At 38.5% G+C, this 57671-nt stretch carries 58 protein-coding genes and 1 pseudogene (2 of these 59 cut by a window edge); 25 read left to right on the forward strand and 34 right to left on the reverse strand.

The annotated features are described in order from the left end of the window. Together R3X26_RS07795 and R3X26_RS07800 are read left to right on the forward strand one after the other, a co-directional pair. Nucleotides 1–515, forward strand: partial view of an FAD-binding and (Fe-S)-binding domain-containing protein gene (locus R3X26_RS07795; protein ID WP_317716661.1) — the final stretch only. 2602 nt of this gene lie to the left of the window's left edge; 515 of the gene's 3117 nt are visible here — the last part of the coding sequence; its start codon lies off the left edge, out of view; it ends in the stop codon at nucleotides 513–515. 96 nt (nucleotides 516–611) lie between these two features. After that, nucleotides 612–1073, forward strand: a complete 462-nt coding sequence (locus R3X26_RS07800) for an isoprenylcysteine carboxylmethyltransferase family protein (RefSeq protein ID WP_317716662.1) — start codon at nucleotides 612–614, stop codon at nucleotides 1071–1073. A gap of 200 nt (nucleotides 1074–1273) precedes the next feature. Here the strand turns inward: R3X26_RS07800 and R3X26_RS07805 are convergent, their stop codons facing one another. Together R3X26_RS07805 and mpaA are read right to left on the reverse strand one after the other, a co-directional pair. After that, nucleotides 1274–1999 (reverse strand): DUF3581 domain-containing protein, encoded by a 726-nt coding sequence (locus R3X26_RS07805; protein WP_317716663.1) that lies wholly within the window; start codon nucleotides 1997–1999, stop codon nucleotides 1274–1276. Nucleotides 2000–2134: 135 nt separating this feature from the next. Continuing rightward, complete coding sequence (gene mpaA, locus R3X26_RS07810) at nucleotides 2135–2857, reverse strand: murein tripeptide amidase MpaA (RefSeq protein WP_317716824.1); 723 nt, start codon at nucleotides 2855–2857, stop codon at nucleotides 2135–2137. Nucleotides 2858–3048: 191 nt separating this feature from the next. On the opposite strand from mpaA, the gene R3X26_RS07815 reads away from it, so the two are divergent. The 5 genes from R3X26_RS07815 (at nucleotide 3049) to rplT (ending at nucleotide 8062) form a co-directional block, all read left to right on the forward strand. Then, nucleotides 3049–4650, forward strand: coding sequence for a peptide ABC transporter substrate-binding protein (locus tag R3X26_RS07815; RefSeq protein WP_411572404.1), 1602 nt, complete (start codon nucleotides 3049–3051; stop codon nucleotides 4648–4650). A gap of 207 nt (nucleotides 4651–4857) precedes the next feature. Next, nucleotides 4858–6786 carry a threonine--tRNA ligase gene (thrS, locus tag R3X26_RS07820; RefSeq protein WP_317716666.1) on the forward strand — a complete coding sequence of 643 codons (1929 nt, stop codon included), beginning with the start codon at nucleotides 4858–4860 and terminating at the stop codon, nucleotides 6784–6786. Between the two features lie 30 nt (nucleotides 6787–6816). After that, nucleotides 6817–7341, forward strand: coding sequence for a translation initiation factor IF-3 (gene infC, locus R3X26_RS07825; protein WP_317716667.1), 525 nt, complete (start codon nucleotides 6817–6819; stop codon nucleotides 7339–7341). A gap of 135 nt (nucleotides 7342–7476) precedes the next feature. Then, the gene (gene rpmI, locus R3X26_RS07830) at nucleotides 7477–7671 is read left to right on the forward strand and encodes a 50S ribosomal protein L35 (RefSeq protein WP_317716668.1); all 195 of its coding nucleotides are present in this window, start codon (nucleotides 7477–7479) and stop codon (nucleotides 7669–7671) included. Nucleotides 7672–7708: 37 nt separating this feature from the next. Further along, the gene (gene rplT / locus R3X26_RS07835; protein ID WP_171754615.1) at nucleotides 7709–8062 is read left to right on the forward strand and encodes a 50S ribosomal protein L20; all 354 of its coding nucleotides are present in this window, start codon (nucleotides 7709–7711) and stop codon (nucleotides 8060–8062) included. 93 nt (nucleotides 8063–8155) lie between these two features. Here rplT and R3X26_RS07840 read toward each other — a convergent pair whose 3' ends face one another. After that, entirely contained in the window at nucleotides 8156–8584 is a 429-nt protein-coding gene (locus R3X26_RS07840) for a GNAT family N-acetyltransferase (RefSeq protein ID WP_317716669.1), read from the reverse strand. 259 nt (nucleotides 8585–8843) lie between these two features. Between R3X26_RS07840 and pheS the strand changes: the two genes are divergently transcribed. Further along, nucleotides 8844–9827, forward strand: coding sequence for a phenylalanine--tRNA ligase subunit alpha (pheS, locus tag R3X26_RS07845; protein ID WP_317716671.1), 984 nt, complete (start codon nucleotides 8844–8846; stop codon nucleotides 9825–9827). Nucleotides 9828–9845: 18 nt separating this feature from the next. Beyond that, nucleotides 9846–12233, forward strand: coding sequence for a phenylalanine--tRNA ligase subunit beta (gene pheT / locus R3X26_RS07850; RefSeq protein ID WP_317716672.1), 2388 nt, complete (start codon nucleotides 9846–9848; stop codon nucleotides 12231–12233). 106 nt (nucleotides 12234–12339) lie between these two features. Here the strand turns inward: pheT and glgC are convergent, their stop codons facing one another. Then, nucleotides 12340–13593 (reverse strand): glucose-1-phosphate adenylyltransferase, encoded by a 1254-nt coding sequence (glgC, locus tag R3X26_RS07855; protein WP_317716674.1) that lies wholly within the window; start codon nucleotides 13591–13593, stop codon nucleotides 12340–12342. Nucleotides 13594–14228: 635 nt separating this feature from the next. Here glgC and ihfA point away from each other — a divergent pair. After that, nucleotides 14229–14525, forward strand: a complete 297-nt coding sequence (gene ihfA / locus R3X26_RS07860) for an integration host factor subunit alpha (protein ID WP_195703195.1) — start codon at nucleotides 14229–14231, stop codon at nucleotides 14523–14525. Between the two features lie 39 nt (nucleotides 14526–14564). On the opposite strand, the gene R3X26_RS07865 is transcribed toward ihfA, so the two are convergent. Beyond that, nucleotides 14565–15335 carry a RelA/SpoT domain-containing protein gene (locus tag R3X26_RS07865; RefSeq protein ID WP_317716675.1) on the reverse strand — a complete coding sequence of 257 codons (771 nt, stop codon included), beginning with the start codon at nucleotides 15333–15335 and terminating at the stop codon, nucleotides 14565–14567. Between the two features lie 295 nt (nucleotides 15336–15630). On the opposite strand from R3X26_RS07865, the gene R3X26_RS07870 reads away from it, so the two are divergent. Further along, a complete protein-coding gene (locus R3X26_RS07870) occupies nucleotides 15631–16284 on the forward strand; it encodes a thiopurine S-methyltransferase (RefSeq protein WP_317716676.1) in 654 nt (217 codons plus the stop codon). A 134-nt stretch (nucleotides 16285–16418) separates the two neighbouring features. On the opposite strand, the gene purT is transcribed toward R3X26_RS07870, so the two are convergent. The 7 genes from purT to R3X26_RS07905 form a co-directional block, all read right to left on the reverse strand. Next, a complete protein-coding gene (purT, locus tag R3X26_RS07875) occupies nucleotides 16419–17594 on the reverse strand; it encodes a formate-dependent phosphoribosylglycinamide formyltransferase (RefSeq protein ID WP_317716677.1) in 1176 nt (391 codons plus the stop codon). A 205-nt stretch (nucleotides 17595–17799) separates the two neighbouring features. Continuing rightward, nucleotides 17800–18687, reverse strand: coding sequence for a cytidine deaminase (gene cdd / locus R3X26_RS07880; RefSeq protein WP_317716678.1), 888 nt, complete (start codon nucleotides 18685–18687; stop codon nucleotides 17800–17802). 470 nt (nucleotides 18688–19157) lie between these two features. After that, complete coding sequence (locus R3X26_RS07885; RefSeq protein WP_317716679.1) at nucleotides 19158–20510, reverse strand: DEAD/DEAH box helicase; 1353 nt, start codon at nucleotides 20508–20510, stop codon at nucleotides 19158–19160. Between the two features lie 175 nt (nucleotides 20511–20685). Next, nucleotides 20686–21375, reverse strand: coding sequence for an LrgB family protein (locus tag R3X26_RS07890; protein WP_317716826.1), 690 nt, complete (start codon nucleotides 21373–21375; stop codon nucleotides 20686–20688). Next, nucleotides 21375–21737 carry a CidA/LrgA family protein gene (locus R3X26_RS07895; RefSeq protein WP_317716680.1) on the reverse strand — a complete coding sequence of 121 codons (363 nt, stop codon included), beginning with the start codon at nucleotides 21735–21737 and terminating at the stop codon, nucleotides 21375–21377. The genes R3X26_RS07890 and R3X26_RS07895 overlap by 1 nt, the downstream gene beginning before the upstream one ends. 56 nt (nucleotides 21738–21793) lie before the next feature. Continuing rightward, nucleotides 21794–23218 carry an exodeoxyribonuclease I gene (gene sbcB / locus R3X26_RS07900; RefSeq protein ID WP_317716682.1) on the reverse strand — a complete coding sequence of 475 codons (1425 nt, stop codon included), beginning with the start codon at nucleotides 23216–23218 and terminating at the stop codon, nucleotides 21794–21796. Nucleotides 23219–23307: 89 nt separating this feature from the next. Further along, on the reverse strand, nucleotides 23308–24141 hold the full coding sequence (locus R3X26_RS07905; RefSeq protein ID WP_317716684.1) for an NAD(P)H-binding protein: 834 nt from the start codon (nucleotides 24139–24141) through the stop codon (nucleotides 23308–23310). Nucleotides 24142–24410: 269 nt separating this feature from the next. Between R3X26_RS07905 and R3X26_RS07910 the strand changes: the two genes are divergently transcribed. Next, on the forward strand, nucleotides 24411–25364 hold the full coding sequence (locus R3X26_RS07910) for a lactate/malate family dehydrogenase (RefSeq protein WP_317716685.1): 954 nt from the start codon (nucleotides 24411–24413) through the stop codon (nucleotides 25362–25364). A gap of 339 nt (nucleotides 25365–25703) precedes the next feature. After that, nucleotides 25704–26735: a succinylglutamate desuccinylase gene (locus R3X26_RS07915; protein ID WP_317716687.1), complete on the forward strand. Its 1032-nt coding sequence runs from the start codon at nucleotides 25704–25706 to the stop codon at nucleotides 26733–26735. A 121-nt stretch (nucleotides 26736–26856) separates the two neighbouring features. On the opposite strand, the gene R3X26_RS07920 is transcribed toward R3X26_RS07915, so the two are convergent. Continuing rightward, on the reverse strand, nucleotides 26857–27639 hold the full coding sequence (locus R3X26_RS07920; protein ID WP_317716688.1) for a sterol desaturase family protein: 783 nt from the start codon (nucleotides 27637–27639) through the stop codon (nucleotides 26857–26859). 83 nt (nucleotides 27640–27722) lie between these two features. Between R3X26_RS07920 and R3X26_RS07925 the strand changes: the two genes are divergently transcribed. Further along, complete coding sequence (locus tag R3X26_RS07925) at nucleotides 27723–28478, forward strand: tRNA-uridine aminocarboxypropyltransferase (RefSeq protein ID WP_317716690.1); 756 nt, start codon at nucleotides 27723–27725, stop codon at nucleotides 28476–28478. A 175-nt stretch (nucleotides 28479–28653) separates the two neighbouring features. Next, a complete protein-coding gene (gene nagK, locus R3X26_RS07930; protein WP_317716692.1) occupies nucleotides 28654–29568 on the forward strand; it encodes an N-acetylglucosamine kinase in 915 nt (304 codons plus the stop codon). A gap of 100 nt (nucleotides 29569–29668) precedes the next feature. Here nagK and R3X26_RS07935 read toward each other — a convergent pair whose 3' ends face one another. From R3X26_RS07935 to mobA, 3 genes and pseudogenes are all read right to left on the reverse strand, one after another. Beyond that, entirely contained in the window at nucleotides 29669–29929 is a 261-nt protein-coding gene (locus tag R3X26_RS07935) for a DUF2960 family protein (protein WP_317716693.1), read from the reverse strand. Nucleotides 29930–29936: 7 nt separating this feature from the next. After that, nucleotides 29937–30452, reverse strand: a pseudogene (mobB, locus tag R3X26_RS07940) (molybdopterin-guanine dinucleotide biosynthesis protein B); the annotation flags it as partial. Beyond that, nucleotides 30439–31068, reverse strand: a complete 630-nt coding sequence (gene mobA / locus R3X26_RS07945) for a molybdenum cofactor guanylyltransferase MobA (RefSeq protein WP_317716695.1) — start codon at nucleotides 31066–31068, stop codon at nucleotides 30439–30441. The gene mobA and the pseudogene mobB, both read right to left, overlap by 14 nt. Nucleotides 31069–31484: 416 nt before the next feature. On the opposite strand from mobA, the gene R3X26_RS07950 reads away from it, so the two are divergent. After that, entirely contained in the window at nucleotides 31485–32705 is a 1221-nt protein-coding gene (locus R3X26_RS07950; protein ID WP_317716697.1) for an ammonium transporter, read from the forward strand. A gap of 349 nt (nucleotides 32706–33054) precedes the next feature. Beyond that, on the forward strand, nucleotides 33055–33777 hold the full coding sequence (gene cobB, locus R3X26_RS07955) for a Sir2 family NAD+-dependent deacetylase (RefSeq protein ID WP_317716698.1): 723 nt from the start codon (nucleotides 33055–33057) through the stop codon (nucleotides 33775–33777). A 123-nt stretch (nucleotides 33778–33900) separates the two neighbouring features. Here cobB and R3X26_RS07960 read toward each other — a convergent pair whose 3' ends face one another. The 4 genes from R3X26_RS07960 to potA all read right to left on the reverse strand — a co-directional run bounded on the left by R3X26_RS07960 (nucleotide 33901) and on the right by potA (nucleotide 37820). Continuing rightward, on the reverse strand, nucleotides 33901–34956 hold the full coding sequence (locus tag R3X26_RS07960; RefSeq protein WP_317716699.1) for an extracellular solute-binding protein: 1056 nt from the start codon (nucleotides 34954–34956) through the stop codon (nucleotides 33901–33903). Between the two features lie 110 nt (nucleotides 34957–35066). Continuing rightward, nucleotides 35067–35864, reverse strand: a complete 798-nt coding sequence (gene potC / locus R3X26_RS07965; RefSeq protein ID WP_317716700.1) for a spermidine/putrescine ABC transporter permease PotC — start codon at nucleotides 35862–35864, stop codon at nucleotides 35067–35069. Beyond that, entirely contained in the window at nucleotides 35864–36721 is an 858-nt protein-coding gene (gene potB, locus R3X26_RS07970; RefSeq protein WP_317716701.1) for a spermidine/putrescine ABC transporter permease PotB, read from the reverse strand. Before potB ends, potC begins: the two co-directional genes overlap by 1 nt. Further along, entirely contained in the window at nucleotides 36705–37820 is a 1116-nt protein-coding gene (gene potA, locus R3X26_RS07975; RefSeq protein ID WP_317716702.1) for a spermidine/putrescine ABC transporter ATP-binding protein PotA, read from the reverse strand. Before potA ends, potB begins: the two co-directional genes overlap by 17 nt. 279 nt (nucleotides 37821–38099) lie before the next feature. On the opposite strand from potA, the gene R3X26_RS07980 reads away from it, so the two are divergent. From R3X26_RS07980 to ttcA, 4 genes are all read left to right on the forward strand, one after another. Further along, complete coding sequence (locus tag R3X26_RS07980; RefSeq protein WP_317716704.1) at nucleotides 38100–38948, forward strand: hypothetical protein; 849 nt, start codon at nucleotides 38100–38102, stop codon at nucleotides 38946–38948. After that, the gene (locus tag R3X26_RS07985) at nucleotides 38941–39723 is read left to right on the forward strand and encodes a glucosaminidase domain-containing protein (RefSeq protein ID WP_317716706.1); all 783 of its coding nucleotides are present in this window, start codon (nucleotides 38941–38943) and stop codon (nucleotides 39721–39723) included. The genes R3X26_RS07980 and R3X26_RS07985 overlap by 8 nt, the downstream gene beginning before the upstream one ends. Nucleotides 39724–39733: 10 nt before the next feature. Further along, nucleotides 39734–40396: a DUF2987 domain-containing protein gene (locus R3X26_RS07990; protein WP_317716708.1), complete on the forward strand. Its 663-nt coding sequence runs from the start codon at nucleotides 39734–39736 to the stop codon at nucleotides 40394–40396. 176 nt (nucleotides 40397–40572) lie between these two features. Beyond that, nucleotides 40573–41481: a tRNA 2-thiocytidine(32) synthetase TtcA gene (gene ttcA / locus R3X26_RS07995; protein WP_317716709.1), complete on the forward strand. Its 909-nt coding sequence runs from the start codon at nucleotides 40573–40575 to the stop codon at nucleotides 41479–41481. 133 nt (nucleotides 41482–41614) lie between these two features. Here ttcA and uspE read toward each other — a convergent pair whose 3' ends face one another. The 10 genes from uspE to ccoN form a co-directional block, all read right to left on the reverse strand. After that, nucleotides 41615–42562 carry a universal stress protein UspE gene (gene uspE, locus R3X26_RS08000; RefSeq protein WP_317716710.1) on the reverse strand — a complete coding sequence of 316 codons (948 nt, stop codon included), beginning with the start codon at nucleotides 42560–42562 and terminating at the stop codon, nucleotides 41615–41617. A gap of 199 nt (nucleotides 42563–42761) precedes the next feature. Beyond that, nucleotides 42762–43511, reverse strand: coding sequence for an FNR family transcription factor (locus R3X26_RS08005; protein ID WP_317716711.1), 750 nt, complete (start codon nucleotides 43509–43511; stop codon nucleotides 42762–42764). Nucleotides 43512–43611: 100 nt separating this feature from the next. Further along, complete coding sequence (locus R3X26_RS08010; RefSeq protein WP_317716713.1) at nucleotides 43612–44286, reverse strand: sulfite exporter TauE/SafE family protein; 675 nt, start codon at nucleotides 44284–44286, stop codon at nucleotides 43612–43614. Beyond that, entirely contained in the window at nucleotides 44273–44443 is a 171-nt protein-coding gene (gene ccoS, locus R3X26_RS08015; RefSeq protein ID WP_317716715.1) for a cbb3-type cytochrome oxidase assembly protein CcoS, read from the reverse strand. The genes R3X26_RS08010 and ccoS overlap by 14 nt, the downstream gene beginning before the upstream one ends. Then, the gene (locus tag R3X26_RS08020; protein ID WP_317716717.1) at nucleotides 44436–46805 is read right to left on the reverse strand and encodes a heavy metal translocating P-type ATPase; all 2370 of its coding nucleotides are present in this window, start codon (nucleotides 46803–46805) and stop codon (nucleotides 44436–44438) included. Before R3X26_RS08020 ends, ccoS begins: the two co-directional genes overlap by 8 nt. Before the next feature lie 16 nt (nucleotides 46806–46821). Continuing rightward, complete coding sequence (locus R3X26_RS08025) at nucleotides 46822–47301, reverse strand: FixH family protein (protein ID WP_317716718.1); 480 nt, start codon at nucleotides 47299–47301, stop codon at nucleotides 46822–46824. A gap of 127 nt (nucleotides 47302–47428) precedes the next feature. Then, nucleotides 47429–48403, reverse strand: a complete 975-nt coding sequence (gene ccoP / locus R3X26_RS08030) for a cytochrome-c oxidase, cbb3-type subunit III (protein ID WP_317716719.1) — start codon at nucleotides 48401–48403, stop codon at nucleotides 47429–47431. After that, nucleotides 48403–48579, reverse strand: a complete 177-nt coding sequence (locus R3X26_RS08035) for a cbb3-type cytochrome c oxidase subunit 3 (RefSeq protein WP_317716720.1) — start codon at nucleotides 48577–48579, stop codon at nucleotides 48403–48405. Before R3X26_RS08035 ends, ccoP begins: the two co-directional genes overlap by 1 nt. Before the next feature lie 12 nt (nucleotides 48580–48591). Continuing rightward, nucleotides 48592–49212 carry a cytochrome-c oxidase, cbb3-type subunit II gene (ccoO, locus tag R3X26_RS08040; RefSeq protein WP_317716721.1) on the reverse strand — a complete coding sequence of 207 codons (621 nt, stop codon included), beginning with the start codon at nucleotides 49210–49212 and terminating at the stop codon, nucleotides 48592–48594. A gap of 12 nt (nucleotides 49213–49224) precedes the next feature. Next, nucleotides 49225–50652: a cytochrome-c oxidase, cbb3-type subunit I gene (gene ccoN, locus R3X26_RS08045; RefSeq protein WP_317716723.1), complete on the reverse strand. Its 1428-nt coding sequence runs from the start codon at nucleotides 50650–50652 to the stop codon at nucleotides 49225–49227. A 247-nt stretch (nucleotides 50653–50899) separates the two neighbouring features. Here ccoN and R3X26_RS08050 point away from each other — a divergent pair, with 247 nt between their 5' ends. Together R3X26_RS08050 and R3X26_RS08055 are read left to right on the forward strand one after the other, a co-directional pair. Next, nucleotides 50900–51271 carry a hypothetical protein gene (locus R3X26_RS08050; RefSeq protein ID WP_317716725.1) on the forward strand — a complete coding sequence of 124 codons (372 nt, stop codon included), beginning with the start codon at nucleotides 50900–50902 and terminating at the stop codon, nucleotides 51269–51271. A gap of 170 nt (nucleotides 51272–51441) precedes the next feature. Beyond that, nucleotides 51442–51777: a PBPRA1643 family SWIM/SEC-C metal-binding motif protein gene (locus R3X26_RS08055; RefSeq protein ID WP_317716727.1), complete on the forward strand. Its 336-nt coding sequence runs from the start codon at nucleotides 51442–51444 to the stop codon at nucleotides 51775–51777. A 181-nt stretch (nucleotides 51778–51958) separates the two neighbouring features. Here R3X26_RS08055 and R3X26_RS08060 read toward each other — a convergent pair whose 3' ends face one another. From R3X26_RS08060 to matP, 4 genes are all read right to left on the reverse strand, one after another. Beyond that, a complete protein-coding gene (locus R3X26_RS08060) occupies nucleotides 51959–53308 on the reverse strand; it encodes an MATE family efflux transporter (protein ID WP_317716728.1) in 1350 nt (449 codons plus the stop codon). Nucleotides 53309–53514: 206 nt separating this feature from the next. Then, nucleotides 53515–54861, reverse strand: a complete 1347-nt coding sequence (locus tag R3X26_RS08065) for a diguanylate cyclase (protein ID WP_317716730.1) — start codon at nucleotides 54859–54861, stop codon at nucleotides 53515–53517. Between the two features lie 103 nt (nucleotides 54862–54964). Further along, nucleotides 54965–55273: a DUF3634 family protein gene (locus R3X26_RS08070; protein WP_317716732.1), complete on the reverse strand. Its 309-nt coding sequence runs from the start codon at nucleotides 55271–55273 to the stop codon at nucleotides 54965–54967. Between the two features lie 14 nt (nucleotides 55274–55287). Beyond that, entirely contained in the window at nucleotides 55288–55737 is a 450-nt protein-coding gene (gene matP / locus R3X26_RS08075; RefSeq protein ID WP_317716734.1) for a macrodomain Ter protein MatP, read from the reverse strand. A gap of 164 nt (nucleotides 55738–55901) precedes the next feature. On the opposite strand from matP, the gene R3X26_RS08080 reads away from it, so the two are divergent. Both R3X26_RS08080 and fabA read left to right on the forward strand, forming a co-directional pair. After that, on the forward strand, nucleotides 55902–57560 hold the full coding sequence (locus R3X26_RS08080; RefSeq protein ID WP_317716736.1) for a Lon protease family protein: 1659 nt from the start codon (nucleotides 55902–55904) through the stop codon (nucleotides 57558–57560). Nucleotides 57561–57624: 64 nt separating this feature from the next. Further along, on the forward strand, nucleotides 57625–57671 hold the start of the coding sequence (gene fabA, locus R3X26_RS08085) for a bifunctional 3-hydroxydecanoyl-ACP dehydratase/trans-2-decenoyl-ACP isomerase (RefSeq protein ID WP_317716737.1). It continues 472 nt past the right edge of the window; only the first 47 of its 519 coding nucleotides appear in the window; it begins with the start codon at nucleotides 57625–57627; its stop codon lies beyond the right edge, outside the window.

Consider the following 57671-nt stretch of genomic DNA (forward strand, 5'->3'; position numbering starts at 1 on the left):
CGAGTTTTTTAAATGAGGTGTCCGAGCTTAACATTCCGATGGTTGGTGTCGACCCTGCACTTGTGCTGTGTTATCGAGATGAATATGTGGACATTTTAGGTGAGGACCGAGGCGAATTCCAAGTTCTAAATTCGCATGAGTATTTGCTTAATCAACTGGATAGTTTCCCTGTGGGTAAACCTTCTCAGCTTGAACCATGGCACCTTTTTGCTCATTGTACCGAAAAAACTAGAATGCCCAATGCAGAAAAAGAGTGGCAAACTATCTTTAAGTTTTTTGGGGGCGTGTTAGAAACAGTTTCAGTCGGTTGTTGTGGAATGGCGGGTACGTTTGGTCATGAACTGGATAAATTCGAAATGTCGAAGGATATTTATAATTTAAGTTGGCAGCCACAAATGCAGAATTTACCTAAAGAACGTTGCTTAGTGACCGGTTATTCTTGTCGTAGTCAAGTTAAGCGTTTAGAAGGTGAAAAGATGAAGCACCCGATTCAAGCTTTATTACTAATGGTTTAAGCTATTAATAGCTCATGATATGGATAGTTTAAGCTAGTGGTTACCTAGCGAATTGAGGTATCAACACTCAATTATACTTATACTATAGAGGAAAATATGCGTGCACTTGAATTAAAAGTACCACCAGTCGTTGTCTTTTTATTGTGCCTTTTCGTTATGTATTGGATCAATACTATTTCAACTGCTTGGCACGTTTATTTACCTATGCCTTATATTGTGGGCGCTGTTTGTTTTTGTGCTTCTGGTTATTTTGGTTTAAGTGGGATAATGGAGTTTAGTAAGGCGAAAACTTCGGTGCATCCAGTTAATATTAATAAAACAACCACGGTAGTGAATAGTGGAGTATATAAAATAAGCCGAAACCCAATGTATTTCGGCTTATTATTACTATTATTTGCTTTTGCTTATGTGCAACAAAACATGCTGAGTTTTTTGGTCTGTGCAGCATTTGTATTGTATATGAACAGGTTTCAAATCCGCGTAGAAGAAAAACATTTACAGCAAAAATTTGGTGCTGACTATCTCGATTATAAGCAAAAAGTACGACGTTGGATTTGAGTGATAGAGTTTTCCCTCAATAGCAACAAACAGTTTTAGTTAATAGTGACTTCAATGGACAAAGATAAGATTTGTTATAACAAAGAAGAGCCAGCATATTTGCTAGCTCTTCTTTGTCTATAAGACTGAGTGCTATTGTTAAACTAACCGTGCCTATCTCTTATTTCTACAAACTGATTGCAATATAATGGCTTGCAATATTACGCGGCGATAGGATTTTGAGACAAGAACGTATCTTTGCAGGTATAGAAGTGAGTGACTAAATCATCCACTGCTGTTTTGTCATATGGGCGCAATCCACTGGTCACTAAACGTTTTACTCCTTTACCAACTATGACGCCATCTTCTTTAAACACAAAGTTAAGCGTAACCACACCGCGCTTGCCTTCAACCTCAAAATTGGTTTCTGATAGTTCAACGTCAGGATGATGAAGATCAAACCTATCAAATTCCACTTCCATGCTTTCATAAATAACCAACGGACGCTGGCAATTAATCATTACATTTTTTTGTTCCATGAGAGGAACTAAGATGTGTGGAAAGTTCATACCAGAAAACTTAACGTAGCTTTTTATTACATGTTCGATTAATTCTGAATCGTGACTGATTTTGCCTTGTCGATTCATATGCAAGTATTGCTTGCCTTTTTCATCTACCAGAGCGCTCTCATTTTCGCATTCATGTTCTAATTTCAGAGCAATACCATCATTTACCATACCAGAAAAATCGAAGCGCATCTTTTGGCTAATACCTTCTTCGGTCAATAAAACAGCAAAAAGGAGGTCACCGGGAACACAAAAACGCTTATTATCTTCGTCGTGAATTGGATTAAAATCGCCGGCAATCTTTTTAGCAAAGTGGCTAGCTTGACGACGAGTAAATTGGAATTGGTTATCGGTTACTGAAACATAAGGAGATAGAAACATAATTCTCTGCTAGTGGCTAAAAACGCCACAATTATATACAATTTTTCAATGAAGATGGTCTAATCAGTCAATTTCATAAAAAAAACAACAAAATTATAATTTTAAGTTAATAAAATCAGTTGGTTAAATTAAAATTTATTTTTTGGTTAACGATGAGTAATGGCTGGTTAGTAACCTTATCATTGGATTTATATAGGTTTCACTAGCCGAATCGGCTGAAATTGCAGGCAATTCAACTGTTACGCATGGGGTTCGATTTTCTTGGCACCATGTCCCAAAAGATCCAGGTGTTTCGTAGCCGACATCTTTAACCACAGGCAATGAGAATTGTTTCGACAACCATAATGCCAAGCGACTGAAGTTCGGATCATCTACGCAAGCAAGTGGTTCGTGAAAGCTGACTGTAAATTTGGGTTTGAGTTGATTTATTAACTCTATAAGTGACTGAGTTTCCGGCTCTATTTTGTTTGAACTTGCCGTCTTGATCACTACGTCTCTACTGCTAGCCGAGCTATTCCAGCGATACACAGTATCTTGATGGAGTTGATTTTGGGTTGGAAAATTGCGATTTAAATCGACGCAATTGGCATTAGACCGTATTCCCATCTGATTTCCGTCCGGATTAATAGATAAAATGACATTATGCTGCAGTTGATTTGGTTCTATACTGCGCAGCGCACAAGATAATGTGGATATAGATGCAGTTTCATCGCCGTGAGTTCCTGCAAAGATCAATCCAGCGTTGTCCGAGTTAATTTGTGCCGGGAAATATAATAGAGGAGCACCATAAACAGAGCGACCATATTGTATCGGTTTAATAAGGAATGAGGCTCTATGATGGCGAGGTCTTAGATTCAACATAATTTATCCTAAATATGTCAGGCTTAGCCTAAAAGTATCGATCACAAACTGATATATTTACTTTTGGCAAATTGTTGTAATTATATAAACAAATATTACTGTACTTGCCTATCGATTTTAATTGGTCGCTCATGTCTAAGTGTATCAATATTTAAGGAAAATTCATGAAAATAAAAAATAAAATATCTATGTCAGTAGTCGCAGGTGCGATTTTTTGTCTTTTAAATAATGCCTACGCTGCTAACGTACCCGATGGCGTTGTACTCGCAGATACACAAACTATAGTAAGAGCGAATGATGCCGAAGCGGCAACCTTGGATCCACTTAAAGCAGAAGGGATGCCCGAGATTCATATTTTACGTGATCTCTTTGAAGGCTTAGTTATTCAAGACCAAAACGGTCAAGTGATTCCTGGGGTAGCAGACCATTGGGAAAATAACAACAACCAAACTTATACTTTTCATCTTAGAAAAGACGCACTTTGGTCTAATGGTGACCCTGTCACTGCGGAGGATTTTCTGTTTAGTTTACACCGAGTAGTTGATCCTAGCTTTGCTTCTCCTAATGCGTGGTATATCAAGTTAACCGAAATCAAAAATGCAAAAGCAATTATTGAAGGGAAAATGCCAATAGATTCATTAGGCGTAAAAGTATTAGATCCTTATACGATTGAATTTGAATTAGAAAAGCCAGTTCCTTATTTTATTGCTATGACGGCACATACGGCGATGATGCCGTTGCATCGTAAAAGTGTATTAGAACATGGCGAAACTTGGGCAAGACCAGAAACGATGATTTCTAATGGTGCATTTACCTTAGAAGAGTGGGTAATCAACGAACGAATTGAATTAGAGCGAAATGATGCTTATTGGGATAGTAAAAATACGGTAGTTAATCATGTTACGTATATACCATTTGAAAATCAAAACTCTGCGCTCAATCGTTATAAGGCAGGTGGCATCGATATGACGTCTGATGTTCCTGCTCAAATGGCAACCATGCTGAAAGAGCAATATCCAGATGACTACCGTGTAACGCCGTTGTTATGTACTTATTATTATGCTTTTAATACCGAACACGCGCCATTTAATGATCCTAATGTACGCAAAGCTGCCGCTTATTCGATTAAACGAGATGTTATTACCAAAGGAATAACCAATGTTGGTAACCTTCCTGCATATACTTTTGCCCATAAAGATGTAGCTGGGTTTACCGCGACGATACCAGAATATGGTTTATGGACACAAAGCCAACGTGAGGAAGAAGCGGTACGATTGGCTCAAGCATCTGGGTTTGATAAAAATAGGCCTATCGAAGGAACGTTACTTTACAATACCAGTGAAAGTCATAAGACAATTGCCGTTGCTATTGCCTCTATGCTTAATAAAAATCTCGGCGCAGATATTACGCTCGAGAATCAGGAATGGAAATCATACTTAAGTGCCAGAAAATCCGGTGATTTTGATATTTTAAGAGCTTCATGGTGTGGTGATTATAATGAAGCTTCTACATTCTTGAGTTTGTTTACATCAGATAACGAAAGAAACTATGCGTTTTATAAAAATCCTGTTTATGACCAAGCGATCGCACAAGCCCAGTCGGCAACCGATGAAGTAGAAAGAAATAAATATTATGACCAAGCAGAGACGATTCTTGCAGAAGACATGCCGATAGCGCCAATCTATTTTTATATGCAAGCAAGACTAGTCAGACCAACTATTGGCGGCTTTCCGATGCATAATGCAGAAGGGCGAATCTATTCTAAAGATCTTTATGTTATGAAAAAATAACCGTGAGTAAAAAGCAGAGTAAGGTCTGATATGACGATAAATCAGAATTATTCTGCTTTCTCCCTATGCAAAGTGTTATTAAGCGAGTAAAATCCGTCGCTTGGTGAATATCCGGTATACGTATTACTGAGAGATATTTAGCAACGTTACCCAACTTTAAATAATCATGTGTTGCTTGGTACGCAACACCACTGTGAAGGAAATCTCATGCCTATAATCACTCTACCTGATGGTAGCCAACGTCAGTTTGATAACCCTGTTTCTACTATGGATGTCGCCGCTTCAATTGGTCCTGGTCTTGCTAAAGCAACGATCGCAGGTCGTATTGATGGTCATCGTGTTGATGCCTGCGACCTTATTGAGACCGATGCAAGTCTTGAAATCATAACGGCAAAAGATGAGCAAGATGGTTTAGAAATTGTACGTCATTCATGTGCACACCTTCTGGGGCATGCGATTAAGCAGCTATTTCCAGACGCAAAAATGGCCATCGGTCCAACCATCGATAATGGTTTCTATTATGATATTGATCTAGAGCATTCGCTAACTCAAGAAGACCTTGATGCTTTAGAAAAGCGCATGAAAGAACTCGCGAAAACCAAATACCAAGTGGTGAAACAGAAGGTAAGTTGGCAAGAAGCGCGCGATGCTTTCGAAGCACGTGGTGAAGCATATAAGATTGAAATCTTGGATGAAAATGTTGCAAGAGACGACCGTCCAGGACTTTATCATCATGAAGAATATGTTGATATGTGTCGTGGTCCACATGTGCCGCATATGGGATTTTGCCAGCATTTCACATTATTAAATGTTGCAGGGGCTTATTGGCGTGGTAATAGCGACAATAAAATGCTGCAACGTATTTATGGTACTGCTTTTCATGATAAGAAAGCGCTCAAAGCGCATCTTACTCGTTTAGAAGAAGCAGCAAAACGAGATCACCGTAAAATTGGTAAGCATTTGGATCTATTCCACATGCAACAAGAAGCGCCAGGTATGGTATTTTGGCACCACAATGGTTGGTCTATTTTCCGTAATCTTGAAGCGTTTATACGTGCCAAATTAGATGAATATAATTATCAAGAAGTAAAAGGTCCATTGATGATGGATCGTGTTCTGTGGGAACGTTCAGGCCACTGGGATAAATACGCAGATGCAATGTTTACAACTAGTTCTGAAAACCGCGAATATGCGATTAAACCAATGAACTGCCCAGGACATGTGCAGATTTTCAATCAAGGTCTTAAATCGTACCGCGATTTGCCTTTGCGTATGGCTGAATTTGGTTCTTGTCATCGAAATGAGCCGTCAGGTGCGTTGCATGGTATAATGCGCGTTCGTGGCTTCACACAAGATGATGCTCATATCTTCTGTACTGAAGAACAGATTCAAGATGAAGTAACCGAATGTATTAAAATGGTATATGATGTATACAAAACGTTCGGCTTTGAAAATATAGAAGTCAAGCTTTCAACTCGTCCAGAGCAACGTGTAGGTAGTGATGAAATTTGGGATCGCAGTGAACAAGCATTAAAAGAATCTTTAGATAATCTGGATATTAAATTTGATGTCCAAGAAGGTGAAGGTGCATTTTATGGACCTAAAATTGAATTTACTTTACATGATTGTTTAGATCGAGCATGGCAATGTGGTACAGTACAACTCGATTTCAACCTTCCAGGTCGATTAGGAGCAACTTACGTTGGTGAAAACAACGAAAGATTGGTTCCTGTAATGATTCACCGTGCAATATTGGGTTCTTTAGAACGATTTATTGGTATTCTTATTGAAGAGTATGCAGGATTTTTCCCAACGTGGTTAGCTCCTGAACAAGCTGTAATTATGAATATTACCGATAAACAAGCTGATTATGTCCAAGAAGTAGCAAATAAATTGCAAAAATCGGGAATTAGAGCAAAAGTAGACTTGAGAAATGAGAAGATAGGCTTTAAAATCCGCGAACACACTTTAAAGCGTGTACCGTATTTGCTTGTTTGTGGTGACCAAGAAATGGAAGCTGGTGAAATCGCAGTACGAACTCGTAAAGGTAAAGACCTTGGTAAAATTAAAGTTGAAGACTTTATAAGCAATCTTCAAGTTGAGGTTTCTACCCGTAAGCTTAATCTGGAGGAATAAACTATTAAAGGCGGAAGACGTGGCCAGCAAGTGGCCAAACCAAACCTGCACCGTTTAAACGGTGAAATTCGTGGCGTACGTGAAGTACGTTTGACTGGCGCAGATGGTGAGCCAGTAGGTATCGTAAGTCTTGCTGAAGCAATTACAGCAGCAGAAGAATCTGGAATGGATCTGGTAGAGATCAGTCCGAACGCCGAACCACCAGTCTGTCGAGTGATGGACTATGGTAAGTTCCTCTTCGAGAAGAGCAAAGCTGCTAAAGAGCAGAAGAAGAAGCAAAAGCAGATCCAGATTAAGGAAATAAAATTCCGACCTGGGACTGATATTGGAGACTATCAGGTAAAACTACGCAACCTGACGCGTTTCCTAGAAGAAGGCAACAAAGTGAAGGTAACAATTCGCTTCCGTGGCCGAGAAATGGCACACCAAGAGATTGGTGTCGATGTTCTTAAGCGTTTAAGAACCGATACAGAAGAATTAGCTGTTGTCGAATCTTTCCCAACGCGTATAGAAGGTCGTCAAATGATCATGGTGTTAGCCCCTAAAAAGAAGTAATTAACGGCCTACAAGTAATCTAGTCTCGCAGCGACTATCGTTGCGGGATTTTATTCGCCCTAATTACTATGTTTATTAACGATGTTTATTAACGATTAAGTTAATTTAAACCTAACAATGCGGAGTTCTTCATCCATGCCAAAGATGAAAACCAACAGAGGTGCAGCTAAGCGTTTCAAGAAAACAGCTGGTGGCATCAAGTTTAAGCACGCGACAAAACGTCATATCCTGACTAAGCGTACTACTAAGAATAAGCGTCAACTACGTCCTAACGCAATCCTTCCTAAATGTGAAGTGGCTGGTGTTATGCGTATGATGCCATACGCTTAAATCTTTTTAGTTTAATTAATAGTTTAGGAGAGACATAATGCCTCGCGTAAAACGTGGTGTACAAGCTCGTGCATCTCATAAGAAAGTTCTAAAGCAAGCTAAAGGTTACTACGGAGCACGTTCACGTGTTTATCGTGTAGCTTTCCAAGCAGTTACTAAAGCTGGTCAATATGCATACCGTGACCGTCGCAATAAAAAGCGTCAGTTCCGTCAACTATGGATCGCACGTATTAACGCTGCTTCTCGTCAAAATGGTCTATCTTACAGCCGTTTCATTAACGGTCTAAAGAAAGCATCTATCGAGATCGATCGTAAGATCCTTGCTGACATCGCAGTATTCGACAAAGCTGCTTTTGCAGTTTTAGTAGAAAAAGCGAAAGCTGCTCTTTAATTAGAACAGTGAATCAGACTTGAAAAAAGAGACCTTAATTGGTCTCTTTTTTTGTTCTATGGTTTTTATTTATATATTCAATCGGAATTCTGGTTATCCGGCTAACAACTGCTTTTGCATTGAAATATGTTCGATATTTGCTTCGGTATATTGTTCACCAAAACAACTAAAACCTAATTGAGCATAAAAAGATTCTGCATGTAACTGAGCACCTAAATAGAGCCTTGGGTAATGGTTTTCAACAGCATATCGTTCTAATGCACTAATAACTTGTTTGCCATAACCTAGTCCTCTATGACTACTCAGTACGGCGACTCGTCCAATGTGCCCATCATCTAATAATCTGCCTGTTGCGACAGGGGTTTCACTATCATAAATAAGAGCATGGGTAGCGAACGAATCAAGTCCGTCGAAATCAAGCGTCGAGTCTACCTTTTGCTCTAAGGTAAAGACAGAATGTCTAATATGACGGATCAGAGGTTCATATTCCGCAACGAATTTTATACAGATAGCGTTATTCATGGTGAGTCTTGTTTATTAGTTATTGTGCAATCCTATCAAAACAGCTCAAGGACGGCCAAAATTTATTAAAATTCAAAATTAATTTAGTTTTAAGCGTCGAATAAGGTAGATTCAATTTGGCTTTAACTCGTTGTTTGATTACTATGTGTAGTTATTCAGTTATATACATTGGGCGTGTTGATTTTTCAAAGTAGTAATCTACTTCGAAAGAACAAAACGCCTTTATTATGGACACTACCGAAAGGTAGATGAGGAAAAAATGCAACATCTACAAGAGATCATTGCTAACGCAACGTCAGCTATTAATAGTGCTGAATCGTTAGTCGCGCTTGACGAAGTGCGCGTTCAATTTCTAGGAAAAAAAGGGGAGCTGACCAGTCAACTCCAAAGCCTAGGTAAACTCCCTCCAGAAGAGCGACGTACCGCTGGACAAGAAATCAATAAAGCCAAAGGTGTTGTTCAACAATCGATTGCCGCACGTAAAGATGCGCTGCAACGTGCAGAACTAGAAGCAAAATTAGCTGCAGAAACGATTGATGTAACTTTACCTGGACGCCGTATCGCTAATGGTGGGGTTCATCCTGTTACTCGTACTATTGAGCGAATTGAAAGCTTTTTTGGTGAATTAGGTTTTACAGTTGAATCTGGTCCTGAAGTTGAAGATGATTTTCATAATTTTGATGCGCTAAATATTGCTGATGATCATCCAGCTCGTACCGATCATGATACGTTTTTCTTTAATCCTAAGTTGATGCTTCGTACTCATACGTCAGGTGTACAAATTCGTACGATGGAAGAGCGTCAGCCTCCATTGCGCTTTATTGCACCTGGCCGTGTATATCGTAACGATTACGACCAAACGCATACGCCAATGTTCCATCAAGTAGAAGGTATGCTTGTAGACGAAAATGTTAACTTTGCTCAACTTAAAGGGATTCTAAATGACTTCCTTTGTAATTTCTTTGAAGAAGATTTAGAAGTTCGCTTCCGTCCTTCTTACTTTCCTTTCACAGAGCCTTCAGCTGAAGTTGACGTCAAAGGTAAAAATGGCAAATGGTTAGAAATTCTAGGCTGCGGTATGGTGCATCCCAATGTACTTCGTAGTGTTGGAATAGACCCAGAAAAATATTCAGGCTTTGCCTTTGGTATGGGAGTAGAACGTTTAACGATGCTACGTTATGGCGTAAATGATCTTCGTGCGTTCTTCGAGAACGACCTTCGTTTCCTTAAACAGTTCAAGTAATTCAGAGGCAGTCGAACAATGAAATTCAGTGAATCTTGGCTACGTGAGTGGGTAAACCCTGCTGTAACAACTGACGAGCTAACACATCAAATTACTATGGCTGGTTTGGAAGTTGATGACGTTCTACCAGTCGCCGGAACCTTTTCTGGTGTTAAAGTGGGTAAAGTTGTTGAATGTGGACAACACCCCGATGCAGATAAACTTCGTGTAACAAAAATTGATATTGGTGAAGATGATCTTCTTGATATCGTGTGTGGTGCGCCTAATTGCCGTGAAGGTATAACAGTTGCCGTTGCAACCGTTGGTGCGGTGCTGCCGGGTGATTTTAAAATAAAGAAAGCAAAACTTCGTGGTCAACCATCGCATGGCATGCTGTGTTCGTTTTCGGAACTTGGTATTGATGTTGAATCTGATGGAATAATGGAATTATCAACCGATGCTGAAATTGGTAAAGACTTCCGTGAATTTTTAGATCTGGAAGATGTAACCATAGATGTTGACTTAACTGCTAATCGTGCCGATTGTTTTAGTATTCGTGGTTTAGCAAGAGAAGTCGGAGTGTTGAACCGAGCAGAAGTTGAATCGCCAACTTTTGACGTAGTCAACCCATCAATTGATGATACTGTTTCTATTGATGTTAAAGCAGAAGATGCTTGTCCGCGTTACCTTAGTCGAGTTATTAAAGGTGTAAATGTACAGACAGAAACACCTATTTGGATGCAAGAGAAATTGCGTCGCTGTGGTATTCGTTCAATTGATCCTGTTGTTGATATCACTAACTATGTTTTGCTGGAACAAGGCCAACCAATGCATGCTTTTGATTTGAGTAAAATCGAAGGTGGTATTGTCGTTCGTTTGGCAGAGCAAGGTGAAAAATTAACTTTATTAGATGGTAATGAAGCGGAATTAAATAGTGATACGCTGCTTATTTGTGACCATGAGAAGCCGTTAGCAATTGGCGGTATTTTTGGTGGCGAAGGTTCTGGTGTTACAACCGAAACTAAAGATATTTTATTGGAGTGTGCCTTTTTCTCACCGGATGCTATCCGTGGCCGTGCTCGTAGCTATGGTCTGCATACGGATGCTTCGATGCGTTATGAGCGAGGAGTTGATTATACTCGTCAAACTGAATGCATGGAACGTGCAACACAATTGTTGATTGATATTTGCGGTGGTCAAGCTGGGCCGATTGCAGGTTTTGAATCTGATCAGCATCTTCCTACCGCTAACACGGTTTCACTTCGCCGCTCCAAGTTAGATTCGCTTCTTGGGCATGAAATTCCTTCTAGCGATGTAGTGGAAATATTATCTCGTTTAGGTTGTGAAGTAACCGAAGTGGCAGAAGGATGGACAGCAATATCACCGGCTTGGCGTTTTGATATCGCTATTGAACAAGATTTGATTGAAGAAGTTGGTCGTATTTATGGCTATGACAATATTCCAAATCAAGCTCCAATCGCTGGACTAAGCATGAACCTGCACAAAGAGGTAAATCAACCTCTTAAGCGTGTTCGTGACCTTTTGGTTGACCGTGGTTACCACGAAGCTATTACCTATAGTTTTGTTGAACCAGAGCAACAAAAATTAGTTGTTCCAGGAGTTGAGCCATTAATTCTGCCATTTCCAATATCAGCAGATATGTCAGCAATGCGTCTTGGCTTAATTCAAGGCTTATTAAATACTGTTGTGCATAACCAAAAGCGACAGCAACCTCGTGTTCGTTTATTTGAATCCGGTTTAAGATTTATCCCAGACGAAACAGCAGAAAACGGAATACGTCAAGAGTCGATGCTTGCTGGCGTGTTAGCTGGAAGTCGGAGTGAAGAACATTGGGACATAGAGAATACAACCGTCGACTTTTATGATTTGAAAGGCGATTTAGAAGCGATTCTTGAATTGACAGCTAATGAGAAAGCGTACAGTTTTGCTGCAATAAAGCATCCGGCACTTCATCCAGGACAAGCAGCAGCGATTATTGTCGATGGTAAGGAAGTCGGTGTTATTGGTACGGTTCATCCTGAGTTAGAGCGCGCATTTGGCTTAAATGGTCGCACGGTTGTATTTGAGGTTGAATGGTCGGCGATTAATACTCGTGTTTTACCTGAAGCGGTGGCAGTATCTAAATTCCCTGCTAATCGTCGTGATATCGCATTAGTGGTTAGTGATGAAATATCTTCAGGAGAGGTAGTCAATGCTTGTGTTCAAGCTGGTGGCGAATTCTTGACAGAAGCTAAATTGTTTGATGTGTATGTAGGCAAAGGGGTAGAGGATGGCAAAAAAAGCTTAGCGATTGCCTTAACTCTTCAATCTACTCAACGTACGTTGGAAGATGCGGATATTGCTGGTTCAGTTGACGCTATAGTAACATCTGTTGCAAAACAGTTTGGTGCTGCACTGCGCGATTGATATTGCTATTACATAGCATTAAAAAAGGGCTCTTAGGAGCCCTTTTTATATTATACGTATTATCGTTTATTCGTCTGCAAGCAGAGAGTGGATACTGCTACAGAAATTAATCAAACATATCTGAAGTTACTAAGATTACGCCTGTTTCTGATATGGTGTATTTTTCTGCATCTTCAGTTGGATTTTCTCCAATGATTGTTCCGTCTGGAATTTTACAGTCTTCACCTACAATAACTTTGGTTAATCTACAGTTTCTGCCTATTTCAGAGTTTGGTAAAAGAATACTGTCTTTTAGCTTAGAATAACTATGCACACGCACATTCGCTGAAACCATGCAATGTTCTAAGTAAGCACCTGAAATGATGGTACCAGCAGACAGCACTGAATCGACTGCATAGCCACGTCGTCCATCATCATTAAAGACAAATTTAGCGCCCGGTCTTTGTGATTGATTGGTAATAATAGGCCAATTATGCGAATAAAGATCTAATTCTGGGTCAGGCGAGAGCAAATCCATAGTCGCAGCAAAGTATTCATCAAGATTACCTACATCGCGCCAGTATGCGGTTTTACCAGGATGTCCTTCTTGAGTAAATACATAACCACAAACTTTCGCTCTACCAAGTAAACCAGGAATAATGTTATGTCCAAAATCGTGATTATATTTCGGATCTTCTAAAGATTTGACTAGCTCCTCTTCCAAGAGATCGGCATTAAAAATATAAATCCCCATCGATACAAGAGACTGAGTTGGGTCATTAGGGTCTGCCGGTGGATTTTCTGGTTTCTCTACGAAAGTAGTGATTTCACCCGAAGCATCTAAGCCCATTACTCCGAAAGATGAGGCTTCTTCTATTGGTTTATGGATACATGCGACTGTAACCGCAGCATCATTTTCGACATGAAAATTAAGCATACGAGAATAGTCCATTTTATAGATATGATCACCTCCAAGGATAAGTACTCGTTTAGCATTTTGGCGTTTGATGAGATCAAGGTTCTGATACACTGCATCTGCTGTTCCGCGGTACCAGTCGCTACCAGTTCGTTGTTGTGCAGGAACAATACGTACACCTTCACCCATTGCAGGAGACAGAATTTGCCAACCATCTTGTAGATGATCAATTAAATCTTGCGCCATATATTGTGTTAATACACCCACTTTTCTTACGCCGGAATTAATACAGTTTGAGAGAGTAAAGTCGATAATTCTAAATTTGCCACCAAAGGAAATAGCCGGTTTAGCGTTGTGGCTAGTTAATTGTTTTAATCGTGTTCCTTTTCCACCAGCTAAGATAAGTGCACTTGTTTCACGCACAAGTTGGTTGGTATCAGCGTGTGAATAATTATTACTTGCCATATAGATAAAGCCTTATTGGTAATGTGTAAAAATTGGCGATGCTGTTTATTATTAAAGGGGGGCAACATCGTCATAACTAAAATACTATTATTATCAACGTTTCAATGTCGATTAGGTCACTGATTTGTTAAGATGTGAGTTGAGTTGTCAATCTTTTGATATCCGTCACTAAATATTAGAAGTAAGTTGTCATTAGCAGTTGAACATGTCTTTATGACCTATTGTTACAGTTTACCTGTTGTGCGTTATATATTGTTTTTCTATATTATAGTTAAGCTAGATGTGAATCTGTTCAATATAATTTGTTGCAAGATCATGAAATTATTGAAAAAATACAATAGTTTTACATCGATCGATATTGTCGGATTATTAGGCTGGTAATTTTAATATTAACGATATATATAGTTAATTATTTCATATTGGTTAGTGTTTTTCACTGGGAGAGATCCTGTGTCTTAGTGAAAAAAATGCCTTTATCTTGACGTTTAGTCAATAAATGAAATAAAAAAATTAGCCAAAATCATAAGGTTGGCTTACACTTCTGTTGATGTCACCGATTTAGTTCGGTAAAGCACTATCCAATTTGGTGTTACTTTATTGTAGCAATATTTAATACAGCTTTGAGGGAAGTTTTTATGGCGCTCACAAAGGCCGATTTGGCTGAGAACCTGTTTGAAAAACTTGGATATAGTAAGCGAGATGCCAAGGAAACGGTAGAAGTGTTTTTTGAAGAAATTCGTAAAGCACTCGAAAATGGTGAACAGGTCAAGCTCTCTGGATTTGGAAATTTTGATTTACGAGAAAAAAGTGAAAGACCTGGTCGAAATCCAAAAACTGGCGAAGACATACCAATTTCCGCTCGACGGGTTGTTACATTCCGTCCTGGGCAAAAATTGAAAGCTCGAGTTGAAAATATCAAAATCGAGAAATAGCCTTTTATGAAAGACCACATTTAAGTGGTCTTTTTTATTTTAAGCTGCTTTTATTTTCGTTGTAATATACGGTTGCCATGCATTATGGTACAAGTTAATAGATTGTTGGCGTAATTGCTTTATTTTCGCCTGTTCTAGTTGAGTTAAAGCACGATTGCTTGCGGCAGCATTGCGCTCTATATGCTGAATATTTTCATACAGCTCATGTTCTGGCCCATTTTTAACGTGTGCGATTTCAGCAAGATGTATTTGCACTTCTGCGATGATCTTCGTTTTGGGTAATTGTACGAGTACATTCAAATCACGGTAGCCGGACGGCGTCGGATTTTTAAAGCGATTTTTCACACTGACAATCTTGGTTTGATTTTCAAGTAATTCAAATGTTGTGACTAAACCTTCTATATCGTTGGTAACTATTGTTCCTCTGGCTACATCAGTGATCTTACTTACATCATTAGATAAATCTGTTTTTATCTTAGTTTGAGCTCTTTGCTGTGATTTTATTCCGGAGAAAAGTGCTTGTGAGTGAGTTTGTAGAGCAACACTTTTACAGATAGTTTCCAGTTCGTACTGAGCTTGATGGGCTTTTGAATAAAGTGTATTGAAATCCGAATAAGGCTGGGATGTTGAAAGACGGAAAGAATTAATACCGTACAGCCCACTTAAACTGTGTTTAAACAGTTTGGTGTTCGCTTGGTTCTGGGTTTGGCTTGATTGAGATTGTGTATCGTTTATCGGTTCAACAGAGGCAAAAGCAGGCGCCCGGCTAAATACCAGTAAGGTTAGAATAGTACGTAACAGTACGTTCATTAAAGCTCCTTGAATTGACGACGTCTAGTAAAATGTGAATTCTAAAGGTCAAACGTATCATTCAATCAATTGCGCATTAAGTAACTGAACATTCTCTATATTTAGATGAATGTCATCCGTTATTCTTTTCATCCTGTTTACTATCTTAGGGCACTTTGCCCATTTTCAATTGTTCTTTGCATAAATTTACAATCAATGAGAGATAAATCACATATACAATTTGATTGGTTTACTTGCTTTCTGCACATGATTTAGAGACAGTATTGCGACTTGTTGTTATTGATATTTGGATGTTATGAGAGATAAAGAGTTTTGGCATAGTAAATGGGCATCAAATCAAATAGGCTTTCATTTAGACGATGTAAACCCACTATTGATTAAATTTTGGGACAAAGTTAGACCTAACGCTAGTGATAAAGTATTAGTGCCACTTTGTGGTAAAAGTGAAGATCTTATTTGGCTTGCACAAAGACATCAGTCAGTACAGGGAGTCGAAATCAGTGATATTGCCGTTCGTTCTTTTTTCTCTGAGCATTTTTATACCCCAATGGTTGTAAAGTTAGATGCATCTCATGAACTGTATCAGTTTGATGAATTATCTATTTATGTAGGCGACTTCTTTACAGCTCCAATAGAGAATGTCGACATTGTGTACGATCGTGCGGCATTAGTTGCTCTACCTGAGGATATGCGAGAAGAGTACGTTAATCGATTGAAAACGGTGCTTAACCAAGGTGGTAGAATATTATTAGTAACTTTAGACTATGTGCAAACAGAAATGTCTGGTCCTCCATTTAGTGTTGCGGACGCTGAGTTAAGAAGATTATTTACTGAATACAAGCTCACGTTACTTAATAGAGATGACGCTGATGATCAGCATCCTAAAATAACGAAAAGTGGTTTGAGTCGATTTGCTGAATTGGTGTGGTTAATTGAAGATGATGCTTAGGGTTCAGAGCCCAGTATTGAAAAATATGACATGAAGATTAAGCATTTATAGAAAAGCAGTGGTAACAAAAGTGAGCTCGAATTTGAGCCCACTTTTGTTAGTAGCTAATAGTGAATGATCTAATTCTATACTTATTAGTACACTATTTTTATTTTAGATGCGGCTGATATAGCTTGATCAATTGCCTTATCCAGTTTTTTACGTTGGGCGAGGGCGACACCTAAGCGACGACGACCATCTATATCAGGTTTAGCGAACAAACGAATTTGAGTTTTCGGTGCGCTTAATGCTTCATCCAAACCAGTATAACGGATGTTATCTGAAGTTCCATCTCCGAGAATTACTGCGGAGGCGGCTGGACCATGTTGAACAATTTTATTAATAGGCATTCCAGTGAATGCTCTGACATGCAAAGCAAACTCAGAGAGTTCTTGCGAAATCATCGTCACCATACCGGTATCATGTGGTCGTGGTGATACTTCACTAAAGATAACCTTATCGCCTTTTACAAAGAGTTCAACACCAAATAATCCGTATCCTCCTAAAGCATTCACGACTTGTTCAGAGATGTACTCTGCGGCTTTCAGCGCAATATTAGACATAGCTTGTGGCTGCCAAGATTCTCTATAATCGCCATCTTCTTGTCTGTGGCCAATTGGCTGGCAGAAATGAACACCATCAACGGCTCTTACTGTAAGCAGTGTTATTTCATAATCAAAATCAACAAAACCTTCAACAATTACTCGTCCGGCTCCGGCTCTACCACCTTCTTGTGCGTATTCCCAGGCCGTTAAAATGTCATCTTCGGTTTTTATGACACTCTGTCCTTTGCCTGAAGAGCTCATGACTGGTTTTACAACACATGGCATGCCGACATGTTCGATAGCTTGTTTAAATTGCTCTAACGTATCAGCAAATTTATATGGAGAGGTTAGAATCGAAAGTTCTTCTGCAGCTAAACAACGGATACCTTCACGGTTCATTGTTAACTTAGTCGCATTAGCGGTTGGAACAACATTTAAGCCTTGGGCTTCTAGCTCAACTAACGTGTCTGTTGCAATAGCTTCAATTTCTGGCACAACGTAATCTGGTTTTTCAAGTTCAATTATTGCTTTTAAGGCTTCGCCATCAAGCATATCAACAACATGGCTACGATGTGCAACTTGCATTGCAGGCGCATTAGGATATCGATCACAAGCGATTACCTCTAATCCTAGTCGGTGACATTCTATTGCCACTTCTTTGCCTAGTTCTCCAGAACCTAATAATAAAACTCTAGTCGCGCCTGTGCTTGTAGCAGTACCCAGCATTGGAAAATCCTTCATTATGATCAAATTGCAAGGATAATACTGGATCTTGAGAATTCCGCAATCGTTTGCTTGTCAAATACGATCGTTTAGTTGTGAAATGCAACAGTTTGCTTTTAACGTATAAGCATTTACTGATTAAATATTAGAAAAAAGCCTTAAATAAATTAAGGCGTTGAAGGATTTATGCAGTAATTGACAATTCAAGCTATATCGAGATATAAGTCAACGGAATATCAGGATTTAATGCGTCTAATGTTGCTTGAGTTCCATCAATATTATGAATTTTTCCCGTTGCTAATTCAGCAAGTGCGGCGGCTGTTATTTGATTAAACGATTTCCCAGCCATCAAAACTTGTGCTAATGCTACTTGTAGAGGAGGAAGGCTAGGGTTAAATGCGGCGTTTTCTGCATAAGAACCGAGAAATACACTACCATCATCAAGTTTTAACGCAACACCACTGAAATTGCCTGAATAAGGTGCATGGCTGTAGTTTAATGCTTTTAGTGCGCTAAGTACTAACGGGTCGGATTCTTTTGTTTTATAACTCAACAATTTGCCATCCATTAGGCGACTAGGAATATCAAGATCAGCAGGCCCAAAGGAATCGGGTAAATATTCTTGCAGTGACATTTCTTGTCTTTGTGGCAGTTGGATCTTAAGGTCCTGGGCGGTAGTCAACTCATTCATAAACTGGCGGCAGTGACCGCAAGGGCTGTAATTGATGGTAATATCTTTTATGCCTGTTTCACCTTTCATCCAAGCATGACTTATTCCAGATTGTTCAGCATGTACGGTTTGACTCATTTGAGCGCCTATGAATTCCATATTTGCACCAAAATACAATTTACCTGACAGACCTCGCACAATTGAACCAACATAAAACTCTGAAATTGGTGCATAAGAATAGGCGGCAGCAAAGGGAAGAAGAGACAGTCTCAACGCTTTATCGCTTAATCCCGAACATTGTAAAAGTTGTTCAAACTGTTCGGGTGTAATGGTCGCGTCAAAATTACCTGATTGAATGAGGTTATTTAAATAGTCAGCAACAGGTTGTGGTGCACTATCGAGTGCTGCATTTAATCGAGTCTTCATATTCGGTCCTTTAAAGGGAAGTACCAACATTTTAGCTAAAGCAAGTTGAATTACAGAGATCTTTGTCACATATTGCATTGCAATGAGATCTAATTTTTCATAAATAGAGTGACATCACATGGATTTAAGTAACAAAGTCGTGATTGGTGTACGTTATTATTGTTATGTAATCATCGGTAACTTACTGAGCGAAATTATGATGTTATCTAAATTACCACGTTATCTGAATCGGATGTAATATGATAAATAGTCTCTAAATAATAGAGATGAAAAATCTAGCAATATGAAGGGACGTAATAAATAGGAAGTATAAAGCGTTGTAGCAAAGCGTGGCTGGTTTATTTGCGGAGAGACAAGTAAGGCAGGTGATATTGATTTGTTTCTATCATAAAGTTGCACGCTATACTAGCCAACCATAGAGCTAGCGCCAATGCGTTAACTCTACTTGTTTATTGCGACGATGATTTGGTTTATTTAGTCGGTCTTCTACGTTTTGATGATGCTTGATTATTGGTGTTGTTCGTGTTTTTGTCTGAACCGTTAACTGAAAAATGACGCTTATTTTTACTGGCAGGTTTATGGCCACGAGCCATATCGGTAGAACGCTGTCCATCACTATGGTTTGTTTTGGGCTTTTTGGCTTTTTTAGCTTTAATTGGACGCTTATTAAGGTTTGATTCCGCTAATGGAACATTGGGCGTAAAACCTTGCACTTCAACTCTTGGGATGATTTTTTGTATCAATCTTTCGATACCAAATAGGTCAGCAATTTCGTCATTTGCAACAAGTGAAATGGCTTTACCAGCTTCTCCAGCTCGACCAGTACGACCGATGCGGTGTACGTAATCTTCGGCGACATTTGGTAAATCAAAATTGACCACTTGCGGAAGTTGTGGAATATCAATGCCGCGAGCTGCTATATCCGTCGCAACCAGAGCTCGTACTTCGCCTGATTTGAAACCGGCCAGCGCTTTAGTCCGAGCCCCTTGGCTTTTATTTCCGTGGATAGGCGCAGATTTAATCCCTTGTTTATCAAGATAAGTGGATAGACGATTAGCCCCGTGTTTTGTTCGGCTAAAAATGAGCACTTGTTGCCAATCATTGTCTTTGATCAGCTTGACTAGTAATGCTGACTTTCTAGATTTTTCCGCTGGATACACAAGTTGTTCTACTGTTGTTGCGGTTGAGTTTTCTTGGTTGACTGAAATCTCTAACGGATCGTTAACTAATCCTTTGGCTAACGTGCGGATCTCTGGTGAGAAAGTAGCCGAGAACAGTAAATTTTGGCGTTTATTGGGCAGCAAAGCCAAAATCTTTTTAATGTCTCTTAAAAAGCCCATATCTAACATTCTATCTGCTTCGTCTAGAACCAGAACTTCTACTTGCGAAAACTTAACCGCATTTTGGTTATAAAGGTCAATGAGTCGCCCTGGTGTTGCCACTAGAACGTCACTACCTTTACGAAGTTGTTGCATTTGAGGATTTATCTTTACTCCACCAAATACAACCATAGAAGTTAATGGCAAATATTTACTATATGTTTCAACACTTTGTTGGACTTGTGCAGCGAGTTCTCTGGTAGGTGTTAAGATCAGGGTTCGAATATGGTTGCTTTTAACTTTTGTATTACCAGTCAATTTTTGTAAAATTGGCAAAGTAAAACCTGCCGTCTTACCTGTGCCGGTTTGAGCCGCAGCCATGACGTCTCTCCCATCTAATACGGCAGGAATAGCTTGTTGTTGGATAGGGGATGGTGTGTCGTACCCTTGTTCTTCAATTGATTTAAGAATAGGAGTAGATAAACCTAAAGAGTTAAAACTCATAATATGTTGATTCTCGATTAATAATGGCAAATTAGATGGCAGAAAAGGCACGCATATATGCTTACATGAGTGGGTACAAGTCCCACGCGTTGGATATTAGCAAAGTGAGCGCGCATTCTGAGCTATTTAGTTACTGAACACAAGCCAAGTTTATATTCAGTGGTTGATTTGGCGTTTAACCGTTAATCAACACGTTTAACCACTCTATGTAACTATAGATTACTGGGGCAAGAATAGAGGTGATTACACCGCATAGTACGAGTGCCAGTGAACTAAATGCACCATCCTTAGGATCTTTTTCTATGCAGGTTGCCGTTCCCAATGCATGAGATACTGTACCCATGGTCAATCCTCTTGCAATAGGGTGAGTTACGTTTAATATTTGATAAATTGGATAAGCGAATATTGCACCAAATGCACCAACAATAAGAACTAGAATAGCAGCTATAGCAGGTTCTCCACCTAGGTGACTCGATATTTCCATTGCAATCGGAGTCGTGACCGATTTACCCATAATACTCGCCACCAACGACATATCTGTTTCAAGCAAGACTGCAATGGTCGCAGAACTAAACATAGATAACGCACTGCCTATTCCGCAAGCAAGAAAAATAATTTTCCAGTTTTGTTTAATAGAGGGAAATTGTTCGTATAGAGGATAAGCAAGCGCGACTACTGCCGGTTGGAGTAAATAAACAAAAATTTCGTTGTCTTTCTGGTACTCAACATACGGGATATCCAATAACAACAAAACTGGAATTATAATCATTAAACTAATTACTAATGGATTAGCTAATGGGTTATTGAGTTTTTTTGCTGCAGCTCTAGCAATAAAAAATGTACCGACCGTAACCCATGCCCAAATCATGAATCTTCCTTTAAACTTTTTTGTAAAACCAAAGCGAGGAACACTATCATAACTAGGGTGCCTCCGACCACGCTAACTAAAATTGGAAAAGCGTTGTTAGCAAGCATTTCATAATGGTCGATTAAACCAACACTGATTGGGATAAACAATATGACCATATAGCGAATAAATACATTGGCTGTTGGTTTTATCCATTCTGGTGAAATAATGCCACTCATCATGGCTAAAAAAAGTAATATCATCCCAATAATGCTACCCGGGACAGAGATATTTAACCAATGCTGAATTATATTGCCAAGCGACAATGCGAGTAAAATCATTGCAAGAGAAAAGATGTATTTTAGTAGCGTTTGTATCATTGTTTAATAAGACTCTAATTATTCGGGATGTTAAAAAATCTAGTTGTTTTACGATGTTAGGAAACCAATTGTTCTACATAATTATAAACAGACTTCAAAATGCGCATTTTTTTCTCATCGTTTTCATGCTCATGAGCTAGGTTTTCTAAATTTAAAATATAATCGGGCAATGAAGCTTCAAAATAGTCTCTGCAGGTGCTTGCCCAGCGTAGTTGTTGTTGTTCATCTAAAGTCTCAAGGTAGTTTCTTGCTTGATAATTGAACAACAAAGGAGCAATTCGTTTGTCACCAAACTGAATATCCAAAGCCGCGAGATTTTCTGGTTTTGTTTCAAGGATAATGTCCATCGCCGTTCGATCTGCTGGGGTGAAAAAACCGGAGTAAAGCTGGCTATCGACGTTTTGGTTATCTGGATACTCTCTTTCAACAGAATATAGATCGACTAGCTTTTCTCGAATCTCAGGATGGTTTTTTATTAAGGATAGATTCTGTAGACACTGCTCTCTATTGATACCGATACGCTCAGCGTTATCTGAAGTTAATGTTTTAGCAGGAGCAAGAATAGGGCACTTATTTAAATGCACTAATTTTAGTGGAATTGGCAACTGATTGGGTAATAGCTCATCGCGTTTTGTGTACATACGTTGGCGAATTTCGTCACTCGTTAATTCCAATAGAGGCGTTGGGTCCATAGCAAGATTAATGGTTATGACGGCGTTTTGATTTTTAGGGTGCCATGCCACTGGGACAATCCAACTTGTATTTGAGCAATTTACACCAAACATACCCGACACATGAACTAGCGGGGTAAGATTTACAATATCAATAAGTTCATTTAACTTTCTTTTATGCCGCATGTTAAATAAGTAATTAAACAGTTTCGGCTGCGCAGCTTTCAACTTTTTCGCTAATTCAATGGTTGCTATAACATCGGCCATCGCATCATGCGCATTTTCATGTTCAATACCATTGGCTTTGGATAGCTTCTCTAACTTGAATGTAGGCTTACCTTCTGAATCAATTGGCCAATTGATTCCTTCAGGGCGAAGGGCGTAACAAGTGCGCATTACATCGAGCAGATCCCAACGAGAGTTACCATTTTTCCAACTCCAAGCGTAAGGGTCATAAAAATTTCGGTATAAGGTAAAGCGGGTAACTTCATCGTCAAATCGAATGCTATTGTAACCTAAACTTGTTGTGTTGGGTGTAGAGAGAGCTTGGTGTATTAACTTAATAAATTCCGGTTCAGCTAAGCCATCTTTCATTGCCTTTTGTGGAGTAATGCCTGTGATCAGCGCTGCCTCAGGTGAAGGAAGGTAGTCACAAGGCGGTTGGCAATATATAACGAGAGGTTCGCCGATAATATTAAAATCCATGTCTGTTCGAACACCTGCAAATTGGCTTGGTCGGTCTTTTGCGGGATCAGTTCCCCAAGTTTCATAATCAAACCAAAAGAATGTCGGTTGTTCGCTTGTGTTCATAATATGTCTTTTATTCCTAATTTAACGGCCACAGAAGGGTTTATCGATCGGTATTATAAGGTATTAACTGCTCAGTAGATGAATTTAATTTATCCTTTATCGATCAGTTTAATCATCTCACAGCTATTTAAGCGGCACCTTTGGTGCAATGTTCTGTTTTTGTGTGATGAGTGCTTATTTTGTTCATCGAGATTTGAGCCATGATTACTCGATGTCAGGGAGGGCTCTGATGGCGATTGAGCAGTTGATAATGCTAATATCATCGCTTTTGCAACATGTTTGGCATCGATTGGTTTAAAGTTGGCTAAAGGACCAATAAGTAATGGGCGTAACATCGCCAGTACGACTTGCAAAACTTGCTCATCTTTTCGTACTTGATTTCTTTTACCTAATAATGGACCAGGTCTAACGAAAACTACTTGCTCAAAGTTCAGATCCAATAGGTTTTCCTCCATGTTACCTTTGCATTTTAGATAATGAAAAGGAGAGCGACTATCCGCACCGAAGCTAGACACAACCGCAATTTTTTTGACGCCAAGCGATCGCATTGTTTGAGCTACTTGGGTTACTAAGTCTACATCTACCGCTGCTAAAGCTTGCTTACTGCCGGCTTGTTTTTTAGTCGTCCCTAAGCAAATAAAGCCCATATCTGGTTTGGGAGTTGTTTCATTCCAATGAGTGATGGCTAAGTTAGAGTCTTGGATTTGGATCAATTTTGGATGCTGAATCGGGACTGGGCGCCTTACCAAAGCACTGACAGAACTTATGTCATTCGAGACTAACAATTGTTTGACCAGTTCTGAACCAATTAACCCTGTTGCGCCTGCGATAATCGCATTGACGCTATTGGCCGCTTTTTTATCGTTTGAATGCGTATCGGCAAAATGTTCGTTGGTATTTGGTTTAGCGACAAAAGTATCCATATCTTTCCGGTAGATAGTAAAATAGAACAATAACGTAATCTAACTATTAGTCAATTGTATCTAAAGTCAGATTAGATAGCCTTTCGACTAAGAGATAAGTTTGTAATACAGATTACAAATGATACTACTTCACTAAATATAGTAAATCAAAAACGCATGTAGCAGAACATTCTGCTAAATAGCTGGTTAAGTAGTTATATTGATTGATTTGGTCAATATATTTGGGGTATTGTTTGTTTGGTTTGTTATTATTTTCATGGAGAGAAAATATGAAAATTGGAGTTATTGGTGCGGGTTCAGTCGGTGTCGGGATCTGTAATTACATGTTAACACTTGGTAGTGTGAGTGAGTTGTGCCTTTTAGATCTGAATAAAGAACGAGCTCAAGGCGAGATTCTAGATTTTAGTCACACCAACGCATTAACTTTTAGCAAAAATACTCGCCTTCAAGCAGGTGACGATTATGCCATGTTGCAAGGTGCCGATATTGTAGTGATTACCGCAGGAGCACAGATAAAGGCTGGTCAGAGTCGGTTAGATTTAGCCGAAATCAACAGTAAAATTTGTGTTGATATCGCGAAGAAGATAGAGAAAGTTGCTCCAGATGCCATTTTGATTGTGGTGACTAATCCTTGTGACATTGTCACTTATTTTATCGCTGCAAATACCAGTTACAACGCATCCCAGATTATCAGTGCTGGCTGCTTAATTGATACGGCTAGATTAATGACTATTGTGGCTAAAAAGGCTGAAATCGATCCAAAAAATGTGTTTGGTTATGTGCTTGGTGAGCATGGCAGTAACTGTTTTACACCAAAAAGTTTGATCAGTATCGCGGGTCAACCTGCCGATTATTATTGCGAAATGAATGGAATAGAGAAAATTGATGCTGATGAACTACTCGATCAAGTTCGTCAAGCAGGCTACGAAATTTTTACCAAAAAACAAAATACTACACACGGTATAGCGGCAAGTGTCTTTAGGATTGTTCAAGCCATTTTGATCGATGAAAAATCGGTTTTACCCGTAGGGACGTTAGTTCAAGGTCAATATGGTTTAAGTGATGTTGTTGTCAGCTTACCGACGATTGTTTCTAGCAAAGGTGCAGAAAAAATTCTAATTCATCCATTTGAAAAACATGAAAAACAACGCTTAGATTATATCGCTTCTCAGTTGAAAACACTTATTGCTGATGTTGCTGATAAAACCGGATTGATGCGCTGACTTAGCCCTAATTTTGTTGTCTGTTAACGTCAAAAGCTTGTTTGTTGTGAACAAGCTTTTTGAATATTAGATAAAATTGCAAGGTATGGAAGATTAAAAAGCCGATTGGATCACTGAAGTCGGATAGAAATCCTTCGATTAGGTGAATTTTCTTTATTAGAGATTGATTCAATAAGTCTAGAAAGTTACTCTCTTATGTCTTATCAAGTGACGCTTCAAATAAGATAGCGGATAGTAATGTATGTACAGTTTAGATGTTACTAAGGCTTATTTTGAATTTTGTTACACTAATTATAGCTCGTTGGTTAATACAAGACCTGATGTAGTGAGGAGTTACACATGGCACAGTCGCTGTTTCGTCAATCTTTCTTAAATGACAGTTTAGACATAGAAAATAAAATGTTACCGAAACAGATCCAGCTTTCTACTGGGGTTACGATCCGAGTGTTAAAAAGAGGTGTTGTTGAAGTTATTCCTTCTAAAGTACATGAAGATAGTAAAGCGATTGTTCTGTCAGCGGGTATTCATGGTGATGAAACTGCGCCGATGGAGCTACTTGATCAACTTGTTGATGACATTTTAAATCAAAAATTAAGTGTACAACATCGTATTCTTTTTTTACTCGGTCATGTCGAAGCAGCTATTCAACATACTCGTTTTATACAAGAAAATTTAAATCGCTTGTTTGACCACAAAGCGCATGATAGTAGTGTTGAAACTAAAATAGCTAACGATATTAAACAGTCGATAACGGAATTCTTTCAAGATACAGCAGAAAGCCAACGTTGGCACTTGGACTTACATTGCGCTATACGTGGTTCAAAACACTACACTTTTGCGGTAAGCCCTAAAGTAGCGAAAGCAAATAACCGTAGCCGTGAGTTAATTGAGTTCCTTCAAAAAGCTCAAATAGAAGCAGTATTATTGTCAAATTCTCCCGCTAGTACATTGAGTTGGTACAGTGCCGATAAATTCTCAGCACAAACGCTAACAGTAGAACTAGGTAAGGTGGCACGATTTGGTCACAATGATCTTGGATTAATTAGTGACTTCAGCCAAGCCTTGTATGGATTATTGGCTAACAATTTAGATCGTTTTGCACCGTCTCCGCTGATTACTTACCGAGTAACACAGTGCATCAAACGACATACAGAAGATTTTGACTTTACCTTTAGTGACGATGTAGAAAACTTTACTCAATTTGAGCATGGACAAGTCTTAGGTCATGACGGTGATAAGTTACTTTTTGCTAAAGTTGATCAAGAAGCCGTGGTATTCCCAAACAAAAAGGTAGCGTTGGGTCAACGTGCGGCTCTGATGGTAACGCCCGTTGAAACTAGGTACCAAGATGACCAATTAGTTTACGATTGATTCCAACATGCTATTCATATGTTAACGAGCCTTTAATTCATAAATGGCTGTTTATAAATCAATTGTTTATTAACAGCCATTTTAGCTTTTCAAATACTGAATTTATAGACTAAAGGCATGTTTAACGAAAAGGTTGAGTCAGCATCTTATCTAAATACTGCTCTCTACTCTGTCTAAACTCAGGCACCCCTATTAAACAGTTTTCATGGCCACCCGTTGGCTGACTGATATAAGTGTTAAAAATACGATCCCATATGGAGAGAAAGAAACCAAAATTTGAGTGGGTTTCTTTGACCACGATGGAGTGATGTACTCTATGCATATCAGGGGTTACGATAACTTTCCTCAAGATTTTATCTATTGCTAACGGCAGTTTGGCATTGCTGTGATTAAACATGGCGCTGACATTTAATACGATTTCAAAAATGACCACCGCTATTGCTGGAGCACCGAGTAGCATTACGCATGCAATTTTTATCCATACAGAAAGAATGATCTCGATTGGGTGAAAACGAGAGGCGGTAGTAACATCAATATCTTGATCGGTATGATGGACACGATGCAAGCGCCATAAAATAGGTAACCGGTGAAATAGCAAATGTTGCAGATAAATGGCCATATCAAATAGAACAACGCACACAACTATTGCCATCCAGTTTGGTATTTCAATTAAATTGAACAATCCCCAGCTCTCTTTATCAGCAATTAAAGCCGCTTGAAAGGCTAAAATTGGCATGATGACCGCGAGCAAAAAACTATTGGTAAAGATTAAACCAAGATTGCTCAACCATCTTATCAGTTTGTTTTGGGATAATTTTTTCCTAGGGTAAAGATATTCCCAAAGGGCAAATAAACAGAAAAACCCAATAAAAAATGACAAACGAATAAGCGAAGAATCTTGCATAAGTAAAACCTAATGTATTTGTAATTACCGATACTCTAAGTACAATTGCGCCAACTTGCTACTACTAATTAGTTTAAAAAAACATGCGAATTCATTCTGTTCATAAATTGATACAGTACAGATTATCAATATCGACTAAGCAATTTAACGCACGCGGTTGCAAAGTTGTACGCTGTCAATATTGTCAAATTGAACAACAATATTGTATCTGTGATTATCAACCTAATATGGATAGCTCACTTTCTGCCCTTATTTTAATGTCACCAAGTGAAGTATTAAAACCAAGTAATACCGGCCGTTTAATCGCCGATGTAATTAAAGATACTCATGTATTTCAGTGGCATAGAACGGAGCCAGACAATGCGTTACTTAAATTACTGGAGTCTCCGTCCTATTGCCCAGTAATTGTATTTCCACAACAATACGTTACCGAACCAGAACGTATTATTCGCCCTTTAGAATTAGAGCAATTGACTCTGAATAAAACGAGTGATGATTGTTTAACAAAAAATAAGCGTTTGTTATTTGTTTTTATCGATAGTAATTGGCGTGAGGCAAAAAAAATCTTCCGTAAATCTTCATACTTAAGCGGATTACCAGTGCTATCTATTTTACCCGACAAAGTGTCAGAATACGTAATGAGAAAGTCAGATAATGAACACCACCTCTCAACCGCTGAAGTAGCCAGTTTAGTCATGGAAATAGCAGGAGATCGTGAAGCAGCTAAAACACTACAAGCATGGTTTGAATTATTTCGTGAAAGCTATCTGTTGAGCAAAACCCGTATGCTTAGAGATTTAACTCGCCCAGCGTTAAAAAACTACTTGAAAGGTCTGTAGATAACCACGTGATTAAAAAGCCCTTAATAATAGAACCGTATCGTATTTAATTTCAGCTAACAAAATAAGGGCAAGATCACGGTATGCGTAACTTGACTCATGGATAATATCGACTTTTATTTGTGAGTTTTTATTTTTTATTGGTATTTTTAAGCGGATTTTTGGGAGAAACTACATGTATTACGGCTTTGATGTCGGTGGCACTAAAATTGAGTTTGGTGCGTTTAATGAAAAATTGGAACGTGTTGCGACAGAGCGTGTAAAAACACCCTCTGATGACTATCAATTGCTGATAGACACGATTGCCGACATGGTAAAGAAATATGACCTTCAATTTAACACACAAGGAACGGTTGGCTTGGGCCTACCTGGAATGGAAAACGCCAAGGACGGCACGGTGTTAACTGTCAATATTCAAGCGGCCAAAGGAAAACCATTACGGGCCGATCTTCAGCAAGCGATTGGTCGCAGTGTAGCGTTAGAAAACGATGCAAACTGTTTTGCGCTTTCTGAAGCATGGGATGAAGATCTGCAAAACGAAAAATCGGTTGCTGGATTAATATTAGGCACAGGTTTTGGTGGTGGATTTGTTTTTGATGGTAAAGTTTTTTCTGGCCACAATAATGTAGCCGGCGAAGTAGGGCATATGCGTTTACCTATTGATGCATGGTTTCATTTGGGCGATAGTGGCGTGGCTCCTTTGTTTGATTGTGGTTGTGATAAAAAAGGGTGTTTAGATAACTACCTATCTGGTCGTGGATTCGAACTTCTTTATGCTCACTATTATGGTGAAAAGAAAAAAGCGATTGATATTATTCAAGCTCAAGCAGACGGTGAAGCAAAAGCGGTTGAGCATGTAGAGCGCTTTATGGAGTTAGTGGCGATTTGTTTTGCTAATTTGTTTACGGGCCTTGATCCTGATGTGGTCGTTCTTGGTGGAGGGTTATCTAATTATGATCTGCTTTATCAAGAATTACCGAAACGTATTCCAAAATATTTATTATCAGTCGCAACATGCCCTAAAATTATCAAAGCCAAACACGGTGACTCTGGTGGTGTACGTGGCGCTGCATTTTTAAATATCAAATAACGAAAATTGAATCAGCTTTCACTCAGTAACTCAGTTTTTAGCTAGATAAGCCTTAATATATCATTGAGGCTTATCGGTTATTTATATCGGTAAGGAATGGTTATTTTTCTCCAATACCACGATTGGTTTTTTGAGCTAGCGTTATTTTATCAAAACCTAATTTTTTAAAGTAATTATCTCGATAATCGCGCACGGCTTTTGTTGACGATACCGCTTCAACCTGCTGTTCCATTTTCAAAAAATCACTAATATCTAATCCTTCCGCTTCAGCCACAGCTTCTTGGATAGTACGATGTTTTTCATAAGAAAAGGGTAATGTTTTTTGCTGTTTTTTATAGATATATATAATGGTTCTAGTCATTTTGGGCCTTGTGAAAATTATGTACATACGTAGTAACAAACGAACTTACTGCGTGTATATCATTTATATCAATTTGTGGGAGTGTGCTATCAACAGCTGAATCGGACGCAATAGCGATAATGTTTGGATCTTGTGTATATAACCAAGGCTTATTCAGCGCTTCACGATGCAGTTCAATTTTAGGGAAGTCCAGAGATTTGCATCCTTCTACCAAGATCAAATCAAGCTTAGAATGGTCAAACATATTCAGCAGATAATCGAAACTTGCTTCTTGCTTTGGTGTTTCTGTAAAAAGCACATGACGTTTGGCTGAAGCTACCAACATTTGGTCTGCTCCTGCTTTTCTTAAACGATAGCTGTCTTTTCCTGGTGTATCTAGGTCAAAATCATGATGTGCGTGCTTAAGAACAGCAACACGAAGACCCCGTTCTTTGATTAGAGGGAGAATCGCTTCTAACAATGTGGTTTTTCCGGTTCCACTATACGCAGCGAAGCCGAGCAGTGGTAAGTTAGGCTTGTTCATCTGAAATATTACCAATCTTTGTCGTATGTGCGAAACTAGGGATCGTGTTGTAGGTGTCCAGTTGTTCAGGTGTGTTGAGATTAACAAAGGTTTCTGGAATATCAGAAAAATCGACATAGTGGACATTGCACTGTTCGAACAGTAATTTCATTTTTCGATCTCCTTGATTAAGAAACCTTTCTAACTTGTTCAACATATTACGATTCCAGACACTAAAAACAGGTTGCGGATAAGTACCATCATGAGCTACGTAGATATCAATATTATTGTCTAGGTTTGCGCTAAGACGAGACACTAAGGTAGTCGGTATGTTGGGTGCATCACAAGGAGTAAAGCCAACCCATTGGCTTGTATTGCGCAATAACGAGGCATGTATCCCTGCTAGTGGTCCTTGAAAACCGGATATTTTGTCATTATACACGTCTGTTATTTTATTGTACTCACACTGATTGCGGTTGGCATTAATAGCAATCTCAGTGACTTGTGGCGTCAGTTTGTCATAAATCAACTTAACTAAAGATTGATCATTTAACAAGAGTAAACCTTTATCACAGCCACCCATTCTCGACGCCTGTCCGCCAGCCAAAATTACCCAACTTAATTTATTATTTGTCATTTAATTATTTATATACCACAAGGTGAATGTATCAACTAATCAAGCACCTGTTGGATACATGCTTGGTTTGTAAAACGTTCATATTATAACATAAAACCTTGCCGATACTGATTTGGTCGAATGGTTTGATAATGATTTTAGTGCATAGTGACCATGCTGGTTGAGTTTAATATGGTGCGCTTAGCACTAACATGGGGCAATACGACTTGTGGCGTTTTTGGGATTTTTCTATTGAATTGTTTATATTTATCGTAATAACAGATGGTTATGAAAGATACTTGTTTCTCTGAAGTTTTGTGTTTACTGGCGTATATATTGCTTAAAAGGACAAGCGAATAACAATGCTGACCTGTTTTGGTTAGATCTTAAATAATAAGCACAAATACAGTGCAAATACACACGGAGTAGTATTTAGAATGAGTATTTCTACTAGCGAAGTTCATGGCGCAGTTCAAATGTTAACTCAAAGCTCGGACACCTTGTTTCTACTTTTAGGCGCAATAATGGTGTTTCTTATGCACGCAGGTTTTGCTTTTTTAGAGGTCGGAACGGTGCGTAAAAAGAACCAAGTGAATGCATTAGTCAAGATTTTAGCTGACTTTGGCGTTTCAGGACTTGCTTACTTTTTTATTGGGTATTGGGTCGCGTATGATGCAAATTTCTTTGCTAGTGCATCAACGTTATCGGCAGGTAATGGTTATGAACTTGTTAAGTTTTTTTTCCTATTAACATTTGCTGCTGCTATTCCTGCTATTGTTTCTGGCGGTATTGCAGAACGCGCACGTTTCTATCCTATTTTACTTGCAACATTTTTCACCGTCGGTTTTGTTTATCCCTTTTTTGAAGGAATGATTTGGAATGGAAACTATGGAGTGCAATCTTGGTTCGAAACAAATTTTGGTGTTGGTTTCCATGACTTTGCTGGTTCTGTGGTTGTTCATGGTGTTGGTGGCTGGATAGCTTTAGTGGCGGTGATGTTTTTAGGTATGCGTAAAGGACGTGTACGTGCCGGAAAACATACCAACTTTGCTCCTTCGAATATACCTTTTTTGGCTCTAGGTGCTTGGATTCTTTCCGTGGGTTGGTTTGGGTTTAACGTTATGTCGGCTCAGACTCTGAATGGAATAAGTGGTTTAGTTGCGATGAATTCATTGATGGCAATGGTAGGTGGGATTATTGTAGCGTTAATTGTTGGTAAAAATGACCCAGGTTTTATCCATAATGGACCGCTGGCGGGCTTGGTAGCTGTGTGTGCTGGTTCTGATTTAATGCATCCAATTGGCGCTTTGGTCACAGGTGCTATTGCCGGAGGTTCATTTGTTTGGTTATTTACCTTTTTACAAAATAAGACCAAGATCGATGACGTTTTAGGTGTTTGGCCTCTGCATGGCGTTTGTGGGGTATGGGGTGGTATTGCTGCAGGTATATTTGGTCAAACTGCACTTGGCGGTCTAGGTGGTGTGAGTTTTACCGTGCAAGTGCTCGGTTCAATTTTAGGCGTTGCAGTTGCTTTGATTGGTGCTGGTGTTGTCTATGGTATTTTAAATCAGTTCTTAGGACTTCGTTTATCAGAAGAAGATGAGTTTAAAGGCGCAGATTTAGCCATTCATAAAATAAGTTCAGTAAATGAAGATTAAGGCTTTAGGCTATTTTTACACTTTATAGCAGCCAATGTAACTAAACTTATAAATATCATTTGTCTCATCAAAAACGGCACTAGTGCCGTTTTTTTGCGCACGTCTCTATCTATCTGTTTGATTGCTGTCTTCGACCATAGTCTATAACCCTTTAACTATCAGTGGTATTCCCTTAATGCTAGACTTTACAGCATAACCTGAATACTCGATGACTTAATAAGCTTGTCGGTACAGATCTTTAAGCACCCAACGTTGCTGGAAACTCTCTATATTTAAATGCGAAGGGTTATAGGTTTTGTTGTTCGCAGTTTAGGTTAAACCGACAAGTTGTAAGGCAGAAGGAATTGAAATGTTATTTCCATATAAAAATATCGTTATATTAACTGGTGCTGGTATTTCAGCTGAATCAGGCATACAGACTTTTAGAGCGCAAGATGGGCTTTGGGAAAATCACAAAATAGAAGATGTTGCTACACCAGAAGGTTTTCATGCCAATCCAGATTTGGTGCAGACATTTTATAATGAGAGACGTAAGAAATTACAAAATGAAGATATCAAGCCTAATCCTGCTCACATTGCACTGGGTAAACTAGAAGCAGAATTAAATGGTAAAGTCACGATCGTGACACAAAATATTGATAATCTTCATGAACGAGGTGGAACAAAAAATATCATTCATATGCATGGTGAACTGCTTAAAGCTCGTTGTTCAGAATCGGGTCAAGTCGTGGAGCAGAAAGGCGATATTGTCACCGGGGATTTATGTCATTGTTGTCAAATTCCGGTGCAAATGCGACCACATATTGTTTGGTTTGGCGAGATGCCGTTGCGAATGGGCGATATCTATTCAGCACTAGAAGAAGCGGATTTGTTTATTTCTATTGGGACGTCAGGCGTTGTATACCCTGCTGCTGGTTTTGTGCATGACGCTAAAATGCATGGTGCGCATACCATCGAAATAAATCTTGAACCGTCAGCTGTTGAAAGTGAATTTGCAGAAAAAAGAATTGGTAAGGCGAGTGTAGAAGTCGTGAAGCTCGTCAATGAATTGTTACAACATCAGGTCGCTTAAACATTAGTGTAAAAAATCTAGCTGGATAAATATTATTAATGGACAATTCTTCCCCTAAATATCCGGTGTCTAACCTGAATCAGTACAAGAGCATAAAGCTATTTGTACTGATTCAAACCACAATTATTGCTCTATTTTTAGTTTTTGGAAGTATTCTTCGTAAAGCACACTTGCTTCACCAACTTCATCTTGCCAATAACCCGAATCCATAATTGCTTGCGGTGGGAAAATGTTTTCATCTTGAACAAATTCTTTCGGCAATAAAGGATAGGCAGCTTCAACTGGAGTTGGATAGCCAATTTCTAACGCAATTTTTGCAGCGTTTTCAGGACGCAACAAAAAATCGATCATTTTATGCGCGGCTTCTATATTTTTTGCTCCAGATGGAATTGAAAGGCTATCCATCCAAAAAATCGCGCCTTTTTCTGGCCAAATTATTTCAATATTTGCGCCTTCTTGTCTTGCACTATAAGCTGAACCGTTCCAAAGCATGCCAACCGCTGTTTCACCGGCTAAATAAGGGTTAGCCGGATAATCTGAATTAAACACCAAAACGTTTGGCATTAGTTTCTTCAGTTCGTTATAGGCCGCTTTAATTTCATCTGGGTTGGTGGTGTTAGGTGAGTAACCAAGCTTTACCAACGCAATGTGGAAGAACTCTCGAGAGTCATCCATCATCATTAGCTGTCCTTCCCATTTAGGATCCCAGAAATCATTCCAACTAGTGATTGAATTTGAGTCCATCATATCGGTGTTGATGCCGATACCCGTTGCTCCCCAAATATATGGAATAGAGTAATCGTTATTTGGATCAAAAGATTTATTCAGGTAATTGGTGTCAATGCCTTTGAAATTAGATAACTTGCTTTTATCTATCTTAGATAGCATATTTTCTTTGCGCATTTTTGAGACAAAGTAGGTGGACGGTACAACTAAGTCGTAGCCTTCGCCTTGAGTCTTTAGTTTTGCGTACATAGTTTCATTCGATTCATAAGTCGAATAAAGTACCTTAATGCCAGTTTCTTTGGTGAACTCTTCAAGAATTGAATTTGGTATATATTCAGACCAATTATAAAAATACAATTCATCTTCAGCGGCTGAAGCGCCTGTTGATAATGCCGCAGCAGCGAGTGTGACGGCGGTTAAAGTGCCTGAGAATATTGTTGACCAGTTTTTCATTGTGTTCCCAACTTTATTTATAAATTGATGCTCGAATGTAGCTCTTGCATGTATAAAGACATTTCGCGTGTATTAGATTTTAAAGCAAGCTTACGGGTTTGCAATTAAATTTATTTTCCATCTTGTTCAGTTTTTACTGCTGTTGTCTTATCTCTCAATATAAGTTGAGAAATGATAATAAGCACTAGTGATACAATTAACATTAACGTAGCTAAAGCATTAACTTCAGGAGAAATACCAACTTTCACCATTGAATAAATCTTTAGAGGTAATATCTCGTATGAAGGTCCAGTAACAAATGAACTGATGATGACATCATCTAATGAAAGGGTAAAACTCAATAGCCAGCCAGACATGACAGCGGGTTTGGCGAGCGGAAGGATGATTCTTTTCAAGATTATCCATTCATTTGCGCCAAGATCTTTTGCTGCTTCTAACATTTTTACATCAAAATCATTCAAACGGCTGTAGACGGTCACCACTACAAATGGCAAACAGAATGTAACATGTGCAATCAATAAAGTAGCAAAACCCAACTGGACGCCAATGACTAAAAATAACGCGAGTAGGGCGATCGCCATAACAATGTCGGGTGACATCATTACAACAAATAGCATACCGTTTACTAATCTTTTCCCTTGAAATTGATATCGAAACAGTGCGACTGCGGTTAAGCTACCGATGATCGTTGCGACTGTTGCGGAAAAAATGGCAATGTTTATAGAATGCACTGCCGCTTGCATTAAGCTGTCATTGTTGAATAGTGATTGATACCACTTGGACGTAATCCCTCCCCATTTCATACCAAATTTATTGTCGTTGAATGAGTTTGCTACCAGAACAATTATCGGTAAATAAAGAAAAAGATAGACTAAAGACATAAAACTAAAAGAAGCTACACGTTTCATTACTGCAACTCCACATTTCGGTTGAGCATTTTTCCAGCACGATAATAAATATAAAGCATCAACGCCATTGCTAATGTTAATGCAATACTTGTAGCTGAACCAAATGGCCAGTCTCGGCTGTTGAGTACCTGACTTTTAATTACATTTCCTATTAGTAGGTTTTTAGCGCCACCAAGCAAATCAGAAACATAGAACATGCCTAAAGCAGGTAATAATACTAGCAAACATCCTGCAATGATCCCCGGTAAAGTCAGCGGTAAGGTTATTCGAACAAAGCTTTGTAATTTGTTGGCACCTAAATCTCTAGCAGCTTCTAGATAAGTGTTATCCATTTTTTCTATTGCCGAGTACAACGGTAAAATCATAAATGGTAGGAGTACGTACACTAATCCAATCATCACAGCGGTTTCGGAATACATTATGCGTAACGGTTTATCGATTATATCTAAAGACAGTAGTGCTTTGTTTACGATACCTTGAGTTCCCAATACAATTTTTAAACCGTAGATTCTGATCAAAGAATTAGTCCAAAAAGGGATAATAATCAAAAATAGCATTACCGGACGCCAGTTAGTTGGCATTTTGGCTACAATATAGGCAAATGGATAACCAATGAGTAAACATAAAACCGTAGCAATACCGGCCATATAGAAAGAATGCGACAATACTTTGGCGTAAAGTGGATCAAACAACCGAACATAATTATCGAAAGTGAAAGTCATTTCGATGAGGTTCGATTCATGTCGAGTAAGGAAACTGGTTCCAATAATCATTATGTTTGGTAATAACACAAACAGTGTTAACCAACCAACAATTACCGTGATAATAGTGTTTTGTAGGTTAAATTTGCTGTTCATGCTTTAACACCACCTCCCAACTTTCGACCCAGGTTACCGCAACTTTTTGCCCTAAAGAGTGATCGACATCGGGGTCATCTTCATTAAAAAATTCACTTACCATCACTTTTTCACCAGATTCAAGTTGTACGAGAGAATCTAATGTCATGCCTTTATACGTGCGCTCAATGACGTGGCCGACTATGCCACTGCTCTCTGACTCTTTAATTTCTTCTAAGCGCAGATCTTCAGGCCGTAACAACACCAATAGTTCTTCATCCTCATGAAAGTCATCAGGATAAAATATAATTGATTCGGTACCTTCAAATTCTGCTAATACGCGTTTATGGTCTATTCGGCGAATAGGTTTAGCCTCAAAGACATTAATTTCACCGATAAACCGAGCCACAAAAAGGTTAGTGGGTTGTTCGTAAATTTCTTTTGGTGTTCCATCTTGCTCAATAACGCCATCTCGCATCACAATGATACGGTCTGACATAGATAAGGCTTCTTCTTGGTCATGGGTAACAAAAATGAACGTAATGCCAAGTTTGCGTTGTAGTTGTTTTAACTCTATTTGCATTTGTTTGCGTAATTTATAGTCTAATGCAGATAAAGATTCATCTAAAAGCAAAACCTTAGGCTTATTGACTACGGCTCTCGCTATCGCAATACGTTGTTGTTGGCCTCCAGAAAGTTGGTGAGGCTTTCGATAAGCCATATCTTCTAGTCGTACCATACGCAAGGCTTCTAGAACCCTAGGTTCTATTTCATTATCCGCTACTTTTTGCATCCGCAGCCCGAAGGCGACGTTCTCATACACACTCATATGAGGAAATAGCGCATAACTTTGAAATACCGTATTAACGGGGCGGTTTTCTGAAGGCTTATCTGTTACGTTGTCACCTTCAAGAAGTATATCGCCAGCATCCGCTTGTTCAAATCCAGCGATTAGGCGAAGTACGGTGGTTTTTCCACAACCAGAGGGGCCTAATATAGTCAAAAATTCGCCATGATTTACATCTAACGTCAATTGATTAATGATCTCTTTACCATCAAAGCTTTTTGAAATGTTTGATAATTGAACCACTGGTTTTGTTGAAGAAGTGTTCTGATTCAACGTTTTTCTTGCTCCATATCAGCGAAATAATGAGAATTAAGGTAAGATCGAATAATAGCTGCGAACCAATATAAATCAAACAAGTTTTGATATAATTAATAACAACAAAAGTGAATCTGCGGCTAATGCTTTAAGAGAGTATAGTTTTAGGTAAAATGCATGCTAGCAATAAACTAAAACAAGTTTGTGTTTTAAGATTGTAGTGTAATTCAGTATACTGCGCAGTATTAATGTATCAGCAAAGAGCAACTTGTTTATTAAACTTGCTCGGAATAAAAAATGACTAATAAGATTGAAAAAAATTTCACTTTAGGTGGTTCGCTAGAAACCGCTCTTTCAGGCCAATACGAATTAAAGACTATCGATGTTTTAAAAGAAGCATGGAAGCATACCGTGAAAAACTTTGTCGCATTTTTCCCTGCTATAATTATTTTATTAGTGGTCCAATTAGCGATTTTTTATGTTGCGTTGAAACTACAAATAAATGACTTGTCGGTTTTGTTAGATATGTTTCAAAACCCGGAAAGCTTCGACAGCAGTATTATTTCGGCCATATTTGTTGCTAATTTCAGTTATGAAGTGATTTCTGCACCGATATTTGCAGGAGTATCTCTTATGGCAATGAGCCATATAGCTGGCTTAAAGACTAAAACCAGCCATATAGTAAAAGGGCTTTCTTTTACTATTCCGTTGATAACGGCAACATTAATTAGTTTAGCGATACAGGGATTTGCAGGAATGTTAATTCCATTGCTATCTATGTATTTTTCTATTGCTTTTAGCAATGCCACTTTGCTTATTTGTGAAAAACACCTAACGCCTTTGAAATCTTTATTACTTTCGTTTCGTGCCGTGAATAAAAAAATATTTCCTCTGGTTAGCTTATATTTTATTGTCACTGCGTTATTGTTTTTGTCTGCTATTTTTTACGGTTTTCTATTGGTCATAACCTTACCATTTATGTTCCACGTTAAGGGTATTATCTATCGCAACATGTTTGGCATATCACTTAAAGTTATTTCGGTTAAATCAGGCGATAGCGATGACCAAAACGGTGACACAGCTGATCAGTATAATGAAAGTAATAAACAAAATAATGATAAAGAATCGGATGTTTTTGATGCGTAATTATTCTAAATTTTTGTATGCAGCCGCAGCGCTGCTAATGGTAGGTTTGGTGTTATTTATCAGTAGCGTGGTAAATAGAGATTCCACAAGTACTCATGTGTTAGGCGATGCTCCAGATTTTACGGCAATAACCGATGTAAATGACAAAAAAGCCAGCTTTTTTGACTATCTGACGCCAAGTATTGCAGCTGAAAATCAACGTGTTGAACAAGAAAGAGAGAAACTTATTGCGATAGAAAAAGCATTTCAAGCCGATAAGATTGACGGTTCTGATAAGAAGTATGCTGCTAAGATTGCAGATAAGTACAATGCGCCGCTACCTAAGGATGGCGTGACACAGATCTGGCTAGATGAAATGCTTATGAAAGTTAATGTGCTGCCAAAAGCACTAGTATTAACACAAGCCGCGAATGAGTCGGCTTGGGGAACATCTCGATTCGCTATTGAAGCGAATAACTATTTTGGTCAATGGTGCTACCAAGAAAACTGTGGCTTAGTTCCGTTAAAACGAGTGGAAGGGGCGACGCATGAAGTCGCCAAATTTTCGTCAGTAAGTGAATCAGTACACGGTTATTTTATGAATGTAAATCGTAACGCTGCATATGCAGATCTCCGTAAAATTAGAGCTCAACTGAGCGCTCAAGAAGAGGATTTATTAAGTCAAGCTACAGCGCACAAGCTTACTAAAGGATTATTACGCTACTCGGAACGAGGGCAAGACTATGTTAACGACCTGCAATCAATGATTCGCGCGAATGCGCAATACTGGAAATAATAAGTAAAGTATGAAAAAAAAATTAATTAGTTTAATGGTTTGTGCTATCAGTAGTGCGATATTCTCTTCAGCTAGTATTGCTCAAGAATATATGTTTACTTATTCTAAGTTGTATTCTCAACTAAAAAATAATGCTAAAGAAGGGCATGAAGATGTAAAAGTCGGCTTTTTCTTCGTCAATGCAGACGATAAATCGTTATGTGATATTGAAAAAGTTTGGATGGAAAAACAAGGTAAATACGAAGAGTTGTCGCCTGTTAATGGTAAAGAAGTGGTGGTTCCACTTGATAGCAATTTGAAATCAGCCAATCCTTTAGTATTTGTTAGAACACCGATGGACATGCGGTGTGATTTTTCGATGGTGGTGATGACTAAACAACCACTATCAGACAAAGTTTATTACCAAGATATAGAGAAGTTATTACCACAGATGCAAAGTATGTTAGAAGATCTTGGTGGTATGTTTGCCAGTTGGTTTACACCTGATGTTGAAGGATTGACACTGGAGTTTCCCAATAACACCTCAGGCAGTATAAGTTTTTCTAATGGGCTTGCGGTTGATATTGTTGAGCATAAGGCTCGTATCCGCCTGGCAGATTTAAAACCAGGTGAGTATATCGAGCTACCAGCAATGACTTCTCGAGTGTTACCTTGGTTACCAGCGGCTAAGTAACAATACATTGCCATTCCCACAGAAGTGATATTTCCTTTACTTTCTTTCGCCAAAGTTTATCTAGGTAAAGAAGGTTAAGGCAGTTTTCACTGCTATTAAAACAAAGTATAATCCGCGCCCAATAACCTATAAGTCAAATCTACATGTCGATAAAATTGGCATAATGAGAAATTGCAATGAACTCTATTGATACAAAAAAGCAAACTTTAGAATTTAACAAGTTACAAAAACGTTTGAGACGCAACGTTGGTAATGCCATTGTTGACTACAATATGATTGAAGAAAATGATGTTGTTATGGCCTGTATCAGTGGCGGTAAAGATTCATTTGCGATGCTGGATATCTTATTAAAACTAAAAGATTCTGCTCCTATAAAGTTTGATGTGATTGCAGTAAATTTAGATCAGAAACAACCGGGCTTTCCAGAACATATATTACCTGCTTATTTCGAAAAATTGAATATTCCTTATTATATTGTCGATAAAGATACATATTCTGTTGTTCAAGAAAAAATAGAAGAAGGTAAAACCACATGTGGATTGTGTTCTCGACTTCGTAGGGGGACTTTATATTCGTTTGCTGAGAAAATCGGCGCGACTAAAATTGCATTGGGTCATCACTTAGATGACATTGTAGAAACCATGTTTCTGAATATGTTTTATGGGGCACGTTTGAAAGCCATGCCCCCAAAGCTGAGATCAGACGATGGGCGCAATGTGGTTATTCGACCATTAACATACTGTAGAGAAAAAGATTTGATCCGCTATGCTGACCATAAAGCGTTCCCAATCATTCCTTGTAATTTGTGTGGCTCGCAAGAAAATCTGCAACGACAAAATATTAAAGCGATGTTGATTGAATGGGATAAGAAAACCCCAGGTCGTGTCGATAAGATATTTAAATCGATCCAAAACATCAGCCCAAGCCAACTGGCTGATAGAGCGTTATTTGATTTCGAAAATTTGCCATTAGAAAGAGAAGGTGAACGAAAAGCATACGCGTTTGACGAAGCAGAAGTTTCATCTTCAAACCTCTCACCTGAAAATATTGATGAATCATTGTTTATCGATGTTTCTAATATATAGTGACCAATAGCAAACACTCCTTTTACTGATTAGCTGTAATGATTAATTATAAACATAATCGTAAAAGGAGTGTTGCTTCACTTGCTCGTTAAGTTTGTAAGGCTATTGCTTAACTCTACAACCAAATTTAATATCAAGATGACTGATTTGGATCAAGTGGGCTAATAAACCCATTCGGTTTAATCGCCAATACATCACAATTAATTTTATCGATCACTTGTTCGGCAGTGTTACCAATAAAGACTGCTGATATCCCTGTTCTACCGGCGGTACCAAGTATAACGAGACCCGCTTTTAATTCTTTTACTGCTGCTGGTATAACATCTTCAGGTAATCCTTGCTCTACTCGAGTAAAACTCTCATCTATACCGTGTTTTTGCCTTAGTGCTTTCATCTCTTTCAGATGATGTCCACGAACAGCATCGGTATAAGTACTAGGATCAAATTCCGGTAGCTCAATGGTTATGTTTGATGGTGTGACTGGATATGAGTTAACAAGATAAGGTTGTGCATCCAAACGGCCACATAAATTCAATAATTGTTGAACAATACAGTCATTCAACTCTAAGTGGATCGGGTTTTCTGAACCAACATGAACAGAGGCGATAACATTGCCATTCTCTGGCCATTCATGTTCTTTTACTAGTAATACAGGGCAGGGTGCTTTGCGTAACAAATGCCAATCGGTAGGAGTAAAGATGACCGATTCTAATATATCGTGCTTTCTTGTCGCTTTAATCAAAATATCATGTTTACCTTCAAATACCTCACCAATAATGGCCTCGTATGGTCGATTATGCCAAACTACTTTGACTTGAAAGTTAACGCTATCATCAATATATGGAGCGGCAACTTCATGCATCCAAGTCACACGTTGTTGAACTACGCCTTTGCGCATTGCATTTCGTTCATCTATCGAGAGCATAGATGTCATTTCGTATGAGAAATCATATATTGAAAGGAAAAAAGTGATGTTACTTTTAGATTTACTTTTGCGTGCCAATTGCATCGCTCGAGCCAAGGCTGGCTGAGACTCGTTATTCACGTTTGCAACGACCAAGATTTGGTTATATATGCTCATAGCCATTCCCTTTTTTTGGATAAGAACCAAAGAGTTAATAATACTACTTTAAATATAGTCTATTTGAAGAAAAATTGGAAAAAAGAGATGTAAGGAGTTTGAAAAATTAGAGTGGTGTTTGAGAAATTAAATGTAGCTTTGACATTCAAAGCTACATTTATGTAGAAAAACTTATCGTTAAATACGCAGTTATCAGATTTTATTCGTCAGAAGAAATGCCAGCAAGTATTTTTAACTCTTGATGATCGAGAATAGTAATGTATTTACCCTTTACACTGAGGATCTCAGATTTTTGGAAACGACCTAGCAAGCGGCTGATGGTTTCTACAGTTAAACCAAGATAATTACCAATATCTCCACGCGTCATCGTTAAACGAAACTCACGTGGGCTAAAGCCTCGTTGAGAAAAACGAGTAGATAAATTATATAGGAAGGCCGCTAAGCGCTCTTCTGCATTTTTCTTCGACAATAGCAGAATCATGTCTTGATCGCCTTTTATCTCATTACTCATCAAACGCATTATCTGTTGACGAAGTTTAGGCATTTTTCCAGACAAGTCATCTAAAATATCATAAGGTATTTCACACACCATCGAGGTTTCTAATGCCTGAGCAAATGAAGGATGTTCACTGCACGTAATTGCATCAAACCCGACAAGATCACCTGCTAAATGAAAACCAGTAATTTGTTCATCACCTTGCTCTGTAATAGTGTAGCTTTTGATTGTTCCAGAACGAATAGCGTACAAGCATTTCAGATCATCACCAGCTTTAAAAAGCTCTTGCCCTTTTTGAATCGGTTTTTTGCGCTCTATGATTTGATCAAGCTGATCAAGCTCTGATTCATTTAAGGTAAATGGGATACATAGCTGAGAGATACTACAATCTTGACAGTGGATAGCACACCCACCGGACTGAATTCTTTTAGTTGCTGGTTTTTCTGAAATCATAATTTCCAAGTCACTAATTGATATACATCAATATTTTACCATTGCTAAAGCGTAAAGGATAGTTAAATAATTAATATTAAAATCAACAAACTATAGTATTTTATGTGAATAAGTTAATAGATTGGCTCAAAGTGTACATGCCATAACCGAGTAAGATTATGGCTCCTGATTGTCTAAATAATGGTGAGTTTTTTAACTTGTTTACGTAATTTGCTCCCAACCCTACAAGTAACATTGAAGGTAGTGTTCCAATACCAAATGCTGCCATGATTAAAGTGCCATTGAAAGCGCTGCCAGATACGGCAGCCCAAGTTAATGATGAGTAAACTAAGCCGCATGGTAGCCAACCCCACAATAAACCGAGTGGGAGAGCGTGTAACGGGGATGGCAATGGAAGTAGTGCTTTGGTGAAGGGTGAAATATATTTCCACAAATGTTGACCGAATTTTTCAACGTATAATAACCCGTGCCACCATTTACCAATATATAATGCAAGAATAATCATCACTAACGCTGACATTATTCTTAAGGCATTTAGAACCGAATAATTTTGCAATAAACTTGCTGCACTAGATATGGCGCCGCCCACTAATGCACCTGCAATCATGTAACTGGTAATGCGACCAGTGTTATACAATAGGGTGGTTAACGTTCTTTCACTTTTAGTTACGCTATTTAAGCTCATGACGGATGCGATACCCCCACACATACCGACACAATGTGCAGAACCTAAAAATCCGACGAGCAATGCAGCGATCCAATCATTTGTTAACATTTTTTTTCTTATCTAATTCGTCATCATCAAATAATATGTTTTGGCCTTGTCTTTCTAAGTCTTCAAATTGTTCACTTTTCACTGCCCACAAAAAGACGCCAACCGCGATAAAAACAAAAACAATGGCGATAGGTATTAGTATATAGAGACTACTCATCTTTTTTTAACAGCCTTAATGAATTGGTAACGACAATAATGGAGCTTGCAGACATGCCGACGACGGCGATATATGGAGCAACATTTCCTGTAACAGCAAGGGGCAGTATGAAGAGGTTATACCCCAAAGACCACAATAAGTTTTCTCTTATAATCTTACGAGCTTTCAAAGCCAGTTTTCTTGCAGTAAGGATTTTACTTAATTTATCTCCGAGTAATACAATATCTGCAGATGCTTTTGCCACATCAGTCCCGCCACCCATAGCAATAGATAAGTGAGCACCAGATAGAGTAGGAGCGTCATTAATACCATCTCCAACCATTAACGTTATTTGCTTTTCATCTAACGATCTTAAACATTTGAGTTTTTCGGACGGTGATGCATCAGCAATCACTGAATGAATCGCTAAATTTTTAGCAATAGGTTCGGCGTTAACTAAGCTATCGCCAGTTAATAGTGTGGTTTTTATTCCGAGTTGATTTAAGGTACTAATAAACGATTGGCTTTCCGGGCGAATAGGATCTGAATAACAAAACGTTGCAACATGGTTGCCATTAATAGATAGAAATACGGAAGAAGGAACAGCACGGCTATGGTCACCTAATACAAAGCGTGCATTACCTATACGGCACTCTTGGTCATTCCACTGGCCCTTAATGCCTGATCCTATAATATTTTTAACGTGTGAAACTTCTATTTTATTATCAGCATACTGTTTGAATGCATTGGCTATGGGATGATTGGCGTGCGTCTCTAAAGCCGCAGCAATCGCTCGACATAGTTTTTCATTGTAATCTGAAAATAACGCAACGTTGTCGATGACGATTTCACCTTTAGTCAAGGTGCCGGTTTTATCAATAACAAGGTGGTTTACTTTACAAAATGTCTCAATGACGTGAGATTTTCTGAGCAATAACCCTAAATCGCCCATTCTTGACGTTGCACAGGTGATCGCTGTGGGTGTGGCGAGAGACAAGGCGCAAGGGCAAGTTGCCACCAGAACAGATAACATAATCCAGAATGCGTCTTCTGGTTGATGTTGATGCCAATAGAACCAGGTTATCGAAGCTATGATTAGAATAACTGCGATAAAATATCTAGCAATTATGTCAGCCAATAAAGCTATTTTGGGTTTGGACATTTGTGCTTCATCCTGCAAGCGAACAATGTTCGCTAACATAGAGTCAGCTTTACTCGATGTGACTTCAAATTGAAACGCTTCATCGGTATTTATGCTACCAGCGTAGACGTTATCACCGACGGTTTTAACAATCGGAATTGATTCACCAGTTAACATTGACTCATTAACGTGAATTCGGCCTTTAAGGATAATTCCATCGGCCGGAATGTGTTCTCCCGGCAGTACTTTTACTTTGTCTCCAGGTTGTAAAACTCTAACTGGAACTTGGGTGCCGTCAATTTTTGTTGCCATTGCGGGAATCAGTTTTAATAGATTTGCGCTCGCGGCGGCGGCTTTGCGTCTTGCTCGCATCTCTAAAAATCTTCCCAGCAACAAAAAGAAAGTAAACATAGAAACTGATTCAAAAAAGACTTCGCCCTTTTCTTGTACTGTCGCGATGACGCTTGCGCTATACGCAAAAATTAACGCGATAGAGACGGGAACATCCATCCCTAATGTTTTGCCTTTGATACTTCTCCATGCATTGAGATAAAATGGCAAAGCAGAATAGATTAAAACGGGGGTTGCGAAGAGTAAACTAACTATTCTTAGGTACTGCTTAAACTCATCATCAAGGTCACCAAACACCTCGAAATATAATGCTACCGCTAACATCATTACCTGCATGGAAGCCAAACCTGCCACCCCTAGGCGGTACAGATATTGTTTCATGGACTGGTGAAAAAATGCTTCGTGAGCGTCGGCTTCGAAAGGGGCGGCTTTATAGCCAAGGTTGTGAATAGCAGACAATAAATCACTGAGTTTGGCCTTTGAATTATCCCAACTCAAAATAGCTCGGTTTGTTGTGGTGTTAACTCTAATCGAGTTCACGCCAGTTTTATCGCTAATTTGTTTCTCTATCAACCAAGCACATGCAGCACATGTTACGCCTTCTAATGACAGAGTGATCTCTGACGTATTGTTATCTTTCCGCACAAATTCTGACTGAACGTCTTCATTGTCATAATTTATAAGCGCTTTTAGTTGTTCTGGAACCAGTTCTGCTTTTTCCGCTTTTTCTGTTCTAAACTGATAATAACTTTCTAAACCACTGTCGATAATGGTTTGTGCTACGGCTTGGCAACCAGGACAACACATCGGCTGAGGTTTGCCCAATATTTCAACGATATAATTCGAGTCTACTGGTACATCTTCACCACAGTGGAAGCACGAAAGTGTCATATTAGATCTCAGATAATTAATTAGTTAATAGGGTTGCGGTTGCCGATGGGAATGAAACTTTCCCTTGTAATAACCATGTTTTGTTATGAGGTTCTACTTCTATAAACCACGGCCCGGCTAACTTATCTTGTAAAATTACTTTATATTGTCCTTTAGCGTTAGAACTTACTGTTTGGCTAAAATCTCGGTCGGCAAGTGTTCGGTGCGTAAAGGTTACCACTAACGCGGGGTAAACCTCTAAATCGCCTTTGTCAAATTGGATGGATATATTGTTTTGTTCAGAAACGACACTAGCGGATAGCCCTAACGATTGTGCGTATTTGATTTTTGACAAATCGATATTAATTCCTTTGCCTTTTTTATAGTAATCTTTAGCGACAAGGGAAACGGAATTTTTTGAAAAGATGGCTAAGGTTGTAAAACTCGCTACAACGACACATAACGGTAATGTGATTAGAAACCACGGCCAAAATTGTTTATACCAAGGTTTTATCATGAATATCTCTGCTGATTGTTTTAAAGATTGACTATCTCTAAGGCCACTTGTTGCTGTTTCAAAGACCAAAAGGGAATTTATTTTAAATAAAAATAGCCCCATAAATGGGGCTACAAATCATTATAGATTATTTTTCAGTATTACTTAAACTCCAAACATAAGAAGCGACAAGTTGTACTTTTTCTTCACCTAAAATATCTTTCCATGCTGGCATGACACCTTGACGACCATTAGTAACCGTTTCAGTTACCGCCGCACGGGAGTCTCCAAATAGCCAATCTTGGTCGGTTAAATCAGGAGCACCTAAAGCAGGGTTACCTTTACCATCTGTACCATGGCAAGCAGCACAAACGACAAAGCGTTGTTTACCCGCTGCAGCTTCTCTTGCATTCACTTTTCGGCCAGATAAACCTAAAGTATAAGTAACAACTTCTTTAACACCTTGTTCTCCTAAAGCGTCTCCCCAAGCAGGCATTGCACCAATTCGACCATTCATAATGGTTGTTAGGATAGCTTCAGGCTCACCACCATAAAGCCATGCTTTATCTGTTAGGTTAGGAAAGCCTATTTGACCTCGAGCATCCGAACCATGACATTGAGAACAGTTTTGCAAAAATAGACGTTGACCAACTTTAAGGGCTTCTGGATCGGCTGCTATTTCCGGTACAGGACGCAGTTCACCATTTGCACTATATGCAAGTTTATTAAATGCTTCGCCATAAAACGTGTTGGCTTCATCTAGAGCTCTAGCGTATTCATCTAATGTTTGATTAGCGTGCGCTTGAGCAATATATTGACGAGATTCTTCGACACTTTTTACTTGTTGGTTTGAGCTAGTCCAACCTAAAAGTCCTTTGAATGTTCCCAACCCAGGGAATAGAGCCAAATAAATAATGGTGAAAACAAAGGTCCCAATAAACAGAAAACTCCACCATTTAGGTAATGGGTTGTTCAGTTCTTTGATACCGTCATATTCATGTTCCATTTCGGCGCCTTCTTCAACGCCGACATTATTTTTCAAGGCCCAGCCTAAAACCACAGCACAAAAAACTAATGTCACGGCTGTGAGAACAATAATCCACGCACTCCAAAATGACGTCATTATTTGTTTACTCCTTTATTATTCTTATCGGCTGTTGTTGGTTCATCGGCAAACACCAAATTTGCATCTTCTTCAAAGCGACTTTTACGGTTCTTACCGAAAGCCCACCAAACAATACCAAAAAAGCTCACAAATAAAATTACTGTCCAGATGGAATGGAAAGTACCAATACTCATAATCATTCCTCCTTATTTCATCGCATGACCGAGAGATTGTAGATAGGCAATAAGCGCATCCATCTCGGTTTTGCCAACGACTTCAGATTTAGCATTTGCAATTTGTTCGTCAGTGTAAGGAACCCCAAATTGATCGCGGAACAGAGTTAACTTAGCTTGGATCAATTCTCCGTCTAACACATTTTCTGCCAACCAAGGGAAGCCAGGCATGTTAGATTCTGGAACTAATGCTCTTGGGTTAAGCAAATGCACTCGGTGCCATTCATCAGAATAACGTTGGCCAACGCGAGCTAGATCTGGGCCAGTACGTTTTGAACCCCATAAAAATGGGTGCTCCCAAACGCTTTCACCAGCAACGGAGTAGTGACCATAACGTTCTGTTTCCGCTCGAAATGGACGAATCATTTGGCTATGACAAACACTACAACCTTCACGAATATAAATATCGCGTCCTTCCATCTGCAAAGCAGTGTAAGGTTTTAGGTTATCTACAGGTTCGTTGACTTGCTTTTGAAAAAATAGTGGCACAATTTCCACTAAAGCACCGAAGCTAATAGCTACAATAATTAAAATCGCTAGCAAACCGACGTTACGTTCGACTAGATCATGGCGATTATTTGAGTTTGAACTCATTAATCAATCTCCTTATGCCGGTTGCTCGATAGCTTTAAGACTATCTTCAGGTGCAGTAATAGTTTTATAAGCGTTATAAGCTAACAAGAACATACCTGATAGGAAAATAAAGCCACCAATAAAACGAACGGTATAGAACGGATAGGATGCTTGAACAGACTCTACAAAACTGTAGGTTAGAGTACCATCCGCATTAACCGCTCTCCACATTAGACCTTGCATTACACCGGAAATCCACATTGCGACAATATAAAGAACCGTACCAATTGTTGCTAACCAGAAGTGAACGTTGATTAGGCTAACAGAATACATTCTTTCTTGTCCGAATAACTTAGGAATCAAGTGATAAACAGAACCAATAGAAACCATTGCAACCCAACCTAAAGCACCTGAATGTACGTGACCTACTGTCCAGTCGGTGTAGTGGGAGAGAGCATTAACAGTTTTAATTGCCATCATTGGGCCTTCGAAGGTCGACATACCGTAGAATGACAGTGAAACCACCATAAAGCGCAAGATAGGATCGTATCGAAGTTTATGCCAAGCACCAGATAACGTCATAATACCGTTGATCATACCACCCCATGAAGGAGCAAACAGCACAAGCGACATAACCATACCAAGTGATTGAGTCCAATCAGGTAGCGCAGTGTAATGAAGATGGTGAGGACCAGCCCAAATATAAAGTGATACCAGTGCCCAGAAGTGGACAATTGATAAACGATAAGAGTAAACAGGGCGTCCAGCTTGTTTAGGAACAAAATAATACATCATTCCCAAGAAGCCTGCGGTGAGTAAGAAACCTACAGCATTGTGACCATACCACCATTGGATCATTGCATCAGTTGCACCAGAGTAAACTGAGTAAGATTTACCCATAGATACAGGAATAGCTAAGCTATTTACTATGTGTAAAACCGCAACAGTTAGTATAAACGCACCGAAGAACCAGTTAGCAACATAAATATGCGATGTTTTGCGTTTAACAATCGTACCAAAAAATACGATAGCGTACGCAACCCAAACAACAGCAATCAAAATATCGATCGGCCATTCTAATTCTGCATATTCTTTACTGGTTGTATACCCTAAAGGAAGTGTGATGGCAGCGAGTAAAATTACAGTTTGCCACCCCCAGAAAGTGAAGGGTATAAGGAATCCTCCAAACAGGCGTGTTTGGCAGGTACGTTGTACAACATAATATGATGTTGCAAAAAGGGCGCTTGTACCAAACGCAAAAATAACAGCGTTGGTGTGCAGCGGGCGTAAACGACTGTAAGTTAACCACGGCGTATCAAAATTTAGCTGTGGCCAAACTAACTGAGCGGCAATCAATACACCTACAGACATACCAACAATTCCCCAAAGTATAGTAACTAGGGTAAATTGACGTACGACCTTGTAGTTATAGTTGTGCTCAAGTTGTTGTACTTGGCTCATTATATTTCTTCCAATGTTTAAGTGACTACTTTGCTTTTATGCGACTTTATGTCGTAATACATTCCAACCGCAATGAGAAACCGCCAATGTAACTAGTGGATCTATCAAAACACTGTTTGGAATGGTATTTTCACCCGACATGATAATTGAATTAACATTTCAATGACAACGATTTAACCTGCAATTTTTACATTGAGAGATTAATTCTTAGTAAAAGTTTGAAGTTTGTTACATGAGACTATAAAAAATGGCTGCAGAAAAATTAACTAAAGGGCGATTAGCTCAAATTTTATTTATGATGTTATTACTTGCGTCAGTTTTTACTTGGCGCAGTGTGACCTATTCAAATAACGAACGTTTCTGCGAAATTGAACAAAATTGCATCGTAGAATTTGGCAAGCACACCATCAGTACCATTTGGCAAAATTCTGAGCAAGAATACCATATTTCAATTCAGCCAGATAATAAAAATTGGACTATTGAACAGATTGACCACCAGGCTAACTTATCTGAAAAACAAGACTATTGGGTATTCAATACCAAGCATTATCCTGTTCGACTGAAATTGGTACAAACTGAGTCAAAAGGGTCACCCGTGTATTACCTCAATTATCGTTAAACTTAATCCATCGCAATGATTCATTTCATAAGTAATACTTGATTTTTTACAAGTAGTTAGCTTATGAAAATATAAATATGGATGAATTTAATCGTGATGATGACAATACTAATTTAGATTATCTACAATTAAGTTGTTAGTATGCGCGTTTTATAAAACTGAGAAATAGAATGTCAAAATTTTTTTATCGCGGTACACCTGATATCATGAGTGATTACGGCAAGAATGGTTACAATCCTAAAGCGACACTTAAGTTAGGTTCGAGTAATCGACCATTAGCGTTAGTTGTACCTAATCAAGCTCGCGAGGTAGAAGTAAAAAAATTGGTTGCTTTGCATAAACTCCATGCAAATATAGAAGTGGATAGCAGTGTAGAAGAAAATATTAAGGAACTAGACGTTGTTATAAATAAACCACAACCTCAGATATTTGCTAAAACACCAGAAAGAAATGCGCCTTGCTCATGTGGAAGTAACAAAAAATATAAAAAGTGTTGTGGTAAATGAGTATTAAGTCGCAAAATACACTATTGTCTAAAGAACTACAGACTGATTTTGTCACCCTGTCACTTTATAACCATTTAAAATATATAGCTAATTCCTCACATTATAAAAAATAAATGAATTATCGTATTTATAAATGTGCTGTTAACGAAAAACGCCTCATAGCTTCAATCAACAAGAGCTATTAATCAAAATTGAGTTTATTGGCTTGTTCACTATTAAACTCTTTTACGGTTTTTCTTGCCAAAGCCCTAAACGGAAACGCTTTCACTATTTCTTCAAACGGTTGAACAGCAAACGCCCAAAATATTGAACCATCAAATACAAAAATAATAATAGCCAATAAGGGAAGAGAAATAATCCATTGGCCAACAAAATTAATTTTGAATACCGATGTCGTTTTACCAACTGCTCTCAATATGTTGCCGTGTATGGTGTTATAACCACGCACAAGTGGTTGAAAAATATACAGCGGTGCAATAATCGATACCGCTAAATAGGTTTCGGAAGCAAGCTCAGTATAAAGGTGCGGGAAAACATAATGAACACAAACAAAGAACAGGCTACAAAGTACCGAAAGCCAGACGGCAATATCGATACTTGAATTAACCGATTTTTCAAGTTGTCCAAGTTTACCAGAACCAATTTGTTGACTGATTAATATAGCAGAAGCATAAGACCATGAAGAAATAATCCTGCCTCCGGCTTGGATCCATGGATAGAGTAGGGTAATAGCGACGTATTCGTTGATATTCAATTGAGAATAGAGCAGCAAATAAAGTGTCGCCCCAATCGCTAAAATAGTAGTATTGGCAGCAAAGGGCAGAATCTCAATAATATGTTTACGAGTATTTTGCATAAAGGCGTAGAGCTGATTTGGTAACGTTAAGCTAAGACTCGAGGTATTTATTAGGCAGTATCCAAGGAAACATGTGCGTAGAACTATAGCACAAACACTACCTAGAGCAGCACCTGATACGCCCATATCTAATTGATAAATAAACAAATAAGAAAGGACAGTATTAAAAGGCATTTCAATTAAATAGCCTTTAAAAGGGATCTTAGTTTTGCCCATGCCATTAAATAAGGCGATTGTAATTTGGGTTAATGCGGTGAAAAAAATCACATATAACGAAATATCTAGATAGCTATAAGCGAGTGTGCGAATGGAATCTGGTTCTATGATCCAGTCAACAATGTTATCTCCAAAAATGAGAATGATCAGCATAAATAAACAGGCAAAACCACTGGAAATAGATAAACCTGCAAAAAATCCATTATTCAGATTTTTAATATTAGCACTACCGTAAGCGCGACTTAAGATAATTTGGCTTCCCATCGCTAAAGCCATTTGCATGCTAAGAACGAAGGAAACGATCGTAGATGAAACGCCCATCGCAGCAACCGATTCTTCTCCCAAGGGTGAAACCAAAAGAGTATCGATCATTAACATGGACTGCATTAGCAGACCGTTCAATGCTAAAGGCCAAGCCAAAGCAATGTTTTTTTTAGTATAAGTATCTAGAAGTGCCATTGATAAGTTTAATTTGAAAATTGAGATAAGAAGATTAGTAGTATAATAACATAAAAAATAACAGCTTAAATAACTTAGCTTAATAAGCTAGTGTTAAGAAGCAACCATCATCTAGTTAAATTGCAAATCCTATTTAACATAAGATACATAATGCGCACTATATAATATAGAACATAAGTTGCACTTAATATATTGAATTGGTTATATTAATAACTCTCTACTTTATTACGGCCCGCATTTTTAGCATTATATAATGCCTTGTCTGCATGATTGAGTAAATCTGCGAAGCATTCCTGTTTATCTAGCACTGCCACGCCAATACTGACTGTGATTTGCACTGTATTACCTTGCGCATATAGCGGAGCTTTATAAATCAGAGATCTTATTTGATTGGCAATTTCTATCGCTTTGTATTGATTCGTATCTGGTAATATAATTGCGAATTCTTCTCCACCAATTCTTCCTATTACGTCTGATTCTCTTAGTACGCTGTTACAAGTATTCACAAAATGAACTAACGCTTCGTCACCAAACCTATGCCCGTATGAATCGTTGAGTTCTTTAAATTTATCGAGATCGAGCATCAGCACGGATAACGATTGACGTTGATGTTGTTGAATTTTTAACTCACGATTACCTATATCCATAAAGTATCGACGATTTTTAATTTGAGTTAAGGGATCGGTTGTTGCTTCTTCAAACAATTTGTTCTCATACTCTAATCTGTTTTCCTGGTCCTTATTGAGGATATAACGAGTTATCGCTACAATCATCACAGTGAAAATCAACAATAGAATGGCTACAATCGGTAATATTTCTTTGCTTGGAGAATGTGACTCCCACTTCAAAGAGGCAATTTTTTCACCTAAGGGTGACAACAATATATATTTATTGTTTTCGGCTGCGGTGTTTAAGCTTAAGGTTAAGTCTTTCAAATGAAAGTTAGCGCTCAGTGTTGCTAAATATTCTGGATCTATCTTTTTGCCTATAGCAATGTAGGTGCCGGCTTTAGGTGTATCTAAGTTTTCATCTATTAACGGGCCGCCTACTACTAAAAACAACGTATTATCGATACGTATAATTCCATCTGTCGTTTGAGTCACTCTGTCTAATTGTGCTGATGAAGTGATAAGTTCGGAAAGTCCATTTTGCATTATATCGTTAAAGGTTAAATGCTTCGCGTCGTGACTTACTATAAAATAGGCAGGTTTATTGCTGTTACGCACACCTAAACTGAAATCAAACTGGTTATTTTCCATTAAATACAAACCAGAATTGTTCTCGATCCATTCGATATCATTTTCGACAATAATTTTTTGATAAGCTTCATCCCAATATGAGTATTCTTCTAAAATACGTCGTGCAGTTTGGCTTTCATTTGATATAGCAAGACTGGCTCGTTCATGAAGATCACTACTGGCTTGCTTATCTAACGAATTTAATAAAACTATTAAGGTGAAAATAATGGCAGTTGTCATTGCGAGTAGTAGCCAAGATACGATGTAAACAACAGATTTTGTTGATATAAAACCTTTATATATAAATTTTGCCACAAGTTGCCTACCTTAGATTTAATCTAACAAAGTGATATCTATATATTAGGTTACTATAATGTATATTGAGAACAGGAAAATAGCTTGTTTACTCAAATAGCTTCTATGCCCTTTTTTTATGCTTAGATTTAGGGCTTTGATGAGGAAAGACATTTCGTATTCTTTGTTGGACTTTATGGGGGACATTTTTTGAAAATTTTAGTTTAGTCCCTGATCGCGTGGTATAAACTTTTACAACCCCGCTAAATGGTGTTTTGTGGCCGATTTCTTTACAGTTTTGTGCAAAACCGTGTGGCAAATTCCCTTTATGATCAACGATTGCTCCATTTACGAATCTCAATGTTAATTTAGGCCTATCTACTGCCACTAGCCAGAAAATAAGTAATGCAGCAACAATTATCACGTATAACATATCCATCACCTTTGTTAATCACCGAGTAACTTACTCAAATCTTCTTTTAAACTGCTGACTTTTTTGCTTACTTTTTCTGTACGTGAAGCTTCAGTAACCAAGTATTCAATCGCATCAGACAAAGTACATCCAAGCTCGTTTGCTCTTGCCGATAATTTTTCCCATACTCGATAATCTAAATCGATAGATTTCTTTTTAGTATGGATCTGCTCGGCATTAAAATGTCGTTTTCGTTTTGCCCTAATAGCTTGTTTTAGTTTATTTTCTAGTTCAAATGACATGTGACTATCTATCCATTCTAAAACTAGAATTGGCTCACTTTCTATCTCTTTTAATAATTGCACTGCGCGATCAGCCTCACTGCTATCTATGTGTCTTGTTATAGCTGTTCCATCTTTCCATTTATTGTGTAGATACTGCCACTTCCAGCCACATTCAAGATTTTCAAGTTGTTGGTATTTCATGATTATTATCCGATACTTTACCTAGTGACAGCGTAACCCAAAATGCTATCTTTAGACAAGTATTGTTATGCTTTTTGTTTTTAAAACTGTTAACTCAGATAATAACTATTAGCCTGGTGCATTTTTATATATAATCAACGCCCTTTTCACTATTTTAGGCCGAAATGAAGCAAGAAGATTGGCGTTCAGTCACACTACAGTTTGATAAATATGAAGCTATCATAGATAGTTTTCCAACCTTATCCCCGTTATCTTTCTTTGATCTCCAGCCAAGGCTAAGAGCAGCATTACTTCGCTTTGAACAGTTACATAACTGGACTAAAGTTTTGCTTATTAATTCACCGGACAATGCTATTTATCGAAACGCAATTCTAGATGCAATTCATGATGAACATTTAGTACCGGATGAACGAGTTGTTGTTAAAGCTGAAACTTTAGAAATTCGTTCTATTTTAGGCGAATATAAAGCTAAAGATGGAAAAGTCGAGTCAGTGGCACCGGGTTTACTACGAAAAGCTCATGGTGGCTATTTAGTTGTCTCTGCTAATTTAATTATGGCTAATCCATCTTCCTGGATGGTGTTAAAATCAGCTTTATTGGGTGAATCGGTTTCGCCAGTTAGTGTTGATACAAAACACATAGCGATAGACCCCCCTACACAAAAAATTGATGTTAAGCTGATTGTTATTGGTGACAGGGAGCAGTTGAGTGAACTAGATTATTTTGATTCAGATATGAATTCTGGCTTTTGCATGTTTAGTGAGGTTGAACTCGAAAGCAAACTCAATGAAATAACGCTTACTGACTATTTAGCTTATTTAAAAGGATTGATTAAAAGTTTTGGCTTGCCGAGTTTAGACTCTTCAGGCATTAGAAGGCTTCTTACCGCTGGCACTAGAGAATGTGAAGACCAACATGCGATTCCTCTATGTTTGCAGTGGCATAACGCGTTGTTAAGTGAAGCTGCCTTACAAGCTAAAGAAGGAATAATCTCTGAAGATGAAATTGATAAGGCGCTCAACGACAAGTATTTCAGAGAATCGTATTTACCTAAGCGTGCGCTTGATGACATTTTAGATGGCCAAGTTATCATCGAAACAGATGGCGAACATATTGGACAAGTCAATGGTTTGACTGTCGTAGATGTTCCAGGTCATCCAATTTCTTATGGTGAGCCGGCAAGGATCTCCTGTGTGATTCATTTCGGTGATGGTGATATCTTAGATGTAGAAAGAAAAGCCGAGTTAGGTGGCAATCTTCACGCAAAAGGTATGATGATAATGCAAGCTTTGGTCAGTACCGCATTAGACTTAGATGAAGTGCTCCCCTATTCTGCGTCTATTGTTTTTGAGCAGTCGTACTGCGAAGTAGATGGCGATAGCGCGTCACTCGCTGAGTTTTGTTGTTTAGTGAGTGCATTGTCTGAAACACCTCTTAACCAACAATTAGCAGTTACGGGTGCGGTTGATCAATTTGGTCGTGTCCAAGCGGTCGGAGGATTAAACGAAAAAATTGAAGGTTTTTATCATGTATGCAAACATCAAGGTTTTACTGGCAATCAAGGTGTTATCCTGCCTAAATCTAATTTAAAGCATTTATCCTTAGATAAAGATGTTATAAATAGTATTAAACAGGGTCAGTTTAGTATTTGGGCTGTAGAAAATGTTGACCAAGCGATTGCTTTGATTACCGGTAAGCAATTTAGAGGCGAGAGTGATGATGCTATCTTAAATAGAATATCGGATAGAATTGCCTTTTTTAATCGTAGAGAAAGTCATGGTTCTTTCTTTCAGCGTATCCTCAATCGTTTTATAACTAACTGATCGGACTTGATTAGCGTACATCTGTTCACTAAGATGCACCTAATAAAATTTGGAGTATATAAAAATGCAAAACAGACGTAGCTCGTATAACCGTGAAGATTTACTCGCCTC

It is taken from the genome of Vibrio sp. TH_r3 (genome assembly GCF_033101115.1).
Classification (GTDB): Bacteria; Pseudomonadota; Gammaproteobacteria; order Enterobacterales; family Vibrionaceae; genus Vibrio.

Bases quoted from the DNA above. Each gene is read 5' to 3' on its own strand.
- R3X26_RS08005 (WP_317716711.1), bottom strand. From the start codon at position 43,511: ATGATTTCAGAAAAACCAGCAACTAAAAGAATTCAGTCCGGTGGGTGT.
- R3X26_RS07805 (WP_317716663.1), bottom strand. From the start codon at position 1,999: ATGTTTCTATCTCCTTATGTTTCAGTAACCGATAACCAATTCCAATTT.
- cdd (WP_317716678.1), bottom strand. From the start codon at position 18,687: ATGAAGACTCGATTAAATGCAGCACTCGATAGTGCACCACAACCTGTT.
- R3X26_RS07910 (WP_317716685.1), top strand. From the start codon at position 24,411: ATGAAAATTGGAGTTATTGGTGCGGGTTCAGTCGGTGTCGGGATCTGT.
- potC (WP_317716700.1), bottom strand. From the start codon at position 35,864: ATGAAACGTGTAGCTTCTTTTAGTTTTATGTCTTTAGTCTATCTTTTT.
- R3X26_RS07915 (WP_317716687.1), top strand. From the start codon at position 25,704: ATGGCACAGTCGCTGTTTCGTCAATCTTTCTTAAATGACAGTTTAGAC.
- R3X26_RS07960 (WP_317716699.1), bottom strand. From the start codon at position 34,956: ATGAAAAACTGGTCAACAATATTCTCAGGCACTTTAACCGCCGTCACA.
- R3X26_RS08060 (WP_317716728.1), bottom strand. From the start codon at position 53,308: ATGGCACTTCTAGATACTTATACTAAAAAAAACATTGCTTTGGCTTGG.
- ccoN (WP_317716723.1), bottom strand. From the start codon at position 50,652: ATGAGCCAAGTACAACAACTTGAGCACAACTATAACTACAAGGTCGTA.
- cobB (WP_317716698.1), top strand. From the start codon at position 33,055: ATGTTATTTCCATATAAAAATATCGTTATATTAACTGGTGCTGGTATT.
- ccoS (WP_317716715.1), bottom strand. From the start codon at position 44,443: ATGAGTAGTCTCTATATACTAATACCTATCGCCATTGTTTTTGTTTTT.
- R3X26_RS07815 (WP_411572404.1), top strand. From the start codon at position 3,049: ATGTCAGTAGTCGCAGGTGCGATTTTTTGTCTTTTAAATAATGCCTAC.
- rpmI (WP_317716668.1), top strand. From the start codon at position 7,477: ATGCCAAAGATGAAAACCAACAGAGGTGCAGCTAAGCGTTTCAAGAAA.
- R3X26_RS08070 (WP_317716732.1), bottom strand. From the start codon at position 55,273: ATGTTATACGTGATAATTGTTGCTGCATTACTTATTTTCTGGCTAGTG.
- R3X26_RS07870 (WP_317716676.1), top strand. From the start codon at position 15,631: ATGAGAGATAAAGAGTTTTGGCATAGTAAATGGGCATCAAATCAAATA.
- ccoO (WP_317716721.1), bottom strand. From the start codon at position 49,212: ATGAGTTCAAACTCAAATAATCGCCATGATCTAGTCGAACGTAACGTC.
- rplT (WP_171754615.1), top strand. From the start codon at position 7,709: ATGCCTCGCGTAAAACGTGGTGTACAAGCTCGTGCATCTCATAAGAAA.
- glgC (WP_317716674.1), bottom strand. From the start codon at position 13,593: ATGGCAAGTAATAATTATTCACACGCTGATACCAACCAACTTGTGCGT.
- R3X26_RS07990 (WP_317716708.1), top strand. From the start codon at position 39,734: ATGAAAAAAAAATTAATTAGTTTAATGGTTTGTGCTATCAGTAGTGCG.
- R3X26_RS07800 (WP_317716662.1), top strand. From the start codon at position 612: ATGCGTGCACTTGAATTAAAAGTACCACCAGTCGTTGTCTTTTTATTG.
- R3X26_RS07925 (WP_317716690.1), top strand. From the start codon at position 27,723: ATGCGAATTCATTCTGTTCATAAATTGATACAGTACAGATTATCAATA.
- R3X26_RS08080 (WP_317716736.1), top strand. From the start codon at position 55,902: ATGAAGCAAGAAGATTGGCGTTCAGTCACACTACAGTTTGATAAATAT.
- potB (WP_317716701.1), bottom strand. From the start codon at position 36,721: ATGAACAGCAAATTTAACCTACAAAACACTATTATCACGGTAATTGTT.
- uspE (WP_317716710.1), bottom strand. From the start codon at position 42,562: ATGAGCATATATAACCAAATCTTGGTCGTTGCAAACGTGAATAACGAG.
- ttcA (WP_317716709.1), top strand. From the start codon at position 40,573: ATGAACTCTATTGATACAAAAAAGCAAACTTTAGAATTTAACAAGTTA.
- R3X26_RS07985 (WP_317716706.1), top strand. From the start codon at position 38,941: ATGCGTAATTATTCTAAATTTTTGTATGCAGCCGCAGCGCTGCTAATG.
- R3X26_RS07920 (WP_317716688.1), bottom strand. From the start codon at position 27,639: ATGCAAGATTCTTCGCTTATTCGTTTGTCATTTTTTATTGGGTTTTTC.
- R3X26_RS08035 (WP_317716720.1), bottom strand. From the start codon at position 48,579: ATGAGTATTGGTACTTTCCATTCCATCTGGACAGTAATTTTATTTGTG.
- R3X26_RS08010 (WP_317716713.1), bottom strand. From the start codon at position 44,286: ATGTTAACAAATGATTGGATCGCTGCATTGCTCGTCGGATTTTTAGGT.
- R3X26_RS07840 (WP_317716669.1), bottom strand. From the start codon at position 8,584: ATGAATAACGCTATCTGTATAAAATTCGTTGCGGAATATGAACCTCTG.
- R3X26_RS07935 (WP_317716693.1), bottom strand. From the start codon at position 29,929: ATGACTAGAACCATTATATATATCTATAAAAAACAGCAAAAAACATTA.
- R3X26_RS08025 (WP_317716718.1), bottom strand. From the start codon at position 47,301: ATGATAAAACCTTGGTATAAACAATTTTGGCCGTGGTTTCTAATCACA.
- purT (WP_317716677.1), bottom strand. From the start codon at position 17,594: ATGCTGGGTACTGCTACAAGCACAGGCGCGACTAGAGTTTTATTATTA.
- pheS (WP_317716671.1), top strand. From the start codon at position 8,844: ATGCAACATCTACAAGAGATCATTGCTAACGCAACGTCAGCTATTAAT.
- mobA (WP_317716695.1), bottom strand. From the start codon at position 31,068: ATGACAAATAATAAATTAAGTTGGGTAATTTTGGCTGGCGGACAGGCG.
- R3X26_RS08055 (WP_317716727.1), top strand. From the start codon at position 51,442: ATGTCAAAATTTTTTTATCGCGGTACACCTGATATCATGAGTGATTAC.
- R3X26_RS07950 (WP_317716697.1), top strand. From the start codon at position 31,485: ATGAGTATTTCTACTAGCGAAGTTCATGGCGCAGTTCAAATGTTAACT.
- R3X26_RS07980 (WP_317716704.1), top strand. From the start codon at position 38,100: ATGACTAATAAGATTGAAAAAAATTTCACTTTAGGTGGTTCGCTAGAA.
- R3X26_RS08020 (WP_317716717.1), bottom strand. From the start codon at position 46,805: ATGACACTTTCGTGCTTCCACTGTGGTGAAGATGTACCAGTAGACTCG.
- R3X26_RS08050 (WP_317716725.1), top strand. From the start codon at position 50,900: ATGGCTGCAGAAAAATTAACTAAAGGGCGATTAGCTCAAATTTTATTT.
- pheT (WP_317716672.1), top strand. From the start codon at position 9,846: ATGAAATTCAGTGAATCTTGGCTACGTGAGTGGGTAAACCCTGCTGTA.
- nagK (WP_317716692.1), top strand. From the start codon at position 28,654: ATGTATTACGGCTTTGATGTCGGTGGCACTAAAATTGAGTTTGGTGCG.
- ccoP (WP_317716719.1), bottom strand. From the start codon at position 48,403: ATGACGTCATTTTGGAGTGCGTGGATTATTGTTCTCACAGCCGTGACA.
- matP (WP_317716734.1), bottom strand. From the start codon at position 55,737: ATGAAATACCAACAACTTGAAAATCTTGAATGTGGCTGGAAGTGGCAG.
- R3X26_RS07905 (WP_317716684.1), bottom strand. From the start codon at position 24,141: ATGGATACTTTTGTCGCTAAACCAAATACCAACGAACATTTTGCCGAT.
- R3X26_RS07885 (WP_317716679.1), bottom strand. From the start codon at position 20,510: ATGAGTTTTAACTCTTTAGGTTTATCTACTCCTATTCTTAAATCAATT.
- ihfA (WP_195703195.1), top strand. From the start codon at position 14,229: ATGGCGCTCACAAAGGCCGATTTGGCTGAGAACCTGTTTGAAAAACTT.
- thrS (WP_317716666.1), top strand. From the start codon at position 4,858: ATGCCTATAATCACTCTACCTGATGGTAGCCAACGTCAGTTTGATAAC.
- R3X26_RS07865 (WP_317716675.1), bottom strand. From the start codon at position 15,335: ATGAACGTACTGTTACGTACTATTCTAACCTTACTGGTATTTAGCCGG.
- R3X26_RS07895 (WP_317716680.1), bottom strand. From the start codon at position 21,737: ATGATACAAACGCTACTAAAATACATCTTTTCTCTTGCAATGATTTTA.
- sbcB (WP_317716682.1), bottom strand. From the start codon at position 23,218: ATGAACACAAGCGAACAACCGACATTCTTTTGGTTTGATTATGAAACT.